A 57,671-nucleotide genomic window follows, 5' to 3' on the forward strand; every position below is an offset into this window, starting at 1 on the left:
CCGGGTGGGGCGGGGCCGCCGGGGTGGCGGGGGGGCGGGGGGGGCCCGGGGGGCGCGGGGGGGGGGGGGGGCGGCGCCGGTGGGGGGCGCCGCCCCGCCGCCTTCGCGGGGAGTCAGCCCTGGATGGTCCGGGCGTCCGGCAGGCCCGGGATCAGAGCGCCGGGGCCGGGTACGTCGGGTACTCGACGCCCGAGACGTACTGGACGACCCGGATGACCTGGCAGGAGTAGCCGAACTCGTTGTCGTACCACAGGTAGAGGATGGCGTTGTCGCCCTCGACCTTGGTGGCGCCCGCGTCGACGATCGAGGCGTGCCGCGAGCCGATGAAGTCGCTGGAGACGGCGTCCGGGGAGTCGATGAAGTCGATCTGGCGCTTCAGCGGCGAGGTCAGCGAGACGCCCCGCAGGTAGTCCAGGACCTCCTCGCGGTTGGCCTCGCGGGCCAGCTGCAGGTTCAGGATGGCGATCGAGACGTCCGGCACGGGGACGCGGATCGAGCTGCCGGTGATCTTCGCCTTGAGGTCCGGGAGGGCCTTGGCGACGGCCGAGGCGGCACCGGTCTCGGTGATCACCATGTTCAGCGGCGCCGAGCGGCCGCGGCGGTCGGCCTTGTGGTAGTTGTCCAGCAGGTTCTGGTCGTTGGTGAACGAGTGGACGGTCTCCACGTGGCCGCGCAGCACGCCGTACTCGTCCTCCATCGCCTTCAGCGGCGGGACGATCGCGTTGGTGGTGCAGGAGGCGCAGGAGAGGATCTGCTCGTCCGGCTTGATGGTGTCGTGGTTGACGCCGTGGACGATGTTCGGGACGTCGCCCTTGCCCGGGGCGGTCAGCACGACCTTGGCGATGCCGGGGCGCAGGTGCTTGGACAGCCCCTCGCGGTCACGCCAGCGACCGGTGTTGTCGATCAGGATGGCGTCCTTGATCCCGTACTCCGTGTAGTCGACCTTGGTCGGGTCGTCGGAGTAGATCACGGTGATCTCGTTGCCGTTGGCGATGATCTTGTTGTTCGCCTCGTCGACGGTGATCGTGCCCTGGAAGGGGCCGTGGATCGAGTCGCGGCGCAGCAGCGAGGCGCGCTTGACGATGTCGTCGCCGCCGCTGTTGCGGACCACGATCGCCTTCAGGCGCAGACCGTTGCCGGAGGCCTTCTCGATCAGCAGGCGGGCGACCAGGCGGCCGATCCGGCCGAAGCCGTACAGCACGACGTCGCGGGCGTCACGGCGCTCCAGCTTGTTCTCGCCGGTGGCACCGGAGACGGCACGGGCGGTGAACTCCTCGACCGACAGGCCGTGGTCGTCGGCCTTGTAGGTCGCGGCCAGCATGCCGATGTCGATCTGGGACGGGCCGAGGTCCAGGGTGGTCAGCGCGCTCAGGAAGGGCATCGTCTCGGTGACCGAGAGCTCCTCGCCGGCTATCTGGCGGGCGAAGCGGTGCGTCTTCAGGATGCTGACCACCGACTTGTTCACCAGGGAACGGCTGTGCAGCAGGACGGTGACATCCCGCTCCCGGTGCAGCCGCCCGATGATCGGGATCATCGACTCCGCGATCTCCTCGCGGTTCTTCCAGTCCGTGAACACGTCGTCGTTGACAGTCACAAGTCCATCTTTCGAGCTGAGGGTGTTGCCCACATGGTAGCTTCGCCCGCCCCCGGCCCTTCGGGCGGTCCCACCCCGGCGCCCGCCCCGCCCGCACCGCACCGCCGCCCCCGGCACGCCCCGGACCAGCACCTTCGCCCCAACCGCCGCCCCCCGCACCACCCCTGGCACCCCTCACCGCCCACTCCCCGGCGTGATCACCGCCACCCTCCGGCCCCGCGAAACGGCCCCGCCCCGCCCCCGGGCAGCGGGCCACCGCATCGGCCCGGCCTCGAAGCCGCCCCGCGGACTCGACCGCCGCGGGCCACCCCGCCGCAGCCCGCGTGACGGGCGTCCATCACGCCCTGGTGCGGGCCGGGCGCGGGGTGTGTGCGGCGGTCGTCCGTACGCGGCCCGAGTGATCGTCCAGGCCAGTACAGTGGGCACACCGCCCGACCGACCGAGTCGCGCAACGAGGGGGACGCGTGGCGACGCTGGGGATGCACCGGGACTTCCTGCTGGAGTTCACGGCACTGGAGAAGCCGGTGCAGCGGCGGGTGTTCGAGGCCTTCGAGAAGTTCACCGAGGCCACGCACGCCGGCCTGCACCTGGAGAAGCTCGCCCACCAGCGGGATCCCCGGATCCGGACCATCCGGATCACCGGCTTCTGGCGCGGGGTGGTCCTCAAGGAGGACGAGGGTGACGGCTACCTGCTGCTGAAGGTCCTCCCCCACGACAAGGCCAACGACTGGGCGTGCAAGCACCGGGGCTCGGTCAACACCGCCACCCAGGGCATCGAGATACGCAACGACGTCGCGCTGGAGCGTGCCACCGAGTCCCTGAAGGCCGCTGCCACCGACGAGCCCCGGCGGCTCTTCGCCGACCGCTCCGACAAGGTCCTGCGCAGCCTGGGCGTCGACGAGGAGATCCTGCCGATCATCCGGCTGCTCCCCGACGAGGCCCACCTGGAGGCGCTCCACCGGGTCCTGCCGGAGCAGCAGTTCGACGTCCTGATCGGCCTCGCGAGCGGGATGGAGCCGGAGGAGGTCGACCGCGAGATCGTCCAGGCCTACGCCCGGACGGCGGCCCCGGTGAGCGCGGCGCAGCCCGAGGACGGGCTGGTCTCGGCGATGGCCCACGCACGCGGCCGGGTCGCCCTGGTGTCCTGCCCCGAGGAGCTGCTGGAGATCCTGGAGCGCCCGTTCGACGCGTGGCGGATCTTCCTCCACCCGGCCCAGTACCGGATCGCCTACCGGGACTCCTACAACGGGCCCGCCCGCGTCACCGGCGGGCCCGGGACCGGCAAGACCGTGGTGGCCCTGCACCGCGCCTACCACCTGGCGCGCCGGTTGCCGGCGGACGCACCCGACGGATCGATTCTGCTGACCACCTTCACCAAGGACCTCGCCGCGGAGCTGGAACGGTGCCTCACGCTGCTCGTCACGGACGAGCGGGCCAGGGCGAAGGTCCGGGTGGTCACCGTCGACGCGCTGGCGAACGAGGTCCTCCGCCGTTCGCGCGGCGGCGCTCCGCTGAAGATCGTCTTCAACCAGCGCGCCGTCCTCGCCCGTTGGGGCCGGATCGCCGACCGGCTCGGGGTCGACTTCACCGACGTCTTCCTGGACCAGGAGTGGCGGCAGGTCGTCCTGGCCCAGGCGATCGAGAGCCCGGAACAGTACCTGAAGGCGTCCCGGTCCGGTCGGGGGACGGCCCTCGGCCCGCTGAGGAAGGCCCAGCTGTGGCGGGCGGTGGCCGCGTTCGAGGAGGAGCTGCGGCAGGCCGGGGAGTGGACCTTCCTGCAGGTCTGCGCGCAGGCCGCGCGGGTGCTCGACGAGCAGGACGAGCGCCCGTTCCGGCACGTGGTGATCGACGAGGCGCAGGACCTGCACCCGGCGCAGTGGAGGTTCCTGCGCGCGGTCGTCGCGCCCGGGCCGGACGACCTGTTCCTCGCCGGTGACCCGCACCAGCGGATCTACGGGAACAAGGTCTCGCTGCGCTCGCTCGGGATCCAGGTGGTCGGGCGGTCCTCCCGGCTGCGGATCAACTACCGGACGACGCACGAGATCCTCAGCTGGTCCGCGTCCCTGCTCACCGGTGAGCGCCCGGACGACATGGACGGCGGGGAGGAGTCCCTCGCCGGCTACCACTCGACCCTCCACGGGGCCCGCCCCGAGACGCACGGCCACGTCGACGAGGCCGAGGAGATCCGGGCCCTCGTCGCCCGCGTCGGGGAGTGGACCGCCTCGGGGGTGAGTCCCGAGGACATCGGCGTCGCCGCCCGGACCGCCCGGCTCGGCCGTGACATCACCCAGGCCCTGGAGCGGGCCGGGACGCCGGCCTGGCTGCTCGGCAACGCGCCGGCGCCCGGTGTCCGGGTCGGCACCATGCACCGGATGAAGGGGCTGGAGTTCCGCTACGTCGCCGTGGCCGGCGTGAGCGACGGCCTGGTGCCCATGCGGAGCGCGATCACTCCGGTGGACACCGACCCGCAGCAGCACCAGGACGACCTCAACGGGGAGCTGAGCCTGCTCTTCGTGGCGTGCACGCGGGCGAGGGAGGCCCTGCACGTGTCCTGGCACGGCACGCCCAGTGCCTTCCTCGAACCCGTCGTCCCGACCGCGTCGCTCGCGCGCTGACACCCCGGTCGCTCGCGCTCCGACACCCGGCGTCGCCCGCCCGGTGACCCCCGCCGGCGCTCGCCCGGTGACACCCGGCCCCCCGGTCGTCCGCAGGGAGGGGTCCCCCGTCCGGCAGCCGTTCCGGCGCCGTGCCGACCGCGCCCCGGGGCGGCCGCTGCTCCGGTGCCGGGCCGAGGCGGACGTCCTCCGGAAGGAGTTGCCGGGGGTCCGGGGCGGTGCGGTAATGGAGAGCGCCGTGCGGTGAGCGGACGACCAGCGATCCCGGGAGCAGGTATGACAGGCGGTCCCGAGCCCATCAGTCCCGAGGGCCTGCGGGCGGTGCAGGAGGACCTGGCGCAGCTGCGCGCCGAGCGGGCCAGGGCCGCCGCGACGCTGCGCGCGGAGGACCCGGTCGGCGACCGGGCCGACGCGGCGGACGAGCTGCAGCGGGCCTCCGACGTGCTGCGGCTGGACCGGCGGATCGCCGAGCTGGAGCTGCGGCTCCACGAGGCGGAGGTGGCGGGCCCGCCGGCCACCGACGTGGTCGGGGTGGGCTCGACCGTGACCCTCCGGTTCGCGGACGGCACCCGGGAGACCGTGGCGGTCGGGGAGCTCGCCGAGCACCTGGAGCAGAACCTGGTGACGGCCGACAGTCCGCTCGGCCGGGCGCTGCTCGGGCACCGCGCCGGGGACACCGTGGACTACCAGACGCCCGGGGGCGGGACCAGCGCGGTGGTGCTGTCGATCGGCCGCTGAGGCCGGGGGCTGGGCGCCCGCGGCCGGTCACCCGGGCTGCGGGGTCCAGCGGTGCAGGCCCTTGCGGTCGTAGTAGCGGGTCATCCCGAAGCCGAAGGCCAGTGCGAGCACGGTGCCGATCACGATCATGATCCAGGCCCGGGTGAGGCCCGCGTCCGCCCGGGCGTCGAAGAAGAGGATGGCCCGGATGCCGTCGCTGAGCTGGCGCATCGGCTCGAAGGTCGCCAGGAAGCGGTAGAACCCGGGCACCGCCTGGAGCGGGATGGTCGCCCCGGAGGACGGCAGCGCGAACGCGATGAAGACGAACATCGACACCAGCTGGCCGATGCCGCCGAAGGCCGCGTTGATCGCCTGGACGCCGAGGCCGACGGCCAGGCTGGCGCAGTAGGCGAACACCCAGAGCAGTCCCTGGTGCGGGGCGTCCATGCCGAGCAGGGTGATCGAGCAGAGCATCACCAGGGTGGTGGTGAGCAGGGTGATCCCGGCCGTCATGACCATCTTCAGCAGCAGCGTCTGGGTGCGGCTGATCGGGACGGTCGGCCGCCGGGTGTGCCAGGGGCCGAGCTCGCTGTCGCTGTAGCCGAGCGCCGTGTCGACGCCGTTGTGGATGATGTTGCCGCCGATGAAGCCCATCAGCACGGCCAGCAGCGTGTAGTAGAAGGCGGTCAGGCCGAGCCCGCTGTGGGTGCCGATCGGGTGGCCGACCCGGGTGGTGACGGCGAGCGGGTCGGCGAGCAGCAGCCGCGCGGTGGGGCTGGTGTCGGGCCCGCCCGTGCCCTGGTCCCCGGCGGGCGGCAGGGCGGCGGTCAGCTGCTTGCCGACCGCCAGCGAGGCCTGGTGGGCCGCGGCCTGGGTGGTCTGGGAGGCCAGCGAGGAGCCGAGGCTGCCGAGCCCGGGGTTGGTCAGCACCGTCAGGGTGGGCTGCTCCGTCGCCCGCCCGGCCGCCAGTGCCTCGACGGCGGGGGTGAAGTCCGCCGGGACGACCAGCGCGCCGTAGACCTTGCCGGTGGCCAGCTGCTCGTTCGCCTCGTCCGGGTCGACCTGGCGCCAGTCGACGGTGCCGGCCGGGGTGTTCGCGACGACGGCCCGGGTCAGCTCGGTGCCGAGGTTCGTCTCCCGGCCCGGCGGGGGCGCGTTGCGGTCGGCGTTCACCAGGGCGATCGGCAGCCGGTGCAGCTGCCCGACCGGATTGACGATGCCGCCCATGTAGAGCAGCGAGAGCACCACGGCCACCAGCCCGCACAGGACGGCCGGGACGATCCAGAGCTTGGGGCGGCGGGCGAGCACGAGGGCCCGCGCCTGCGGGGGACCTCCCTGGGAACCTGCGGAGGCCATGCCTGCCACCCCTCGGGTCCGGGCGGCAGCCTGGTGCTGCGGCCGGTGCGGTGGGAAGTCGTTCCGTGGCGGCCCCGTGGCCAAACCCGCGTCACCCGATCCGCCCCGTGGGGGTCGGCGGGGGCCCGGGCGGGCCCGCCGGCCGGCGTCGATAGCGGGCCGATGGCCGGGGCTGCCAGGCTGCAGCCGTCCCTCCCCCGCTGCCGACCGGCCGCCGTCAGGACTTGGAGTCAGTTCGAGATGACCGAGCACACCGCGTTCCGCACCGCCGGGATCCGCACCGCCGGGATCCGTACCGCCGTCTTCCGCACCATCGCCTTCCGCGCCGACCACCGGTCGGGCGAGCACAACCCCTGGGGCTAGGACGAGCCCGTCGAGGCGGCGCACCGACCGCGGCGGCCGCCGTGGTCGGTGGGGCGACCACGGCGGCGGCAGGGGGCCGATGGGGGTGCGTCAGGCCCCGAGGGCGGCCCGGACCGCGGCGCCGGCCTCCTTGGTGCCGAGGGTGCCGCCGAGGTCCGGGGTGCACGCGCCCTCGCCGACGGCGGTGCCGACGGCAAGCTGGACCGCCTTCGCCTCGGCCGCCCAGCCCAGGCGCTCCAGCATCAGCGCGGAGCTGAGGATCGCGCCGAACGGGTTGCCGATGCCCCGGCCGGCGATGTCGGGCGCGCTGCCGTGCACCGGCTCGTACAGGCCGAACCCGGTCGCCGGGTTGATGTTGGCGGAGGCGGCGTTGCCCAGACCGCCGGCCAGCATGGCGGCCAGGTCGCTGAGGATGTCGCCGTAGGAGTTGTTGGTGACGATGACGTCGAACTGCGACGGGTCGGAGATCAGCTTCATCGCCGCGGCGTCGACGTAGAGGTGGGTGGAGCGGATGCCGGGGTTGCGGTCGGCGGCCGCCCGGAAGGCCCGCTGCCAGACCTGCCCGCCGTGCCGCACGGCGTTGGACTTGTCGACCATGCAGACGCCGCGCTCGGCGATCGAGTAGGCGTACTCCATCACCCGCGAGACGCCCATGTGGGTGCTGACGTCCGCGTCGATCGCCATCTCGTGCTCGGTGCCGCCGCGCAGCACGCCGCCGATGTCGGTGTAGAGGCCCTCGGTGTTCTCGCGGACGATCACGGCGTCGATGCCGCGGGTCCGGTCGTCGCGCAGCGGGCTCAGCCGCTCGTGCAGCAGGGTGGCGGGGCGGTGGTTGACGTAGAGGTCGAGGTCGAAGCGCAGGCGCAGCAGGACGCCGCGGCCGTAGTCCGAGGTCGTCACCCGGGGGTCGCCGATGGCGCCGAAGAGCACCGAGTCGCTGGCCCTGATCCGTTCGAAGTCCTCGTCGGACAGGGAGACCCCGGTCCGCAGGTAGGTGTCGGCGTTGACGTGGTCGAGGACGTCGAACGCGAGGTCCAGGCCCAGCGCGTCGATGGTCTCCAGGGCCTCCTGGGTCACCTCGGGTCCGATGCCGTCACCGGGGATGACGGTCACTGTCTTGGTCATGGGTCTCACCGTTTCTGGGGTGGGGCCGGCCGGTTCCGGGTCGGGCCGGCCGGGCCGGCCGGGGTCGGGCGGGGTCACCGCCGCACGGCCGGCGTCGCGGGCGGGGGCGCCGCGGGCGCCGGTGGTCAGGAGGCCCGGCGCTGCCGCGCCGCCTCCGGGGAGGAGAGGGCTCCGCGGGTGATGCTGGTCATCCAGGCGGGGCGGCGCTGTTCGAAGGCGGCGATCGCGTCGGCCTTGCGGAGGGTCACGTCGATGTCGTCGAGGCCGTTGAGCAGCAGCCAGCGGGCGCGGTGGTCCGCCTCGAACTCCCAGGTCCCGCCGGCGGCGGTGACGGTGAGCGCCTCGAGGTCGACGGTGATCCCGAACTCCGGATCGGCCTGGGCGCGTTCGGCGAGGTCGGCGACGACGGGCACCGGCAGCGCGACGGCCAGCAGGCCGTTCTTCAGCGCGTTGCGCAGGAAGATGTCGCCGAAGCTGGTGGCGATGACGGCCCGGAAGCCCCAGTCGCGCAGCGCCCACACGGCGTGCTCGCGGGAGCTGCCGGTGCCGAAGTTGTGGCCCGCCACCAGGACGCTGGCGTCCTGGTGCTGCGGCTGGTTCAGGACGAACCCGGGCTCCTTGCGCCAGTGCCCGAACAGGGTGTCGGCGTAGCCGGACTTGGTGAGCCGCTTGCAGAACTCGGCCGGGATGATCTGGTCGGTGTCGACGTCGTCCCGGGAGAGCGCGACGGCCCGTCCGGTGTGCGCCGTGAGCGGCTCCCTCATGCCTGTGCCCCCTGCTGGTCGGTGCGCGCGGTCGGCGCGGTCGGGTCGGACGGACGGGTCCGGGCGGACGGACGGGTCGGGCTGGTGCGCCCGGCGGCGCTCACAGCTCGGTCGGCGCGGCCAGCCGGCCGGCGACGGCGGTGGCGGCGGCGACGACGGGCGAGACCAGGTGGGTGCGGGCGTGGGTGCCCTGCCGGCCCTCGTAGTTGCGGTTGGAGGTGGAGGCGACCCGCTGGATGCCCTGCAGGCGGTCGGCGTTGATGCCCATGCACATCGAGCAGCCGGACAGCCGCCACTGCGCGCCGGCGTCCAGGAACACCTTGTGCAGCCCCTCCTCCTCGGCCTGGGCCCGGACGGCCATCGAGCCGGGGACGACGAGCATGGTGATGCCGTCGGAGACCGTGCGGCCGCGCAGCACGTCGGCGGCGGCCCGGAGGTCCTCGATCCGGCCGTTGGTGCAGGAGCCCAGGAAGACCGTGTCGATCCGGACGTCGCGCAGGGCGACCTCCGGCTCCAGGCCCATGTACTCCAGGGCCCGGCGGGCGGCCTGCTGCTCGGCGGCGGTCGCGAAGGTCTCCGGCGCCGGCACCGCGCCGTCCAGCGGCACGGCCTGGCCGGGGTTGGTGCCCCAGGTGACGAACGGCCGCAGCCCGGTGACGTCCAGCTCGACGACGCGGTCGAAGGCGGCGCCCTCGTCGGTGCGCAGCGAGCGCCAGTGGAGCTCGGCCTCGTCCCAGTCGGCGCCGGTGTCCGCCCAGCGCTCGCGCAGGTAGTCCAGCGTGGTGTCGTCCGGGGCGATCAGACCGGCCCGGGCACCCGCCTCGATACTCATGTTGCAGACCGTCATCCGCCCCTCCATGGAGAGGTTCTCGACGGCCCGGCCGCGGTACTCGATCGCGTAGCCGTTGGCACCGTTGGCACCGATGTGCGCGATGAGGGCGAGGATCAGGTCCTTCGGGGTCACGTCGGCCGGCGGCTCGCCGAGGAACTCGACGGCCATCGTCCGGGGGCGCGGGAGCGCCAGCGTCTGGGTGGCGAGGACGTGCTCCACGTCGCTGGTGCCGACGCCGAAGGCGAGCGCCCCGAAGGCGCCGTGCGTGGAGGTGTGGCTGTCGCCGCAGACCACGGTCATCCCGGGGCGCACGAAGCCCAGTTCGGGCGCCACCACGTGGACGATGCCCTGGTGGTCGTCGCCCAGCGAGAAGAGCTCGATGCCCTGATCGGCGCAGTTCTCGCGCAGCCGCTCCAGCTGCGCGCTGCCCATCGCGTCCTTGACCAGCAGCGTGTTGGTGGGCACGTTGTGGTCTTCCAGGGCGAGGGCGAGGTCGGGCCGGCGGACCCGGCGCCCGGCCAGCTGCAGGCCGTCGAAGGCCTGCGGGGAGCTGGCCTCGTGGAGCAGGTGGAGGTCGATGTAGAGGAGGTCGGGCTCGCCCGGGGCCCGGTCGACGACGTGGCTCTCCCAGACCTTCTCGATCAGGTTGCGCGCGGTGCCGCTCATCGCCCGGCCACCGCCATCCCGGCGGCGTCGGCGGTGCGGCGCAGGCGGCCGGCGATGATCTCGCGCAGTTCGCCGAGCTCGACGCAGGTGCCGTCGGCGCGGTCGGCGATGTAGGTGTCGTAGATCTCGTCGAGCAGGTCGCGCTCGGCGCCGAGGCCCATCTGGTCGAACAGGTTGCGGACCACGGTGCGCCCGGAGTGCCGGCCGATGAGGATTCCGCGCTCCCGGCCGAAGCTGTGCGGTTCGACGTACTCGTAGGTCACCGGATTGCGCAGCATGCCGGCCTGGTGGATTCCGGCCTGGGTCGCGAAGGCGTTCTCGCCGAAAATGGCCTTGTTGCGCGGGGTGGACATTCCGATGATGCGGGCCAGCAGCTGATAGGCCGGGTAGAACTTCTCGGTGCGCAGCACGCTCGTGACGCCCAGCTGCTCGCCCTTGTAGAGCAGCACGGCGGCGAGCTCCTCCAGCGGGGTGTTGCCGGCGCGCTCGCCGATGCCGGCGATGGTGGCCTGCACCTCGTCCGCGCCCGCCGCGACGCCGGCCAGGGCGTTGGCGAGGGAGAGCCCGAGGTCCTGGTGGCAGTGGGTGGACAGGATGACGTCGTCGGGTATCCAGGAGCGGACCCGGGCGACCTGCGCGCCGAACTCGGCCGGGAGCAGGCAGCCGGTGGTGTCGGCGAGCGCCACCGTGCGGGCGCCCTCGGCGATGCCGGCCTCGATCATCGGGCGCAGCAGGTCGTCACTGCCCCGGCTGGCGTCCTCCAGGCCGAGCGTGATGTCGGTGAAGCCCAGCTCACGGGCGAACCGGATGCTGTCGACGATCTCGTGGAGGCCCTCGGCGCGGGTGAGGCCGCGCTTGTGCTCCAGGTGCACGTCGCTGCCGGTGGCCATGATCTGGATCTGGTGACCGGTGCCGGCGGCCTCGGCGGCCAGCTCGATGTCCGAGCGGACCGCCCGGTTGAGGGTGGCCACCTTGGCGGTGGTGAGCGCCCCCGAGATGAGTCTCGCCGCCTCGAAGTCGCGCGGTGACGAACTCGGGAAGCCGGCCTCGATGGTGTCGACGCCGGTGGCCTCGATGGCGAGGGCCAGCTCCAGCTTCTGCTCGGGGTTCATCGCGTTGCCGGGGGCCTGCTCGCCGTCGCGCAGCGTCGAGTCGAACACCCGGAGCCGTCGTGCGGTGGGGACGGATTTCGAGGACATGGGTATTTCCGCCTCTTTCGGGAACGCCACCGGACGGACGCCCGGACGGGGGTCGCGGTGTGCGGCGGCGGGTGAATGTGGCTGGCAGCGGTGACTTTACTGGGCGGGAATGAGCACCCGTCAAGACTTTTCGAACAAATAAGCATTCGATGGCGGGCCGATAGCGCGGCTCCCGACAATAGGATCGACGCGCCCTTTTCCCGATGCATCGTGTACTGAGGTAAGGAGTGGTTATTCATGGCCGACATTCCGGGTGGACCGCGCAGGTCGTCGCCGTCGTCACGCGTGGAACGGGTGGGCTGAGCATGGGGAAGGTCATCGTCGAAGCGCTGGACGGCGTCCACGGACGCTCCGCCGCCGGACTCGACGCGCGGCTGGAGTCGCTCGTGGACGACGAGTGGGTGCCGGTGGTCGAGCGCAGGACCGACGCGAGCGGCCGGATCGAGGAGTGGGGCGGGACGGACGGCGGGCGGGGCCTCTACCGGCTGGTCTTCGACGTCGACCGGTACTTCACCGCACTCGGCCTCTGTACCGCGCACCCCGAGGTGGCGGCCACCTTCCGGATCCCCGACGTCGGGTCAGGGCACCGGGTGAACCTCACCCTCTCGCTGAACCACTACGCGGTGGCGTTCGTCGCCGACTGAACGGGCTGAACGGGCTGAGGGGGGTGAACGGGCTGGGCGGGGCCGGCGGGCTGACCGGGCCGCCCGGGCTGGGCCGCCGGGCCGGGCGGGGCGGGGCAGGCCGACCGGACGGGGCGGGCGGACCGCGGCGGCTGGGCCCTCGGGTCCGGCCGGTCCCACCGCCCGGGCCGGGCGGTGTCCGGCCCGGCCTCCGTCGGAGGGGCCGGGCCGGCCGGCCCGGGCTGACCGGCGGCCAGCCGGGCCGCGCGCAGCAGGTCGAGCGTGCGGGCCTCCTCGGCCGGTGTGCGCATCAGCCGGAACACCAGCCGGGCCCGTCTGAGGTGCTCGGCGGCCCGTTCGGCCTCGCCGGTGCCGAGCGCCAACTCGCCCAGGGTGAACTGGATCCGGCCCATGATCAGGCGCTCGTTGGCGGCCTCCGCGAGGACCAGGGCGCGGTGCAGGGCGTGTGCGGCCTCGCCCGTCTCGCCGAGCCGGTGCCGGGCCGCGCCGATGCCGTGCAGCGCGTAGATCTCACCGGTGTGGTCGCCGATCAGCCGGACCACGTCGAGGGCCTGCGAGAAGGCCTCCAGGGCCCGGTCGTGGTCCCCGCGTTCCAGGTGGCCCTGGCCCATCCGGTGGAGCACCTGCGCCTCGACCCGGCGCCCGCGCCCCTCCCGGCTCAACCGCAGTGCCTCGTCGAGCAGTTCGGCGGCCCCGGTCTCGTCCCCCGCCCCCAGCCTGAGCTGGGCGAGGTTGTGCAGGACGTAGGCGACGGCCACCGAGTCGCCGCCGGCCCGCAGCACGGTGAGGGCCGCCTGGTAGTGGCGGGTCGCCTCGTCGGGCCGGCCGTCCACCCGGGCCAGGTAGCCGAGGCCGCGGGCGGTGAGCGCGGAGCCGAGGTCGTCGCCGAGCTCGGTGAAGATCCCGGCGGCCTGCCGGAAGCGCTCCTCGGCGGCGGCGAAGTTCTGCCGGGTCAGGGCGAGCGAGCCGAGCGAGTGCAGCGTGGCGGCCTGGCCGAGCCGGTCGCCGCCCTTGCGGGCCGCGGCGAGGGCGAGTTCGTGGGTGACCCGCCAGTCGTCCAGCCGGCCGTGGGTCTCCAGGAAGGTGACCGCGGTGACGGCGAGCTCCCAGCAGTGCGCGGTGAGGCCCATCACGGCCGCCTGTCTGACCCGCGCGACGAGCATCGGGCGCTCCCGGGAGAACCACAGCAGCGGTTCGGCCAGGATGCGGTCCACCGTGCGGTCGGGCAGCGGGTGCAGCGCGGTGCCGCGGCCGCGGATCAGCACGTCCCGCCCGTACTCGCGCCGGCGCGCCTCGACCAGCAGGTGGAGGAAGCAGCCGAGCACCCGGGTCAGCGCGGCCTCCCGGGCCTCGGCGCCCTCCTCCGCCACCAGGCGTTCGCGCGCGAAGACCCGGATCAGGTTGTGCAGCCGGTACTGGGTGTGGCGCCCGGGCGCGGCGGCGACGGCGTCCAGCAGCTGGGCGTCGGAGAGTTCGTCGATCAGGTCCTGGACCCGGTGCTCGGGCAGGTCGAGCAGCGCCATCCCGACCCAGGCCGAGAACGGCCCCTCGTCGACCAGGGCGAGCCGGCGCAGCAGCCGCCGGGCGTCCTCGCTGACGCCGTCGTAGGTCAGCGACAGGCCGGCCCGGATGCCGACGTCGGCGTACTTGAGCTCGTCGAGCCGGCGGGTCTCGTCCTCCAGGCGCTCCGCCAGCTCGGTGAGCTCCCAGTGCGGCCGGGCGGCGAGCCGGGCACCCGCGATGCGCAGCGCCAGCGGCAGGTGGCCGCAGAGCTCGGCCAGCGCCGCGGCGGCCGCCGGCTCGGCGGCGACCCGCCCGGGGCCGGCGATCCGCCCGAGCAGTTCGGCCGACTGCCCGGGGGCGAGGGTGGGCACGTCCACCCGGACGGCCCCGGCGAGGCTCCCGATGTGCCGCCGGCTGGTGACGATCACCGCCGACGTGGGCTTGCCGGGCAGCAACGGGGTGATCTGGTGCTCGGTGGCGACGTTGTCCAGGACGATCAGCACGCGGCGTTCGGCGAGCAGCGCGCGGTACATCTCGGCCCGTTCCTCCAGGCCCTCGGGGACGGCGGTGCCGTTGACGCCGAGGGCCCGCAGGAAGCGCTCCAGGACCTGGGCCGGTCCGACGGTGTCGGGGGCCGCGCCGTGCAGGTCGGCGAAGAGCTGCCCGCCGGGGAACTCGGCGGCGATCTGGTGGGCGGCGTGGACGGCCAGGGCGGTCTTGCCGACCCCGGCCTTGCCGACGACGGAGACGACCGGGACGGCCAGCCGGGACTGCTCGTGGGAGCCGAGCAGGAGCCGCTCGCGCAGCCCGGCGAGCAGGTCCTCGCGGCCGGTGAAGTCCGCCAGGTCGGCGGGGAGCATCTCGGGGACGGTGACGGGGGCCGCGGGGGCGGTGGGTGCCGTGGCGGCGGGCGCGCGGCCGGCCGGGGCGGCGGACGGACCGGTGCCGGGCAGGTCGAGCCGGGGGTCGGTGGCGAGGATGGCGTGCTCGAGCCGCTTGAGCCGCGGGTCCGGCTCGACGCCGAGCTCGTCGATCATCCACTGCCGGGCGTCGCGGTAGACCCGCAGCGCCTCCGCCTGCCGCCCCGAGCGGTACAGCGCCAGCATCAGCTGGCCGCGCAGCCGCTCCCGCAGCGGGAACTCGTCGACCAGGGAGAGGAGTTCCCCGACGACCTCGCCGTGCCGGCCGAGCGCGAGCTCCAGCTGGAGGCGTTCCTCGGTGGCGGCCGCCCACTGCTCGGTGAGCGCCGTCGCGGCGGAGCGGACCACCTCGCTGGGCAGGCCGCCGAGCGGGTCGCCGCGCCACAGCACCAGCGCCTCGCGGAAGAGCTCGGCGGCCTCGGCCCGCCGCCCCCGGTCGCGCAGCGGCCGCGCCCGGCCGACCAGGGCGCGGGCGCGCAGCAGGTCGAGCTGGTCGTCGGCCACCCCGATCAGGTAGCCCTGCGGGTGGGTGGTGATGACGTCGGAGAGGCCGTGCGCGGCGAACAGCCGGCGCAGCGCGGAGACGCTGATCTGGAGCTGCGCGCGGGCGGTGGCCGGCGGCGCCTCCTCGTACAGCGCCCGGACCAGGCGCTCCACGCTGACCACCCGGTTGGCGTCGAGCAGGAGGGCGGCGAGCACCGTCTGCTGACGGATCCCGCCGAGGTTCAGCGGCCGCCCGTCGACGAGCGCCTCCAGCGGTCCGAGGATGCGGAAGGCGACCGACGGCACGGGTGTCCCGCCGTCGTCGTGGCGTATGCCGGAATCAGGTCGGTGCCCCACCGTTTCCACTCCCCCCAGAGGAACAGGCGCAGATCGCAAGGCACTCTAAGGACGGGCTCGTCAACGGGTCAACGAATTTCAGTTCTCCTGAAAACACGCCGACGGCAGGCCTGTTCCCCGCACCCGCCCACCGGGGTGGCGGGACCGAATTGCGGGGGGAATTGCCGAATGGCCGGAGTCGGCGCGCACCGCCCCGGCCGTCGCGTGCCGCCGGGGGCACCGGGCGCCGGCGGGCACGCTCGCGCTCCGGGGCCCCGGCGCCCCCGGGGTCAGCCCTTCATCAGCTCCGCGACCCGGAAGGCGAGGTCGAGCGACTGGCGGTGGTTCAGCCGCGGGTCGCAGGCCGTCTCGTAGCGGTGGTGCAGGTCCTCGGCGCGCACCCCGTCCCCGCCGCCGAGGCACTCGGTGACGTCGTCGCCGGTGAGCTCCACGTGGATGCCGCCCGCGTGCGTGCCCAGCTCCCGGTGCACCGCGAAGAACCCGGCCACCTCGTCGAGGATGTCGTCGAAGCGGCGGGTCTTGCGGCCGTCCTCGGTCTGCACGGTGTTGCCGTGCATCGGGTCGCAGATCCAGGCGACCTGCGCGCCCTCCGCGGCGACCTTCTCGACCAGCGGCGGCAGCAGTTCGCGCACCCGGCCGGCGCCCATCCGCGCCACGAAGGCCAGCCGGCCGGGGCGGCGCTCGGGGTCGAGGCGGTCGACGTAGCCGAGCACCTCGTCCGCGGTGGTCGCCGGGCCGAGCTTGACGGCGACGGGGTTGCGGACGCCGGCGAAGTAGGCGACGTGCGCGTCGTCCAGGCCCCTGGTCCGCTCGCCGAGCCAGAGCAGGTGGCCGCTGGTCGCGTAGTCCGCCCCGGTGCGCGGGTCGGTGCGGGTGAGGGCCTGCTCGTAGTCCAGCAGCAGCCCCTCGTGGCTGGCGAAGAACTCGGCCTCCAGCAGCCCGGCCGGGTCGCAGCCGCAGGCCTGCAGGAAGCGCAGCGCGCGGTCCACGCCGTCGGCCAGCTCCTCGTAGCGCCGGCCCTCGGCGGAGTCCTCCAGGAAGCCCCGGTTCCACTGGTGCGCCTGGTAGAGGGAGGCGCTGCCGCCGGCCGCGAAGCCGCGCACCAGGTTGAGGGTGACGGCCGACGCCTCGTACATCCGCCGCAGCCGGGCCGGGTCCGGGCGGCGGGACGACTCGGTGAAGTCCGGGCCGTTGACCGCGTCACCGCGGTAGGAGGGCAGGCTGACGCCGCCCCTGGTCTCGTCCGGCTGGGAGCGCGGCTTGGCGTACTGCCCGGCCAGCCGGCCGACCTTCACCACCGGGACGCCGCCCGCGTAGGTCAGCACCACGGCCATCTGCAGCAGGGTGCGCAGCTTGGCGGTGACCGCGTCGGCGGTGAGGCCCGCGAAGGTCTCGGCGCAGTCGCCGCCCTGCAGGACGAAGGCCTCACCGCGGGCGACGGCGGCCATCCGGTCGGTCAGCCGGTCGCACTCCTCGGCGAGGACCAGGGGCGGGGCGGCCGTCAGGTCGGCGACCACCTCGCGCAGCGCCGCCCGGTCCGGCCACTGCGGTTGCTGGGCCGCCGGGAGGGAACGCCAGGCGGCACGTGCTCCGGTCTGCGGAATTCGATTCATCACGGCCCTCGGATGGGAACGGAAATCGCTGGCCCGCTCATTGCAGCCCGGCCGCGGAAAGAAGGTCAAGCGTCGACGAATTGGCCTGCCTCCGCACCGGAGAACTGGTCTGACCGCCTTCCCGGAACAACGGATTGACTGGGGACCATTCGTCCACCGGCCGTACCCAGCCGGCCTTTCACGATGAGGATTCCGATGCCAGACGCGCCATCGCACCCTCCGTTCGCCGTCCGGCTCGGCGCCGTGCCGCTGCCGTCGCACGACCCGCTGGAGCTGTACACCCGGCTGAGCCGGCGGCACGGTCAGGACGAGGTCTACCTGCTGGAGAGCCTCACCGAGTCCGGGCGGCCGGGCGGACCGGCCGTCGTCGGCTGCGGCCGGCTCGCCGAGATCCGGCTGTACGGCTCCCACCTGGAGATCGACGGCGCGGCGGAGCTCGCCGCGGGCCTGCGGGCGGCCGCCCTCGCCGCGGGCCTCGCCCCCGCCGCCGGCGCCCCCGGCCGGCTGGCGGCCGACGACCCGGCCCGGACCTGGGAGTTCCTGCGGCGCGCGCAGGCCCTGTTCGCCCCGGACCGGGAACTGCCCGGCGACCGCTTCCACTTCGGCTTCCTCGCCCGGTTCGGCTACGACGCCGCCTGGCACATGGAGGACCTGCCGCCGCGAGCGCAGCCGCCGGCCCGCCCGGACGCCGTGCTGACGCTCTTCCGCGACGCCGTCCGCTACGACCCGGCCGGACCGCCGGTGCTGCTGAGCGCGGACTGCCCGGCCTTCGACGGGCAGGGCCGCTACGACGTCCCGGGCGCCGCCCGGGAGGCCGCCTGGCAGGACCCGCCGGCCGCGTGCCCGCCCGCCGTCCGCCCGCGGTCGGTGCAGGACAGCGTGGACCGCGACACCTTCCACGGCTGGGTCGAGCGCTGCCTGGAGCACATCCGGGTCGGCGACATCTACCAGATCCAGGTCGGCCACCGGATCGACGTGCGTACCGCGCTCACCCCGGTCGAGGTCTACCGGCGGCTGCGCTCGCGCAACCCCTCCCCGCACATGTACCTGCTGCCGAACGGCGGGGGCACGCTGATCGGGGCCAGCCCCGAGCTGCTGTTCCGGATCGAGGACGGCCGGATCGTGATGCGCCCGATCGCCGGCACCACCCGCCGCGACGCGGACGAGGAGGAGAACGAGCGGCGGATCAAGGCGCTGCTCGCCAGCCCCAAGGAGCAGGCCGAGCACGTGATGCTGGTCGACCTCTCGCGCAACGACATCAGCCGGGTCTGCCGCCCGCACACCCTGGCCGCCGACGACCTGATGGTGGTGGAGACCTTCTCGCACGTCTTCCACCTGGTGTCGACGGTCAGCGCGGAGCTGGAGGAGGACGCCGACGTCTGGCGGTCGCTGTGCGCGACCTTCCCGGCCGGGACCATGACCGGCGCGCCGAAGCTGCGCGCCATGGAGATCATCCACGAGATCGAGCGGGAGCCGCGCGGGGCCTACGCGGGCGCCGTCGGCCTGATCGACGTCGGTGGCTGGAGCGAACTGGCGCTGTGCATCCGGACGATCGCGCACGACGGGGCGGTGTACTCCGTGCAGAGCTCGGCGGGGATCGTCGCCGACTCCACGCCCGAGGGCGAGTGGAACGAGACGCTGGCGAAACTGGGCGCCGCCTACTGGGCCCTGACGGGTGAGGAGTTGACGGCGTGAAGGTTCTGCTGGTGGACGCGCGGGACAGCTTCGTCCACATCATCGACCAGTACCTGCGGGCGCTCGGCGCGGACACCGAGGTGGTCCGCTCGCACACCCGCACCCCGGAGCAGCTGGCGGCCTCCGGCCCGGACGCGGTCGTGCTCGGCCCCGGCCCCGGCCACCCGGCGGCCTCCGGGCACGTCGAGCTGGTCCACCACTTCGCCGGGCGGGTGCCGCTGCTCGGCGTCTGCCTGGGCCACCAGGCGATCGGGCTGGCCTTCGGCGGCCGGGTCGAGGTCGCCGACCGGCTGATGCACGGCCGCACCAGCACCGTCACCCACGACGGGCGCGGCCTGTTCGCGGGCCTCGGCAACAGCCTGACCGCGACCAGGTACCACTCGCTGATCGTCACCTCGCCGCTGCCCGAGGAGCTGGAACTCACCGCCACCGCCGACGACGACGGCTACGTCATGGGCATGCGCCACCGCAGCCTGCCGATCGAGTCGGTGCAGTTCCACCCCGAGAGCATCACCACCACCGGCGGGATGCAACTGCTGGAGAACTTCCTCGCGGCCGGCGTCGGCCGCTGACCGCGCCACCGGGAAACGACGAGCGGAAACGGGTGCCCCGTGACTGGGAATTCTGACACGCGAGACTGGCCGCGGCTGCTCGCGGCACTGATCGCCGGAACGGACCTGAGCGCCGCCGACACCGGCTGGGCGATGGACCGGGTGATGCGCGGCGAGGCGGCCCCGGCGCAGCTGGCCGGCTTCCTGGTGGCGCTGCGGGCCAAGGGCGAGACCGCCGAGGAGGTCGACGGGCTGGTCCGGTCCGCCCGCGAGCACACCGTGCGGGTGGACGTGCCCGGGCCGACGCTGGACATCGTCGGCACCGGCGGGGACGGCGCGAAGACCGTCAACGTCTCCACCATGGCCGCGATCGTGGCGGCCGCGGCCGGCGCCCGGGTGGTCAAGCACGGCAACCGCTCGGCCTCCTCGGCCTCCGGCTCGGCCGACGTCCTGGAGCGGCTCGGCATCGCCCTGGAGCTGTCGGCGCAGGAGGTGGCCCGCTCGGTGCGCGAGGTCGGCATCGGCTTCTGCTTCGCCCCGGCCTTCCACCCCGCCTTCCGCCACGCGGCCGTCGCCCGGCGCGAGTTGGGCGTGCCGACGGTGTTCAACGCGCTGGGCCCGCTGACCAACCCGGCCTCGCCGACGGCGATGGCGGTCGGCGTCGCCGACCCGCGGCTGGGCCCGCTGATCGCCGCTGTGTTCGCCCGCCAGGGCGTCGACGCGCTGGTCTTCCGGGGTGACGACGGCCTCGACGAGCTGTCCGTCGCCACCACCTCGACGGTCTGGTCGGCGACCGACGGGGAGGTCGTCGAGGAGCGGCTCGACCCGCGCGGGCTCGGCATCCCCACCGCGGCTCCGGACGCGCTGCGCGGGGGCGACGCGGCCCACAATGCGGAGGTGGTGCGGGCCGTCCTGGACGGCGCGCGCGGGCCGGTGCGCGACGCCGTCCTGCTCTCCGCGGCGGCCGGCCTGGCCGCGCTGGAGCCGTCGCGGCGGCCGGTGTCCGCGCGACTGGCCGCGGTGCTGCCCCGAGCCGCCGAGGCGGTCGACTCGGGTGCGGCGGCGGCGCTGTTGAAGCGCTGGGTCGAGGGCTCCCGGCCGGGCGCGCCGCGGGCCGGCTGAGCGCTACCGGCCGGGCGGGACGCCGGCGGGGGCGGGGGGGGGCCCCGCCCCGGGGGCGCGCCGCCGCCCGCCGCGGCGCGCGCCGCCCCCCCCCCCCCCGCGCCCGCGGCGCCGCGGGGCGGGGGGCCCCGGGCCGGGGGCGCGGGGGCCCGCCTGCCCCCCCCCGGCGGGGGGGGCCCCCGCGGCGCGGCCGGGACCTCTCCGGTGAGGTCCGCGCGGCCCGTCGGCGTCATCGTGCCCGCCCCGGCCGGGTGCGCGGCGCGGGCCGGGCGTACGGGGTGCGCGGGTGCGGCGTGCGGGTACGGCGTGCCTCGTGGGCGCCGGGCCCGGGCGCACGTCCGCCCCGGGGCCGCCGAGGGCCCCGGGGCGGACGGCCGGTCAGTCGCGGTGACGCAGCTCCAGCGTGCAGCACTTGACGCTGCCGCCGCCCTTGAGCAGCTCCGACAGGTCGACGCCGATCGGCTCGAAGCCGCGCTCGCGCAGCTTGACGGCGAGGCCGGTGGCCGCCTCCGGCAGGAACACGTGCCGGCCGTCGCTCACCGCGTTGAGGCCGAACACGGCCGCGTCGTCGGCGTCGGCGAGCACCGCGTCCGGGAAGAGGCGGCGCAGCACCGCCCGGCTGCCCGAGGAGAAGGCGTCCGGGTGGTACATCACCTCGTCGCCGTCCAGGACGGCCAGCGCGGTGTCCAGGTGGTAGTAGCGCGGGTCGACCAGCTGCAGGCCGATCACCGGGCGGCCGAAGAACTCCTGCGCCTCCTCGTGGCCCGCCGGCGTGCTGCGGAAGCCCCGGCCGGCGAGCACGTACGAGGCGGTGACCAGGAAGTCGCCCTCGCCCTCGTTGACGTGCTGCGGGTCGTGCCGGTCGGCGTAGCCGTGGGAGCGGAACCACTCCAGGTAGGCCGGGCCCTCGGCGGCCCGCTCCGCGTTGCGGAAGCGCGCGCCGAGCACCTTGCCGTCCACCACGGTGGCGCCGTTGGCGGCGTACACCATGTCCGGCAGGCCGGGGATCGGGTCGATCAGCTCCACCCGGTGGCCGAACTCCCGGTAGAGGGCGTGCAGCCGCTCCCACTGCGCGACGGCGAGCCCGGTGTCGACGGGCTTCGCCGGGTCCATCCACGGGTTGATCGCGTAGCTGACCTCGAAGTGGGTGGGGCGGCACATCAGGTAGTGCCGGGGGCGGGCGGTGCGCTCGGCCCGCAGTGTGGCGGCGGTCATCGGTGACTCCTTGTGAGGGATCGGGAGGTCGGGCGGCGGGGCTCGCTCGGCCCGGACGGGCGGCGATCGGGTGCCTGCGGGGCTCCGGGGCCGGTCCGCGGGCGGCGCGGCCGGGTGTGGGGGAACCCGGGCGCGCCGCACCGCGTCGCTACGGGCCGGCCCCGCGCCCGTCCCTGACATGCTGTCAGTTTCCGTTCAGGGGGCGGAAGATCCTTAAGCCAGGGCGGAACAGCCCTGATGGAACCGGTCGGCCGGGCTCAGTCGACGCGGGCGTCCATCGCCTCGGCCAGGCTGCGCGGGCGCAGGTCGGTCCAGTGCTTCTCGACGTAGTCCAGGCAGGCCTGCCTGGTCTCTTCGCCGAACACGCTCCGCCAGCCGGCGGGCACCTCGACGAAGGCGGGCCAGAGCGCGTGCTGGTTCTCCTCGTTCACCAGGACCAGGAAGGCGCCCTGCTCGTCGTCGAAGGGGTTGGTGCTGCTCATCGGGACCTCGTCTCAGTGGTGGTGGGAAACTCGCGGACCGGCGGCGTCGCCCGACCGGCCGGGGCGGCGCGTTCGTCGGGGCGGCGCGGCTCGTCGGGGCGGCGCGGCTCGTCGGGGCGGCGCGGCTCGTCGGGGCAGCGGGGCTCGTCGGGGCCGTTCAACGCGTCGCAGAACGCGGCGACCCGCCGCCGGAAGGCGGCCGCCACCCGACCGGCGGACGGGCCGTCGCAGCGCTCCAGCGCGTGCACCAGGGTGCACTCCAGCCCGTCCGGCGAGCCGTCCGCGGCACGCCGCTCCACCAGCTGGAGCAGCAGGTCGACGGCGGTGCGGATGGCCGGGACGGGCCGCTCGGCGGCCGTCAGGGCGTCCGTCCAGCGCACGTCCGCACCGGTCGGGGCGGGCCGCACCAGATGGGAGAGCGCCGCCCCGAACAGCGGCTGGCGGCCGGCCTCCCGGGGCGGGTTGAGCAGCTCCACCACCCGGTCGAACGGCAGGTCCTGGTTGGCGTGCGCGGCCAGCAGCCGTTCCCGCACCCGGCCGACCAGGGTGCGGGCGTCCGGGGCGCCGGACAGGTCGACCCGCAGCACCACGGTGTTCACCAGGCAGCCGACCACGCCGTCCAGCGCCTCGTCGTCCCGGCCGGCCAGCGGCACGCCGAGCGCCAGGTCTCGACCGGCGCCCAGGTCGCCCAGCGCGGCGGCGAACGCCGCCTGCAACAGCATCCCGGTGCCGGCCGAGCAGGCCAGGGCGGCCGCGGCCAGCCGCCGGTGCGCCGCCGCGTCGAGGGCGAACCGCACGGTGCCGGCCTCACCCGGCGCGGCGCCCGGCACCCCGGTCGCCTCCGGCAGCCCCCGCCACGGCGGCAGGGCCGCCAACTCGGCCCGCCAGTGGGCCTCCTGGCGGGCGGCCGGACCGTCCGGCCGGGACTCCTCGCCGAGCCGCCCGCGCAGCCACAGGGCGCAGTCCGCGAACTGGACGGCCGGGGCCGGCCACGCCGGGGCCCGGCCGCCCGCCCGGGCCCGGTAGGCGGACCGCAGGTCGGCCAGCAGCGGTCGGAGGCCGTGCCCGTCCACCGCCGCGTGGTGCAGCACCAGCAGCAGGGTGTGCCGGTCCGGGCCGCTGCGCAGCAGTGCGGTGCGCAGCGGCGGCTCCGTCAACAGGTCGAAGCCGCGGTCGAGTCCGGCGGCGATCCACTCGTCCAGCAGCTCGGGCGGGACGTCCTCGCGCTGCGGCGCGGCCGGGGCCTGCGCCGGGTCGAGGACGCGCTGCTCCGGGCCGTCCGGGCCGTACGGCAGGACGGTGCGCAGCGCCTCGTGCCGGGCCACCACGTCGCCGAGCGCGGCCGTCAGCGCGGCGGCGTCCAGCTCCCCGGTGAGGTCGAGGGCCAGCGCGGTGAGGTGGTCCGGGCGGTGCTCGCCCAGGTAGCCGGCCGTCCACAGCCGCAGTTGGGCGGGGGCGAGCGGCAGCCGGGCGGGCCGGTCCGCCGGATCGGGCGGGCCCGGTGCGGCGGCGGCCGGGCGGGCGGCCCGGTCGAGCCGGCGGTCCAGCGCGGCCACCGTGGGCGCGTCGAACAGCTCGCGCAGCGGCAGGTCGACGCCGAGGACGGCCCGGATCCGGCCGGTCAGCCGCATCGCGGCGATCGAGTTGCCGCCGAGGGCGAAGAAGTCGTCCTCCGCGGCGACGGCCGGGGCGTCCAGCACCTCCGCGAACAGGGCCGCCAGGACCTCCCGGCGGGGCGTGCGGGCCGGCTCGGCGGCCGGGCGCGGCGGCGCCGGGAGCGCAGCCGCGTCGACCTTGCCGTTCGGGTCCAGCGGCAGCCTCTCCACCGGGACCAGCACGGCCGGCACCAGGTGGCGCGGCAGCCGGTCGGCGAGCCGGCGGCGCAGCTCGGCGACGGCCACCGGCCGGTCGGCGACCAGGTAGCCGACCAGGGAGCGCCCGGCCGGACCGCTGCCGTGCGGCACCACCCGGGCGGCGGTGATCCCGGGCTCGGCGCACAGCGCGGCCTCGATCTCGCCCGGTTCGATCCGGAAACCGTTGATCTTCAGCTGCCGGTCGGCGCGCCCGAGGAAGTGCAGCCGGCCGGCGTCGTCCCAGCGGCCGAGGTCGCCGGTGCGGTACAGGCGGCCGCCCGGCGGGCCGTACGGGTCCGCGACGAAGCGTTCGGCGGTGCGCGCCGGCGCGCCGTGGTAGCCCTCGGCCAGGCCCGCCCCGGCCAGGTAGACCTCGCCGGGGACGCCGGGCGGCACGGTGCGCAGGGCGTTGTCCAGCAGCAGTACCCGCGTCCCGGCGAGCGGGCGCCCGACGGGGACGGCCTGGTCCTCGCGGACCGGGCCGGGCGGGAGCTCGTGGCCCAGCGCGAAGGTGGTGCTCTCCACCGGGCCGTACAGGTCGAGCAGCCGCTGGCCCGGGGCGGCCCGGCGGGCCCGGGCGAGCGCCGCCGGGGGGACGACGTCGCCGCCGGTGCAGATCAGCCGCAGCCGGGCGAGGGCGGCCGGGATCTGCTCGGTGAGCAGGTCGAACAGGCCGGCGGTGAGCCAGGCCGCGGTGACGCCGCCCTGCTCGACCACCCGCGCGTAGTCCGCCGGGGCCAGCTCCCCGGCCGGGGCCACCACGACCTGGCGGCCGGTCAGCAGCGGTGCGAACAGCTCGTAGACCACGGCGTCCCAGGCGTGCGGCGAGTGGAACAGCACCCGGTCGTGGTCCGGCCCGTGCCAGAGCGGGTCGTCGGCCAGCGCCAGGACGGCGCGGTGGGTGACGGCGACGCCCTTCGGCCGACCGGTCGAGCCCGAGGTGTGCAGCAGCTGGGCGACGGCGTCCGGCGGCACCGTCGTCCCGGGGTTCGCGGTGCTCGCGCCGGAGCTGCGGGCCCGCGCCAGCCCGTCGGCGTCCAGCAGGAGCGCGGTACCCGCCCCGGCGGCGAGCTCGCGCGCCCGGGCGGCCGGGAACCCCTGGTGCAGCGGGACGCAGACCGCGCCGAGCTTGGCCAGCGCCAGCACCGCCACCGGCACCTCCGGGGAGCGCGGCACCCGCAGGGCGACCCGCGTCCCGGCCCGGACGCCGAGCCCGGCCAGGTGGTGGGCCAGGCGGTTGGCCGCGGCGTTGAGCGCGCCGTAGGTGGTGGTGCCGGGCGTACCGGCGGCGCCGCCGTACCGCAGGGCCACCCGGTCCGGGTGCTCGGCCGCCAGCCGCTCGAACCGCGCACCGATCGACGGCGGTTCGGCGGCGGCCGCCGGGCCGGTGCCCCAGGCCCGCAGGCCGGCCCGCTGCACCGGCGACAGCAGGTCGACCCGGCCGGCGGTGAGCGCCCCGGCCCCCGGGCCGGCCAGGACGGCGCAGGCGGCGGTGAACAGGCCACGGACCCGGTCCGCGTCGATGTGCCCGTCCAGTTCGGCGGGGCGCAGCTGGAGCCGGACGTCGAGGCCGCCCCGGCGCGGGAGCACCACCAGCGACAGCGGGTAGTGGGTGCCGTCGGACGGCTCGACCCGGTCGATCCGCAGCCCCGGCGCGGGCTCGCGGGCCCCCTCCTCGTCCAGCGGGTAGTTCTCGAAGACCAGCGAGCTGTCGAACAGCCGGCCGGCCCCGACCGCCTCCTCGATCTCGGCGAGCCCCAGGTGCTCGTGGTCCAGCAGCGCGGTGCGCTCGCGCTGGAGCCGGGCGGCGAGCCCGGGCAGCGGCTCGCCGGGGTGCAGCCTGGCCCGCACCGGGACGGTGTTGATCAGCAGGCCGACCAGCCGCTCCGCGCCGGGAAGTTCGGCCGGGCGCTGGGCGACGGTGGTGCCGAAGAGGACGTCGTCCCGGCCGGTGAGGTGGGACAGCACGAGGGCCCAGGCCGTCGAGACCAGGGAGCCGAGGGTGACCTCCCAGTCGGCGGCCCGCGCCCGCAGCCCGACGGCCAGCTCCGGGGCGAGGGTGAAGACCGTCGTGGACGGGGCTCCGGCCGGGTCCGCCGCCCCGGCGCGACCGACCCGGGTGGGTTCGGCGCCGGCCAGGGCGGTGCACCAGGCGGCCCGGGCCGCCACCGTGTCGCGGGCGGCCAGCCAGTCGAGGTAGCCGCGGTAGGCGGGCGGCGGGGGCAGCGCACCGCCCTGGTGCAGGGTGAACAGCTCGCCCAGCACGATCGGCACCGACCAGCCGTCCAGCAGCAGGTGGTGGTGGGTGAAGACCAGCCGCCAGCGGTCGGCCGCCAGCCGGAGCAGCGTGAAGCGGACCAGGGCGGGCTCCGGCGGCGGCGCGTCCGGCGTGAACGGCCGCAGGTCCTCCGCCGCGTGCCGCCGGGCCGCCTCGGCCCGCTCCCCCGCCGGCCGCCCGGTGAGGTCCAGGGTGCGCCAGGGCGGCGGCGCCGGGGCGGCGGGCACGACCTGCCGCGGTGGGCCGTCCCCGTCGGCGGTGAAGGCGGCGGCGAGGTGCGGGTGCCGGCGGAGCAGCCGGTGGGCGGCCTCGCGCAGCCGCTGCGGGTCGAGCGGCCCGGTGAGGTCGAGGGCGAGCTGGACGAGGTACGGGTCGGGGCGGCCGTCGCGGACGGCGTAGCGGGAGTGGAAGAGCAGGCCGCTCTGCAGCGGGGTGGCGGGCAGGGCCCCGGCGTCCGCGGCGGTGGCGGGCGGGGCGGCGTCCGACGGGCCGTCGGACGCGGGGGGCGCGGGGGCGGGGTGCGCGGGGGCGGCCGCGGCCGCGGCGGGCTCGCGAGCGGGACCGCCGGCGAGTGCGGCGGGGACGGCTTCGACGGGGGCCGCCGGGACGGTGGTGGTCAGGTCGGTCAGCGCGCGCTCCCAGCGGGCCGCGAGGCCGCCCACGGCGGCGGCGTCCAGCACGCCCGCCGGCCACGCCCACTCGACCCGCAGCCGCGACCCGTCCGGACCCGCCTCCACGAAGGCGTCCACCGCGAGGACGTGCGAGAGCGCGAGGGCCGGGTCGGCCTCGCCCCGCAGGGTGCCGGGCAGCGGCCGCCAGGGCCCGCGCCGGTCGGTGTCGAACCGGCCCAGGTAGTTGAAGGCGATCGGCGCCGTGCGCTCGGGCAGCCGGCCGGCCTGCCGGAGCAGACCGTACGTCAGGCCGCGGTGCGGGGTGGCCCGCAGCGCGTCCCGGGCGGCGGTGACGGCACGGGCCTCGGCGGCACCGGCGGCCTCGTCGGCGGCGGGTTCGGCGGACCCCTCACCGGCGGCCTCGTCGGCGGCGGGTTCGGCGGAAGCGGCACCGGCGTCCAGCAGGACGGGGTGGATCACCGTGAACCAGCCGAGCGTCCGGGAGAGGTCGAGGCCGTCCAGGGGGGCCGGTTCCGGATCGCGCCCGTGGCCCTCGACGTCGACCAGGAGCGGTCCGTCGCCGGTGCGGGCGGGCCAGCCGTCCAGGGCCAGGGCGAGCGCCCCGAGCAGGATCTCCGGGACGGCGGCACCGAGCCGCTCCGGCAGCTCCGTCAGCAGGGCCGCGGTCGGGCCGCTCGGCAGCGTGGTGCGCAGGGACTCGGCGCGGGCCGCGGTGTCCCGGGCCCGGTCCAGCGGTCGGGTGCCGAGGCCGCCGGTGCCGGTGGTCAGCAGGCGGTGCCAGTGGGCGTGGTCGCCGGCCACCGCCGGGTCGGCCGCGGCCGACCGCAGGGCGCGGGCCCACTGGGCCGCCGTCACCGGGACGGCGGCGAGCTCGGCCGGGCGGCCGGCCGCGGCGGCCTCGTGGGCGAGGGCGAGGTCGTCGAGCAGGATCCGCCAGGAGACGCCGTCGACGGCGAGGTGGTGGACGACCAGCAGCAGCACTCCGCCGGCCGGGCCGTCGAACCGGACGGCCCGGAGCAGCTCGCCCCGGCGGGGGTCGAGCCGGCGGCGGGCGTCGCGCCGCTGCTCCTCGACCAGCGCCGCCAGCGCCGGCACCGGCTCCCCGCCGGGCCCGAGCAGCGGGCCGGCGTCCGCCAGGCCCTCGCGGGCCAGGTCGACCCGGTGCAGCAGCGGGCCCGCCGGGACGCCGCCCACCGGGCGGACCTCGAAGTCCAGCGGCTCGCCGGGGCCTCCGGTGAGCCGCGTCCGCAGGGCGTCGTGGTGGTCGACGAGCTGTTGCAGGGCGGCGCGCAGGGTGTGCTCGGTGGCTCCGGGCGGCAGCTCGACCAGCACCGACTGGGCGGAGCCCTCGATCGGGCCGCCGCGGGAGGCCAGCCAGTGCGCGATCGGGGTGGCCGGCAGCACGGCGCCCGGTTCGGCGGGGGCGGCCGGCCGGGGCACCGGGGCGGGGGCCGGGGCTCCGGCCAGGGCGGCGAGGGCGCGCGGGGTCTGGTGGGTGAACACGTCCTTGGGCGTGATCGGCAGCCCGGCGGCCCGGGCCCGGGTGGCCAGTCGGATCGCCAGGATGCTGTCGCCGCCGAGCCGGAAGAAGCCCTCCGACGGCCCGGGCCGGGCCCGGCCGAGCACGGTGCCGAACAGGGTCCGCAGCTGTTCCTCGGCGGGCCCGGCGGCGGGGTCGCCGCCGGGGCCGGGGCCGGCCGCAGGCGCCGGGACGGCGGGCAGGGCCACGGCGTCCGCCAGGGCAGGCGTGTCCACCGGGGCGAGCGTGTCCACCGGGGCCGTCGGGTCGGCCAGGGCCGCGGCGAGCAGCCGGCCGAGCGCCCCCGCGAGGCGGTCGGCCGTCCGCGGGCGGAAGTGGTCGGTGCTGTACTCCAGAGTGCCGTCCAGGGTGCCGTCCGGCTGCTCGGTGAAGTCGAAGAGCAGCGGGAACTTGGCCATCACCCGGTGGAGTTCGTACGGCTCGGCGGTCAGGCCGGGCAGCGCGAGGGCCGGCGGGCGGCCGGAGTGCAGGGTGACCATCACCTGGAACAGCGGGTGGCGGCCGAGTTCGCGGTCCGGCGCGAGCGCGTCCACGACCCGGTCGAAGGGCGCCGTGTCGTGGGCGAAGGCGGTGAGGTCGGTCTGCCGGACCCGGTCGACCACCTCGGCGAAGCCCGGCCGGCCCGACAGGTCGGTGCGCAGCGCCAGCGACTGGGCGAAGTGGCCGACCACCTCGTCCAGCGCCGGATCGGCGCGGCCCGCGGTGACCGTCCCGAGCACCAGGTCGGTGCCCGCGCCGGAGCGGGTGAGCAGGCAGGCGACGGCGGCGTGCAGCACCATGAACAGGGTGGCGCCGCGCTGCGCCGCCACATCCTTGGCAGTGTTGACCAGTTCGGCGTTCCAGCGGAAGCCGGTGGCGGCCCCGCGCAGGGCCGTGCCGCCCGCCGGCCGGTGGTCGGCCGGCAGCGCGGTGCGCTCCGGCGCGCCCTGCAGCGCCGTGCGCCAGTGGGCGAGTTCGGCCGACAGCGGGCTGTCCGGGTCGTCCGGCGCCCCCAGGGCTCGGCCCTGCCACAGCGTGAAGTCGGCGTACTGGAGCGGTGGTTCGGGCCACTCGGGGGCCCGGCCGCGGCACCGCGCCGCGTAGCCGGCGGCGAGGTCCCGGGTCAGTGGGCGCAGCGACTGCTCGTCGGCGGCGATGTGGTGCAGCACGACCAGCAGCAGGTGGGTGCCGGGCCCGGTGGTGAGGACGGCCAGCCGCCAGGGCGGCTGGTGCGCGAGGTCGAAGGAGCGGTGCAGTTCCTCGTCCACCGCCGCCGCCAGCCCGGCCGGTCCGGGGTGCCGGACGGTGAACGGCACGGGCGGGTCGGGCAGCACCACCTGGCGGGGTGTGCCGTCGACGGCCGGGAAGACGGTGCGCAGGCTCTCGTGCCGCCGCTGGACGTCGGCCGCGGCGGCCCGCAGCGCCCGCGGGTCGAGCGGGCCGGTCAGCCGGGCGGCCAGCGGGACGTGGTAGGTGGAGCCCTGCCCGCCGAGCCGGTGCAGGACCCAGAGCCCGCGCTGGGCGTGCGAGAGCGGGACGGACTCCGGCCGCGGGCCGGCCCCCGGGCGCGGCGGGGCGGGCACCGGAGCCTCGTGGCGGGCGCCGGTCCGGGCCGCCAGGGCGGCCACCGTGGGCGCCGCGAAGACGTCCCGGATGCCGATGGCCCCGGCGAGTTCGGCGCGGGCGCGGACGACCAGCCGGTTGGCGGCCAGCGAGTCGCCGCCCAGCGCGAAGAAGCTCTCGTCCGCACCGAACCCGGCGACGCCGAGGACCTCGCCGAACAGCCGGTGCAGCAGGTGCTCCCGCTCCCCGTGCGGCGCCCGGCCGCCGAGCGCCGGGGCGGCGGCCAGCGCGCGCAGCCGGTGCTCGTCGAGCTTGCCGTTGGCGGTCAGCGGGAAGGCGTCGACGGCGTGGAAGGCGGCGGGCACCAGGTGCTCCGGGAGCACCCGGTGCGCGTCGTCGGCGGCGGCCCGGACGGCCTGGCGGTCGCCGAGCAGGTAGGCCGTCAGGCTCTTCCGGCCGGGCTCGCGTTCGACGGCCAGCACGGCGGCGCCGGTGATGCCGGGCAGTGCGGTCAGCGCGGCCTCGACCTCGCCGGGCTCGATCCGGTAGCCGCGCACCTTGACCTGCCGGTCGGTGCGGCCGAGGTGCTCCAGTTCGCCGTCGGGGCGGCGGCGGGCGCGGTCCCCGCTGCGGTACATCAGGGCGCCGGGCGGGCCGAAGGGGTCGGCGACGAAGCGGGCCGCGGTCAGCCCCGGGCGGCCGAGGTAGCCGCGGGCCAGGCCGGGGCCGGCCACGTACAGCTCGCCGGGCAGTCCGTCGGGCACCGGGCGCAGCGCGGCGTCCAGCAGGCGGACGGCGAGGTCGGGCAGCGGGTGGCCGATGGTGGCGGCGCCGGAGGCGGTCGCGGCGGCGTCGAGGTCGCCCGCGGTGACGTGCACCGTGGTCTCGGTGATGCCGTACATGTTGACCAGCCGGGGCGCGTCCTGGGGGTGGCGCAGGTACCAGTCGGCGAGCCGCCAGGGTTCGAGCTGCTCGCCGCCGAAGACCACGTGGCGCAGGGCCAGCGGGGTGCCGGGGCGGGCCGCGTCGGCGGCGGCCAGCTGGGTGAACGCGGAGGGGGTCTGGTTGAGCACGGTGACCCGCTCGGCGGCCAGCAGCGCCAGCAGGTCCTCCGGCGAGCGGGCGGTGTCCCGGGGGACGACGACCAGTCGGCCGCCGTGCAGCAGGGCGCCCCACAGTTCCCAGACCGAGAAGTCGAAGGCGTAGGAGTGGAACAGCGTCCAGGTGTCGGCCGGTCCGAAGCCGAACCGGTCGGCGGTGGCGGTGAACAGCCGGACGACGTTGCGGTGGGTGACCAGGACGCCCTTCGGCACCCCGGTGGAACCGGAGGTGTGGATGACGTACGCGACGGTGTCCGGGCGGGGGCGCTCGGGCGTCACCCGCGCGGCGGGGGCCGCCGCGTCGTCACACTCCCGCGGCGTGGCGTCGAGGGAGAGCAGCGGCAGGCCGTCCGGCAGCGCGGCGCGGGCCGCCTCGTCGGTGACGACCAGCCGGGGAGCGGCGTCCTCGACGGTGGCGCGCAGCCGCCCGGCCGGGTAGTCCGGGTCCAGCGGCAGGTAGCCGGCGCCGGCCTTCTGGACACCGAGCAGGGCGACCACCAGGTCGGGCGAGCGGTGCAGGGCGACGCCGACCAGGTCGCCGCGGCGCACCCCGCGGGCCGCCAGGCGGCGGGCCAACCCGGCGGCCCGCAGGTCGAGTTCGCGGTAGCTCAGGACGGTGCCGCCCATCGTCACGGCGGGCGCGTCCGGGCGGGCCGCGGCCTGCGCCTCGAACAGCGACACCAGGGTGTCCGGCTCCGCGCCCCCGCGGACCGGCACCGGCGCGGGGCCGGGCCCGTCGCCGGTGCGCAGCCGGCCGACGGGGAGCCCCTCGGGCGCCGCGGCCAGCGCCGTCACCAGGTCGAGCACCCGGTCCAGGTGGGCCCGGACGGTCTCCTCGGGGTAGTCGCCGACGGCGTCGGCGAACACCGGCAGGGTGTCCCCGCCGTGGTCGTAGACGCCGAGGGCGAAGTCCGCCGGCAGGCCCGGCGAGACCTCGTGCACGGTGGCCGGGACGCCGTCGAAGCGCAGGCCGAGGTCGAGCGGCAGCAGGTTCAGGGTGGGGCCGACCAGCGGCCGGTCACCGCGGGCGGCGGCGGTGTCGCGGAGCATGTCCTCGAAGCGGTAGCGCTGGCGGCGCAGCGCCGCGCGGACCCGGTCCGCGGTGGCCGCGACCAGCTCCCCGGCGGTGGCGGCCGGGTCCACGACGAGCCGCAGCGGGACGACGTTGGCGGTCATGCCGAGGGCCTTGCGGGCCAGCGCGGCGTCCCGGCCGCGGACGCCGAGCCCGATCACGGCCGTGCGCTCGCCGGTGTCGGCGTGCAGGGCGAGCGCCAGCGCGGCCGGGAACAGCGTGGTCCAGCCCGCGCCGGCCCGCTCCCGGACGGCTGCCCAGCGCGGCGCGGACAGCTCCGTGCGGACGGCGACCGGCGGCTGCGGCCCGGCGCCGGTGCGGCGGGTGCGCCCGCCCGCCAGCCGGGGCGGGTCGCCGAGCCCGGCCAGCTCGGCCGCCCAGAACCCGGCGTCGGTGCGGAACCGGTCCGAGGCCCGGTAGGCGGCGTCGTCGTCCAGCAGCGCCGACAGCGGGTCGTGGAGGCCGGTGGAGCCGGGCCCGCCCGCGCGCAGCGCCGTGTACTCGGCCGCCACCCTGCGCATCAGCCCGGCCGAGCCCGTCCCGTCGCACAGGATGTGGTGCATCCGGACGTACCAGAGGTACTCCGCCTCGCCGGTGCGCAGCAGGAAGTGGTCGGCGGGCGGGCCCGCGGTCAGGTCGTAGGCGTGGGCGAGCCCGGCGGTGACGAACTCCCGGGCGGCGGCGGCCGGGTCGGCGTGGTGGCGCAGGTCCAGCCGGTGCAGCGGGTGCCCGGTGTCGTCGAGGACCTGGACGGCGCCCTCGGCGGTCGGCTCGAAGCGCACCCGCAGGCTCTCGCTGCCGGCCAGCACGGTGTGCAGCGCGCGTTCGAAGACGTCCTCGTCGACGGCGCCGTGGATCCGGACGTACTGGGCGGCGGTGAACCGCCGGCCGGTGGGGTCGGCCTGGTGACCGAACCAGATGCCCGACTGCGGTGCGGTCAGCGGCCAGCGCTGCGGGGACATGCGTCAGCTCCTCTCCGGGCCGTGCGGCCCGCCCGGCGCGTGCGGCTCGTACGGCTCGTACGGCTCGTGCGGCTCCTGCGGCTCCTGCGGGTCGACGGGGTCGGCGAGGCGGGCGAGCAGCGCCGGGGCGAGGTCGGCCAGGGCGGCCGGGCCGCCGAGGTCCTGGTGGGCGTGGTCGGTGCGGTGGCGCAGCAGCCGGCCGCCGTCCAGGTGGGGCCGCCAGGTCTCCGGCTCCTGCACGGGCCCGCGCCTCTCGGGGACGGCCTCGACGAGCAGCAGGTCGCCGCGGAAGCGGCCGGGGCGGAAGGCCCGGCCGATCCGGACGTTGTTGTCGTAGACCTCGGCGAGCGCGGTCAGGCGGCGCTCGGAGAAGACCGAGAGCGGCGAGTCGGACTCCGCCGCGAGGGCGAGGAACTCCTCGGCCGTCGGCGCGGGCGCGTCGACCGGCCGGTCGACGCCCGACAGCCGCAGCAGGGCGTTGCGGACCTGCCCCTGCTCCAGGAGCACCTCGGCCTCGGTGCGCGCGGGCAGGTCGGCGAGCACGTAGCTGTCGAGGAGGGCGAGCAGGCCCACCTCCGCGCCCTGCTCCTGCAGCCGGGTGGCCACGGCGTGGGCGACCAGTCCGCCGAAGGACCAGCCGAGCAGGTGGTAGGGGCCCTGCGGCCGGACGGCGCGGATCTCCCGCAGGCAGTCCTCGGCGACCTCCTCGACACTGGTCGGCAGCGGGCCCCGGCCGTCGAGGCCCCGGGACTGCAGGACGTAGAGCGGCCGGTCGCCGAGCGGGCCGAGCAGCGCCGCGTACGTCCAGCCGATCCCGGCGGCCGGGTGCACGCAGAACAGCGGCGCGCCGGTGCCGGTCGAGCGCAGCGGCAGCAGCGGGGCCAGCATCGGCTCCAGGCCGTCGGCGGGCGGCTCCGCGGCGGACGGGCCGTCAGAGGACGGGAGCGCCGCGGGCGGGCCGTCGGCGGACGGGGGCGCGGCGGGCGCCGGGAGCGCCTCGGACGTCGGGAGCGCGGCGGGCTCGGCGGGCACGGCGGGCGCGGCGGGCGCGGCGGCCGACGGCCAGGGGTCGACCAGGCCGAGCGCGCCGACGGCGGTGTCCGGTCCGGCCGCCAGGGTGTCCAACAGGTCCAGCACCCGGGCGAGCAGGGCGTCGGCGGCCGCGGCGTCGACGACGTCCTCCCGGTGCAGGACGTCCAGCTCCAGCGCGCCGCCCCGCGGGATGGCCATCAGGGTCAGCGGGTAGTGGGTGGCCGTCTCGCTGCCGGAGGCGGTGATCCGCACCCCCGGGAGCGCGTCGCGCTGGTCGCCGGTCTGCGGGAAGTTCTCGTACACCAGGACGGTGTCGAAGAGCTCGCCGAGGCCGGTGGCCCGCTGGATCTCCGGGATGCCCAGGTGCTGGTGGGCGATCAGCCGGGCCTGCTCCCGCTGGACCCGCTCCAGCAGCCCGGAGAGCGACTCGTCGGGCCGCAGGGTGACCCGCAGCGGCAGGGTGTCGATCAGGAACCCCAGGACGGACTCCGAGCCCGGCAGCTCCGGCGAGCGGCCGGAGACGATGGTCCCGAACACCACGTCCGGGCGGCCGGTCCGCTCGGCCAGCAGCAGGGCCCAGACGGCCTGCAGCACGGTGTTGAGGGTGACGCCGAGTCCGGCCGCGAGGGCGCCGAGGCGCTCGGTGCGCCGCTCGCCCAGGTCGCGGTAGCGGCGGGACGGCCACCCGGTGGCGGGCGGCGGCCCGGGCGGGGTCAGCAGGGTGGGCTCGGGCGGCCCGGCCAGGGCCTCGCGCCACGCCCGGCGGGCGGCCTCGTGGTCGCGGCCGGCCAGCCAGGCGAGGTGGTCGCGCAGCGGCACCGGGTCCGGCAGCGGCACCGGGTCGGCCGACGGCAGCGGGTCGGGCGGCACGGCCCGTTCCCGGTAGAGCGCGGCCAGTTCGGGCAGGAGCAGCTGGTTGGACCAGCCGTCGACGAGCGTGTGGTGCGCGACGACGACCAGCCGGGACCGGTCCGCCCCCAGGCGCAGCAGGGTGAAGCGGATCAGCGGCGGGTCGGCCGGGTCGAACCGGGTGGTCCGGTCCCGGGCGGCCTCCTGCTCCGTCCGGGCGAGTCGTTCGGCCGGGCTCAGGCCGGTGAGGTCCAGCTCGGTGAACGGCGCCGGGCGGTCCGGGACGACCTGGACCGGGCGCCCGCCGGGCAGCCGGACGAACCCGGCCATCAGGTTCGGGTGGCGGCGGCAGAGCGCCTCGACGGCCCCGCGCAGCGCGGTCGCGTCCAGCCGGCCCGCGAAGTCCGTCCACAGCCGCATCACGAAGGCGTCGCCGCCGTCCTGGCCGTGGTGCGCGCTGAACAGCAGCCGTTCCTGGAGCGGGGTCAGCGGCAGCACCTCCCGGTGGCCCGGGAACCGCTCCGCGAGCCAGGCGCGGTCGGCGGCGTCCAGCGGGAGCAGCTCACCGCCGCCGGGGCGGCCGGCTGCTGGGCCGGCCGGGTCGACCGGGGTGGCGACCGCCGCGAGCCCGGCCGGGGTGGGATGGGCGAAGACGTCCTCCGGGGCGAGGGCGAGGCCGGCCCGGCGGGCCCGGCGGAGCAGCTTGATGGAGCGGATGCTGTCCCCGCCGAGGGCGAAGAAGCCGTCGTCCGGGCCGACTTCGGGCAGGCCGAGGACCCCGGCGAACAGCTCGCGCAGCAGCCGGGTGCGGTGCTGCCCGGGGTCGGGGGCCGGGATCGCCGCAGCAGGGTCCGCGGCGGCGACCGGGTCGGCTGCGGACGGCTCCGTGACGGCCGGGTCCGGGCCGGCGTCCGCCGGCGGGGCGTCGGCGGAGGACGGGGCGTCGGCGGAGGACGGAGCATCGGCGGAGGACGGAGCATCGGCGGAGGACGGAGCATCGGCGGAGGACGGGGCAGGCGACCCGGCGGCCAGCTCGGCGAGCGCCCGCCGGTCGGTCTTGCCGTTGGCGTTGGTCGGCAGCGCGTCCAGGAGGACCACCGCGGCCGGCACCACCGCTGCGGGCAGCTCCTCGCCGAGCGCCGCCCGGACGGCCCGCGGGTCGGCCGGGCCGTCCTCCCCGGCGACCAGGAAGGCCGTCGTCCGGCGGTCCCCCTCGCCGTCCTCGGTGGCGACCACCACCGCCTGCCGGACGCCGGGCATGGCCGTCAACCGGGCCTCGATCTCGCCGAGTTCGATCCGGTGGCCGCGGATCTTCACCTGCTGGTCGGTGCGGCCGAGGAACTCCAGCTGCCCGGCGGCGGTCCAGCGGGCGAGGTCCCCGGTGCGGTACATCCGGGCGCCGGGCGGGCCGAACGGATCGGGCAGGAAGCGCTCGGCGGTGGCCCCGGGCCGGTGGGCGTAGCCGCGGGCCAGGTGGTCGCCGGCCAGGTAGAGCTCACCGGTGGCGCCGACGGGCGCGGGCCGCAGGACCGGGTCGAGGACGTGGGCGCGCACGTTGCCGATCGGGGTGCCGATCGGCGGCTCGCCCTCGGCGCCCGGCGGGCACGCCGCGGCCGTCGCGTACACCACGGCCTCGGTGGGCCCGTAGAGGTTGAGCACCCGGGCCCGCGGGTTGCGGTCGTGCACCCGGCGGACCACCTCGGCGGGCAGCGCCTCCCCGCAGAAGACGTAGACGGCGGCCCGCTCGTGCACCCACTCCGCGTCGGCGACCTGCCGGTACACCGACGGCACGGTGTTGACCAGGCTCCCGGACCAGTCGGGGCGCTCCAACAGCGAGAGCAGGCTGTCGACGAGGTCGACGCCGCCGCCGGTGAACAGCGGCACCAGGAGCTCGAAGACCGACAGGTCGAAGGAGAGCGGGGTCGAGCCGAGCACCCGGGAGAAGGCCTCGGGGCCGAGCTCCGCCACCGCCCAGGCCGCGAGGTTGGCCACCGAACGATGGGTGACCACCACGCCCTTGGGCGTCCCGGTCGAGCCGGAGGTGTACAGGACGTACGCCGCGTTGCCGGGCAGCGGGCCGACGGGGTCGGCCTGCGCCGCCGCGGGCCCGGTGGGCGCACCGGCCTCGTCGAGCAGGACGACGGCGGGGCCGGCCGCCCCCGGCCGCAGGTCCGGCTCCGGCTTGGGCTCCGGCTGCGGCTCCGGGAGGAGGGGAGCCAGGTCCGCGGTGGTCAGGACCGCCCGCGGACGGGCGTCCGCGAGCAGGAAGGCCACCCGGCCGCGCGGGTGGGCCGGGTCCACCGGCAGGTAGGCGGCGCCGGCCCTCAGCACCCCCAGCACGGCCGCGACCAGCGCGGGGGTGCGCGGCAGCAGCACCGCGACGACGTCCTCGCGGCCGATGCCGAGTCCGGCCAGGTGCCGGGCGATCCGCTCGGAGCACGCGTCCAGGCCCGCGTAGTCCAGCTCGGTGCCCGCGCCGCGCACCGCGACGGCGGCCGGGGTCCGCACGGCCCGGGCGGCGAACGCCGCCGGCACGGTGGCCGCGGGCACCGCGCGGTCGGTGGCGTTGACCTTCCGCAGCAGGGCGAGCTCCTCCTCGCCGGCCAGGTCGAAGGAGTGCAGCGGCGCGTCGGGTCGCTCCGCCAGCCGCGCCAGCAGCCGGACCGTCCGGCGGTGCGCCGCCGGGTCCGCGCCGTGGCCGCCGGCGGCGACCCGCCACCCGCCGTCCGGGTCGGCCGGCCCGGGGGCGGGGTCGGCGCGCAGCACCAGGCCGGGCAGCGGCTCGCCCCAGGCCCGTGCCAGCACGGCCGCCGCCTCCGGACCGTACGCCACCCGCTCGGCGCCGTCGGCGAGCCCGGTGACCAGGCCGTACCCGGAGGACGGGCTCCAGGGCAGGTCGAGGTCGGGGCGGTGGCCGTGCCGACGGGCCGCCCGCAGCGCCAGGCCGGCCTGCCGCAGGACGTCGGTGAAGCACAGTTCGGGGGCGGCGGCGAGCCGCACCGGGACGACCAGACCGCGGCCGCCGGGGCCCGGCGCGGGCGTCCAGTGGCCGAGCAGCAGGTCCCGTGCGCCGGTCAGCCGGTGCGTGTGGACGGCCGCGGCGGCCAGCAGCACCGCCGCGGGCCCCGCGCCGCCGGCCCGGGCCGCCCGGGCCAGCGCGGCCGGGCCGGCCACCGGCAGCCAGGGCAGCTCGACGGGCGGTGCGCCCGGCCCGGCCGGGCGGGCGCCGGCCGCGGGCTCGGGGGCGGCCAGCCCGGCCAGGACCTGCCGCCAGTGCGCCCGGTCGGCGGGCCGCTCGCCCTCCGGCTCCGGGACGGCCGGGCGGGCGCCGGCCGGGGGCGGGGCGGCCTCGCCGTCCGCGGCGTACAGCTCGGCGGCCCGGCGGACCAGTGCGGCCAGACCGCCGTCGTCGTCGAGCAGCCGGTGGTGGCGCTGGAACCAGAGCAGCCCGCCGTCCGGACGGCGGATCAGCACGTGGCGCAGCAGGGGCCCGCGGGCGAGGTCGATCGGGCGGCTGAGTTCGGCGGCGGCCCAGCCGTCCAGGTCCGCCTGGTCGAGGTCGAGCAGTTCGACCGCGAGCGGGCGGGCCGGGCCGGGCGGGAGGCACAGCGCGGCCCCGCCAGGGGCGCCGGGGCGGTCGGTGCGCAGCGCGGCGCGCAGGTCCGGGCGTTCGGCCAGCGCCCGGGCCACGGCGCGGCGCAGCCGGTCCGGTGCGATCCGGCCCTCGAACCGGACCAGGCGCGCCACGCAGTCGGTGGCCAGGCCGGGGGTGTCCCGCAGGACGGCCCGGCGGGCGGCGTCGAGCGGGGCGGCGTCGAGCGGGGTGGGGGTGGAGCTGCTCATCGGGCGTCCCTCCGGGCGGCGTCGGTCTGCGGGGGTGCGGCCGCGGTCGGCCGGGTGCCGGCCGGGTCCGGGCCCGGCTCCGGGTCGGCGTGTTCGGCCGCCACGTCGTGGACGGGCCGGTCGGGCTCGGCGAGCAGGCCGCGCAGCAGCTCGCGCAGGGCGGTGGCGAAGCCGGCGGCGGTCGACGGGTCGAAGAGCTCCGGGGCGTAGTGGACGGTCAGGGCGGTCGGGCCGCCGCCCGGCCCGGGCCGCCAGGCCAGGTCGAGTTCGGCCGGCCCTGGGCCCTGGGTGGCCGGGCCGTCCTGGTCCGGGCCGTCCTGGTCCGAACCTCCGAACTCACCGCTGTCGCGTCCGTCGCCGCGGGAGCGGACGGTCGGTTCGGCTCCGGGGGCGGCCACCGCGGCGGTGGCGGTCCGCTCGACCAGGGCGGCGAAGCCGGGTTCGTCGGAGAGGTCGGCCCGCAGCAGGGTGCCGCCGGGCAGGCCGACCGCCACCTCGTCCTCTCCTGAGATCCACGAGAGCAGCACCAGCCAGCCGGCCCGCAGCACCCGCTCGGGGTCGGTGCCGAAGGCCTCGACCGCCTCCCGGAGCGGCTGGTCGACCGGGGTGGTGGCGGCGCGTGCGGCGGCGACGGGGCTGCCCGGGCGGGGGCGGTCGGTGGGGACGTCCAGCCGGACGGGTCCGGAGGGGACCGGTCCACGGGGGGCCGGTTCGCCGGGGGCCTGGGCGGCACCCGGGGCCGGGGCCCACAGCCCGGCGAGCGGCGCGGTGCCGTCGGCCGCGACGAGTTCGCCGAGCAGCGCGGTGTACTCCGCGGCGAACGCGGCCGCCGTCGCGGGGGTGAACAGCTGGGTGCTGAACTCCAGGCAGGCGGTCATCGCGTCGTCGCCGGCCCGGTCGGAGGTGATCAGCGTGAGGTCGAACTTGGCGGTGCCGCCGGGCAGGCCGCCGAAGAGGTTGGCACGGGTGTGCCCGGTGTCGAAGTACCCGGTGGAGGTGCCCTCGATCCGCTGGATCGGCGGCAGCTCCTGGTGCACGAAGAAGACGTCGAACAGCGGGCTGCGGCCCGGGTCGCGCTCCGCCGTCAGGGCCTGGACGACCTTGTCGAACGGGATCTCCTGGTGCTCCAGGGCCTCCAGCACCACGGTGCGCACCCGGCGCAGGAAGCCGGCCACCGACGGGTCGCCGGAGAGGTCGGCGCGCAGCGCCACGGTGCTGTTGAAGAAGCCGATCAGGCCCTCCAGTTCGGGCCGGTTGCGCCCGGTGGTCGGGGTGCCGACGACCAGGTCGTCCTGCTCGCTGTGGCGGGCCAGCAGCAGGTAGAGGCCGGCGAGCAGGACCACGAAGAGGGTCGCGGAGTGCTCGGCCGCGAGCCGGCGCAGCTCGCGCATCAGCTCGGCGTCCAGGGTGAAGACGGCCAGTTCCCCGGCGTAGTCCTTGCGGGCCGGGCGGGGGTGGTCGGTGGGCAGCCGCAGCACGGGGGCGTCCCGCAGCTTCTCCCGCCAGTAGGCGAGCTCGCCGTCCAGGGCGGGGCCGGCCACCAGGTCCCGCTGCCAGGCGGCGTAGTCGGCGAACTGGACCGGCAGCGGCGCGAGGCGGTGCGGGCGGCCCTCGCGGCGGGCGGCGTGGAGTTCGGGCAGCTCGCGGGCGAAGATCCGCGGGGAGGCGCCGTCGTTGACGGCGTGGTGCATGGTCACCTGGAGCACGTGCTCCTCGGGGGCGGTGCGGATCACGAGCACCCGCACCAGCGGGTCGTGGGCCAGGTCGAAGCGGTGCCCGGCGGCCCGCCGGACCAGCTCCCGGGCGGCGGCCTGCGGATCCGGCTCGCCCGAGACGTCCCGGAAGGCGAAGAAGTCCCCGGGCTCGGGCCGCAGGCGCAGCACCGGCTGGTCGTCCTCCTCGACGAAGTTGGACCGCAGCACCTCGTGGCGCAGCATCAGGTCGTGCCACATGCCGCGGACGGCGTCGACGTCGAGCGGGCCGCTGATCCGGCTGACCATCGGCAGGTTGTAGAGGGTGGTGTCCGGGTCGAGCTGGTGGTGGAACCAGATCCGGTCCTGGCCGAAGGAGGTGACCGCGGCGCCGCGCGGGACGACCGGGGGCAGGGCGGGGGCGGACGGGCGGCCCGCCCTGGCCCGGATGAGCGCGGCGAGGGCGCCGACCTCGGGGTGCTCGTAGACGTCGAGCAGCTTGGGGCGGAAGCCGAAGCGGGCCTCGACGCGGTCGGCGAGCTGCAGGGCGATGATCGAGTTGCCGCCGAGCTCGAAGTAGTGGTCGGCCGGGCCGAGCGGCTGCTCGCTGTGCAGCAGTTCGGCCAGCACGCCGGCGAGCCACGGCTGCGGGTCCTCCGGCCGCTCGACAGGGGCGGGCGCGACGGCGGTGGCGGGCGCGGCAGCGGCAGCGGACGGGACGAGCGCGGCGGGTGCGGCCGGCGGCCGGAGCCAGCACGGGGTGGCGGCCAGCGGGTGCCCGGGCAGCCGCAGCCGGCGGGCCGTACCGGGGGCCGGGCCGAGTGCAGCCCAGTCGAGCTCGACGCCGGCCTCGTACAGCCGGCCGAGCAGGGCCTCGAATCCGTCGGCGGCCGTGCCCGCACCCGCGGCCTCGGCGGGGACGGTCACCAGCCGGGCGCCGTCCTGCCCGTGCGGACCGAACCGCTCGGCGAGCAGCCGGCCGAGCACCCCGCCCGGGCCGGGGTCGACGAACACCACCGGTCCGGCGGCGGTGAGCCGCTCGGCGGCCGCGACCAGCCGGTCCCGGTCCGGCGGCGGGGCCTCGACGCCGGCGGCGAGCTCCCGGGTGTCCGCGGCGGTGAGGGTGCCGAGCAGGTGCCGGGCCGCGTAGCGGGAGACGCCGCTGCTGAGCACCGTCTCGACCGGCACGCCTGCGGCCAGCAGGGCCCGGTGGAGGGCCAGTTGACCGGCCAGGAGGTCGGCCTCCAGCCGGCCGGTGGCGGGCAGGTCCACGGGCAGCGGCGCCGGGCCGGGGGCGACGGGGGCGGCGTCCGGGGAGAGCAGCAGACAGACGGCGGGCGGCCCGCCGCGGCCGCCGGGCGCGGCGTCGGCGACCGGCTCGCCCGGCCCCGGAGCCCGGTCGGCGAGGGCGCGGGCCAGTCCGGCGGTGTCCCGGGCCGCCACGGCGATCCGGTACCGGTGGTGGGCGCGCCCGGAGTTGAGGGTGTGGGCGACGTCGTCGAGGTCGGCGCCGGCGGCCGGTCCGGCCAGGGCGGCGCCGAGGTCCGCGCAGAGCGCGGCCAGCGCGGGGCGGCTGCGCGCGGAGACCGCGACCAGCCGGGCCGGCCGCGGCCCTTCGGCCCGGCGCGGCGCGGCGGGCGCGGGCGCGGGCGGCCGCTGGACGACGCAGTGGGCGTTGATGCCGGCCAGGCTGTACGAGCTGACGCCCGCGATCCGCTCCGCGCCTTCCCAGGGCCGCAGTTCGGTGACCACCTCGACCGGGTCGAGGGCCGCCGCGTCCACCGGCCGGCGGAAGTGCAGCGAGGGGTAGAGCTCGCCGTGCCCGACCGCGAGGACGGCCTTGACCAGGCCGGCGATCCCGGCGGCGTGGTCGAGGTGGCCGATGTTGGTCTTGACCGAGCCGATCGGCAGCCGCCGGCCCCGCCCGCCGAAGCCGCGGGTGCCGAACACCTGCCCCAGGCCCTCCAGTTCGACGGCGTCGCCGAGCCGGGTGCCGGAGCCGTGCGTCTCCAGGTAGCCGGCCAGCGCCGGGTCGAGGCCGGCGGCGCGCCAGGCGGCGCCGATGACGGCCGCGTGGGCGGGCGCGCTCGGGGTGCTGATGGTGGCGGCGGCCCGGCCGTTGTGCCGGACGGCGCTGCCGCGGATGACGGCGTGCACGGGCGCGCCGTCGGCGCGGGCCCGGCCGAGGGTGGTGAGCAGCAGGACGGCGCCGCCCTCTCCGCTCACCGTGCCGTCGGCGTCGGCGTCGAAGGCCCGGCAGCGCCCGCCCGGGGAGACGAGTTCGGTCATCCCCTCGGTCTGCGGGGCGGGCAGGCCCTCGGGGCGCAGGCTGAAGCCCCCGGCGAGCGCGTACGCGGCCTCGCCGTCGCGCAGTTCGCGGCAGGCCTGGTGGACGGCGACGAGCGAGCCGTTGCAGCCGGTGTCGACGGCGTAGCAGGGGCCGGTGAAGCCGAGCACGTGGGCGATCCGGGCGGGCAGCGCGAAGGGGACGTTGCCGAGGGCGCCGAGCGGGCCGGGTTCGGCGGCGGCGGCCCGGTAACCGGAGGCGGCGGCGCTGAGCACCACGGCCACCGGGTGCCCGCGCAGGGCGTCCACGGGGTAGCCGGCGTCCTCGACGGCCCGGTGGGCGAGGACGAGGGCGATCCGGTGCTGCGGGTCCATCAGGGCGGCCTCGCGCCGGGAGAGGCCGAAGAACGCGTGGTCGAAGGTGTGGACGTCGGCGAGGTGGCCCATCGGGAGGCGGTGGGCGTCCGGGTCGAGTCCGGTGGCGGCGGCCCGGGCGGCCGGCATGGCGCCCACCGAGTCCCGGCCGGCGGCGAGGTTGGCGCGGAAGGCGGCCAGGTCGTCGGCGTCGGGGAAGCGGGCGCCGATGCCGACGACCGCGATGTCGGTGTCGCGGGGCGCCGTCGTGGGGCTGGTGGTCACTGTCTCTGCTCCCGTTCCTCGGGCTCGGTGCGCGTTCGCCGGTTCGTCCGTCAGACCTCGTACGCGGTGCCCGGTCCGGGGCCCGGGTGCTCCGGCGGGCCGGGCGGCGGGGCCGTGGCGGCGACGGCGGCGGCCTGGTCGGCGACGGTGCGCAGGTCGAAGAGCCGGCCGACCCGGACGGCGCCGGGCCAGGTGCGCTCGAGCCGCAGGTGCAGGTCGACCACGCGCCGGGAGTTGCCGCCGACGGCGAAGAAGTCGTCCCGGGGCCCGAAGTCGCGGTGGCCGAGGACGTCCGCCCAGAACCCGGTCACCACCGCCAGGGCGGCACCGGTGCCCCGGTCCTGGCCGGCCGGGGCCTCGCCGTCCACGCCCCCGCCCTCCACGTCCCCGCCGTCCGGGCCCCCGGCCTGCGGTGCCGCCGGGAGCAGCGCGCGCAGCGCCCGCAGGTCGGTCTTTCCGGACGGCGCCAGCGGGAACGCCGCCACCCGGACGAACCGCTCGGGCACCGCCGGCCCGCCGACCAGGGCCGCGCAGTGCGCGACCAGCTCCCCCGCCCCCGGCCCGGGCGCGGTCTGGTCCACCGGGGACCAGAAGGCCGCCAGCGCGGTGCCGCCCGCCGGGTCGGCGACGGCGAGCACCGCGGCCTGCCGCACGGCGGGGTGGCGGGCCAGGGCCGCCTCCACCTCCTCCCGCTCGACCCGGACCCCGCGCACCTTGAGCTGCCCGTCGGCCCGGCCGCGGAAGACCAGGGCGCCGGTGGCGTCGGCCGCGGCGAGGTCGCCGGTACGGTACATCCGGGCGCCGGGGGCGGGCGCGAACGGGTCCGGGACGAAGCGCAGCGCGGTGTCGACGGGCCGGCCGGCGTAGCCCTCGGCGACCTGCGGGCCGGCCACGTACAGTTCGCCGGTCCGCCCGGGCGGCACCGGCGCCAGTCGCCCGTCCAGCAGGTGGATCCGGGCCCCGGCGGTGGGGCGCCCGATCGGGACGGGGTCGGCCGGCGCGGGCGGGACGTCGTGGGCGACCACGGTCACGGTGGTCTCGGTGGCCCCGTACTCGTTGCGCAGTGCGGTGCCCGGCAGGACGGCGCGGTGGCGCGCGGCCTGCGCGGCCGGCAGGGCCTCGCCGCCGACGATCCACCGGCGCAGGTGGCTGTCGGTGCCCGCCAGGTACGGCAGCATCAGCCGGTGGAAGGAGGGCGGGCAGACCGCCACCTCGACCCGGTGGCGCCGCACCAGGGCGGCGCAGGCCTCCGGGTCGGGCAGGGCCCGCTCGTCCGGCAGCACCGCGGTGCCGCCGCCGCACAGCGTGTGGAGCAGCATCAGCAGCGGGCCGTCCCAGGAGAGCCGGGAGGCGGTGAAGGTGGTGGCGGCGGGGTCCTCGTCGCGGGAGGCGACCAGCGCGGCGAGGGCGCCCCGGGAGACCACGACGGCCTTGGGCTCGCCGGTGGTGCCGGAGGTGGTGACGGCGTAGGCGGGCGCGGCGGCGGGCACGGCGGCGTCCGGGAGCGGGCCGGCGGCCGGCGCGGGGCCGGTCTCGGGCACCAGGGCGACCGGCCGGCCGCAGCCGGCCACCAGCTCGCGGACGGCAGCGGGCGCCGTGGCCCGGTCCGCCTCGTCGTGCACCAGGACGCCGCAGCCGCCGTCGCGCAGCAGCGCGCGGACCGCGGCGGCGGGCCGGTCGGGTTCCAGGACGCACCAGGCGGCGCCGAGCCGCAGGGCGGCCAGCATGCCGACGACGGTCCGCACCCCCTGACGGCGGTGGACCAGCACCAGCCCGCCGGGGGCGGCGCCGGCCGCGGCCAGCCGGGCGGCCAGCTCCCGGGTCGCGGCGTCGAGCCGCCGGTACGTCAGGGACTCCCCGCCGACCACCACGGCCGTCCGGTCGGGCACCGTGCGGAACCGTTCCCGGATCAGGTCGAGCACGTCGGCGGCCGGCCGCCCGGCGGTCACGGCCGCGTCCCGTAGGCGTGGAAGCCCAGCCCGGTCTTGCGGCCGAGGTGACCGCGGCGCACCAGGTCGAGCAGCAGCCCGCAGGGCCGGTAGCGCTCGTCCCCGGTGGTCTCCAGCAGGACGTCGAGGGTGTCCACGATGGTGTCGAGCCCGATCAGGTCCGCGGTGCGCAGCGGCCCCATGGCGTGGCCGAAGCAGTCCTGGAAGATCAGGTCGACGGTCTCCGCGTCGGCCACGCCCTCCTGCACCCGGGCGGCCGCGTCGTTGACCATCGGCATCAGCACCCGGTTGGAGACGAAGCCCGGCGAGTCGCGCACCACGTGGGCGCGGCGGCCGACCCCGGCGAGCAGGGCGAGGGTGGTCTCCAGCGTCCGGGCGGTGGTGGCCGGGCCGCGCACCACCTCGACGGTCTCCTTGAGGTAGGCGGGGTTCATGAAGTGGGTGGCGAGCACCCGGTCGGCCCGGTCGGTGTAGGAGGCGAGCCGGCGGACCGGGACGGCCGAGGTGCAGGAGGCGAAGACCGCCTCGGGGGCGCAGACCTCGTCGAGCTCCCGGAGCACCCGTTCCTTGACGGAGAGCCGCTCGGAGGCGCACTCCACGACGAAGCCGGCCTCCGCCAGGTGGCCGAACTCGTCCGTCCAGCGGACCAGCCCGACGGTCTCCGCGGCCGTGGGCCGGGCCTCGTCGGCGGCCGGTCGGCGGCCCAGCAGGCGCGCGGCCCGCAGGCCGTCCCGCAGCCGGCCCGGGGCGGCGTCGAGGGCGGGGCGGTGGCGGTCGACCACCACCACCGGGTGCCCGGCCGAGGCGAAGACCTGGGCGACGGCGGTGCCCATGGTGCCGGCGCCGACGATCCCGACCGGGATCCGTCCTGCGGTGCCCGCACCGCTCCCGGCGGTGTCCCGGGGCGTGGTGTCCTGCGTGTGCACGGTGTCCTTCCTGGTCACGGCGTGGCCGGGGGTTCGGGGCGGGCGGTCGGCCCGGGGCCGGCAGGGGTGGGCCGCAGGGATTCGGCGGGCCCCCGGGTTTCGGCGGGCGCCGGGGTCTCGGCGGGCGCCGGGGTCTCGGCGGGCGCCGGGGCGATGAGGCGCAGGTGGCCCGGGGGCGGGGGCGGCGGGGCGGCCGGCGGGTAGCCGAGCAGCAGCCGCCCCTCCTCCGCCGGGCCCAGCACGGTGAACCCGGCGAAGCGGAGGTTGACCAGCATCACCCGGTTGACCTCGGTCGGGACGAACTCGGCCAGGGGGCGCCGCCCTTCGGCGAGCGCGCTGCGCACCACGTGGCCGATCAGCGCCGGGCCGACGCCCCGGGACATCACCCGGCAGGAGAGCAGCAGCAGCCGCAGGAGCTCCGCCGGTTCGGCCGGGCCCTCCCCCGCGGCGTACCGGATGCGCTCGCTGAGCGCGAGGCCGATCGTGCCGTAGTCGCCGAAGCGGTCGGTCAGTTCGGCGACCAGCACCCGGTGGTCCGGCGAGCCGCACAGCGCCCGCAGCCGCGCCAGGTCGTAGGTGCGGCCGGTGGTGTTCAACTGGTGGGTACGGACGGTGAGTTCGTGCGCCCGGGCGAGGTCGCCCGGCTCGGCGCGCCGGACGGTCAGCGTCAGGTCGAGCGAGGCCAGGAACTCTTGCGGCGTGCCCTGGTACTCGCCCCCGGCCTGCGCGCGCCGGGCCTCGGCCCGGTAGCGCAGCCGCCGCTCGCGGGCGTCGGCGGTGACGAACGGCGGCCGGAAGTCCGGCAGTCCGGCCAGCGCCCCGACCTGCTCGGCCGGGTAGCAGCGCACCACCGGGTGGGCGGCGGCCACCTCGGCGCGCTCGACCGGGTCGTTGTCGACGAAGGCGACGGTGTCCAGGCCGATGCCGATCGCCTCGGCGATCCGCCGCACGGCACCGGACTTCGGGCCCCAGCCGACCTCCAGCACGGTGAACAGTTCGTGCAGGCCGAGCCGTTCCAGGTGGGCGGTGGCGGCGGCCCGGTCGCTCCGGCTGGCGACGGCGTGCAGCACACCGCGCCCGTCCAGCTCCCGCAGCGCGGCGGCGGCGGCCGGGAACGGCGCCGGGTCGTCGCCCTCCAGCACGGTGCCGTCCCACAGGGTGTCGTCGAGGTCCCAGACCAGGACCTTGACGGTCGGCCGCTCCGGCCCGGCCCCGCCGCCCGGCGCGGTGGCCCCGCGCGGGGCGCTCATCGGCGCACCGCCCGGCGCAACAGCCGGTCGGCAAGGTGCAGTTCGGCCAGCTGCGGACTGCCCTCGATGATCTCCATCACCTTGGCGTCCCGGTAGAACCGGCCCGGCCGGCCCCCCGGTTCGCAGCCCGCCGAGCCGAGCACCTGCACGGCCCGGTCGGCGACCGCCTTCGCCGCCCCGGCCGCCGCGTACTTGGCGGCCACCGTCTCGGTGACGGCGCCCAGCGGCGAGCCGGCCCGGGCCTGGGCGGCCCGTTCGGCCAGGGCCCGGGCGGCCGCCGCGTCGACGGCCGAGCGGGCGAGCAGGGAGCGCACCAGCTGGTGCTCGGCCAGCGGGACCCCGCCCTGGACCCGCCGCACGGCGTGCTCGACGGCGTCCGCCAGGCAGGCCTCCGCCATGCCGACGCAGCCCCAGGCCACCGTGAAGCGGCCGTGGTCCAGGGCCACCGCCGCGGTGTGGGTCAGGCCCGCACCGGCCGGCGCCACCAGGTTCTCCCGCGGCACCCGCACCCGGTCGAAGGTGAGGTGGGCGATCCGCGCGGCGCGCAGGCCGAGCTGGCCGGCGACGGGCTCGCGGCCGATCCCGGGGCGGTCGCCCTCCACCAGGACGGCGGTCGGGCCGGCGGCGGTGCGCCCGAGCACCAGCAGGAGGTCGGCGCTCTGCCCGAAGGTCACCCACCGCTTGGCGCCGGTGACCACCAGCTGCTCGCCGTCGTCCTCGATCCGGGTGCCGACCTCGGCGAGCGCGCTGCCCGCCTCCCGCTCGGTGGCGGCGAAACCGGCGAGCCGCTCGCCGGAGGCCAGGGCGGGCAGCCAGCGCTCGCGCTGGGCGGCGCTGCCCCAGCGCAGCAGGGCGGCGGCCGTCATGCCCTGGACGGTGAGCAGCGCGCGCAGGGCGCCGCAGGCGCCGCCCAGGTGCGCGACCGCCTCGCCGAGCTGGACGGGCGTGGCGCCGGCTCCGCCGTGGCGGGCCGGCAGGTCGGGTGCGAGCAGCCCGGCGGCGGCGACCGCGCGGACCGCCTCGTCGGGCAGGGCGCCCCGCTCGTCCCAGCGGCCGGCGTCCTCGCGCACCGCGGCGGCCAGGTCGGCGGCGGCGTCCACCACGGAGACGTCCGGCACGGCTACGGAGACATCCGGCACGGCCACGGGGAGCCCCGGGGCGCCCGCGGGCCGCGGTGCTTCCGGGCCGGCCGGCCGGGCGCCGCTAGCCGCGGGCGGCACGGCCGGCGCCCGTCTCGTCGCCTGCGGCGGGCCCGCCGTGCTTGCCCGCGACCAGCGCGGCGATCCGTTCGGCGGTGCGGAAGTTGTCCAGTTCGAGGTCCTCCACCTCGATCCGGATCCCGAACCGCTCCTCCACGAAGACCACCAGCTCCAGGGCGAACAGCGAGTCCGCGAGGCCCAGGGCGAAGTAGTCCTCGTCCGGTTCCACCGGCCGGCGCAGGGCGACGGTCAGGAACTCCCGTATCTCGATCGCGGTGTCGGTCACGCGGTGCTCTCCCAGGGTCCGATTTCCACCAGCAGCAGGTTCCAGGCCGCCACCGGGCTGACGTTGACCAGCACGACCCGGTCGCCCTCGGCCAGCCGCCGGTTCGCCAGCGCCGTCCAGAGGTTGAGGAGGACGTCGTTCGGGCCGAGGTGGCCGTAGCGGGCCAGGTTCTCCCGGCACTCCGGCAGCAGTTCGACGTCCAGCGACTCCTCCAGGAAGCGCAGGCCGCCGGCGGAGAGGTTGTGGCTGGCGTAGCCGGCGACGTCGGCGCGGTCGAGGCCGTGCCGCTTCAGCAGGCCCGCCAGGAGCGCGGCGAGCCGGTTCCGGGTCTCGACGGCGAGCCGGAAGGAGTAGCCGGGCAGGTCGCGGCACTCCTCCCGCCACTGCTCCCAGGGGCGGTCCCGGTAGTCGACCCGGAAGAGGTCCCAGTGGGCCCCGTTGGTCTCCTGGACGAGGTCGAGGATCCGGACCGGACCGGTGCGGGCGAGCAGCAGGGCCTGGCCGGCGTCGCCGTTGACGGTGACGGGGTGCCGGTAGCGGCCGGGGGTGGCCGGGGTGGAGGCGTGGGCGACCAGCACGTGGTGCAGGTCCGGGTCGGCGGCGAGCAGGCCCCGGGCGGCCAGCAGGGCCGGCCCGAGCGAGACGCAGCCGAGGCCGCCGACGCCGAAGGCGAGGGCCCGGTCGGCGCCCAGCCGGGCCTGCAGCCTGGTGACCTCGGAGCTGATCAGCGTCTCGGGCGCGCGGGACTCGACGACGACCAGGGCGCCCAGGTCCTGCGCGGCGACACCGGCGCGGGCGAGCGCGCCGCGGCAGGCCCGTTCGGCCATCGCGGTGGCGCCGAGCCCCGTGTCGACGGCCACCGTGTCGATCCCGAGGCCGGCGAGGACGGTTCTGCGCTCGCGGTCCAGGCCCTCGCGTTCGGCCAGCTCGCCGACCGGCACCCGGTGCTCCGGCAGGTGCCAGGCCGCGGCGCGGACCGCGAGCGGGGCGGGCGCGCCGCCCGGGCTCGTCGTCACCATCGGGTCCTCCTCACTCTCCGTCGTCCGTCGTGCCCGGTCCCCGTGGAGCCGGGCGGGCCCTACGCGCTGCGCAGGCAGCCGTCGGCCGCCGCCTGCGCGTAGGCCTCGCCCAGCTCCCGCACCGCCTCGGCGACCCCGCTGCGAGGCACCCCGGCGTAGCCCACGACCAGGGCGGGGCCGGCCTGCCAGGAGCGGTGGTGGTAGCTGCGGGCGCCGCGCACCAGGACCGAGCGGCGCAGCGCCCGGGCGACCAGCGCGGCCTCGTCCACCCGCGGCGGGAGCTGGACGTAGGCGTGCAGGCCGGCGAAGGCGCCGGTGATCCGGGCGCCGGGCAGCCGGCGCCGGACGGCCTCGTGGAAGACCTCCCGGCGGGCCCGCAGCCGCTCCCGCTGGCGCCGCAGGTGCCGGTCGAGCTCTCCGCTGTCGAGCACCTCGGCGAACGCGTGCTGGGTGAACACGTCGCAGCCCAGGTCGCGTTGGGCCCGGACCTCCTCCAGCCGGCGGCGCAGCCGGGGCGGGGCGACCAGCCAGCCCAGCCGCATCCCGGGGGCCAGCGACTTGCTCGCGGTGCCCGCGTAGAGCACCCGGGTCGGGGCGAGCCGCTGCAGCGCGGTGGGCCGGCGGCCGTGGTCCAGCCAGAGGTCGCCGTCGTAGTCGTCCTCGATGATCCAGCCGTCCACGTCCTCGGCCCAGCGCACCAGCGCGGCCCGCCGCTCGGCGCTGAGCACGGCACCGGTGGGGAACTGGTGGGCGGGGGTGACCAGGACGGCCCGGGCGCCGGTGCGGGCCAGGGCGGCCACGTCGATGCCGTGCTCGTCGACCGGGACGGAGGGGCAGTCCAGGCCGGACTCGACGATGAACTGGCGCTGTTGCGGGTGGCACGGGTCCTCGACCGCGAGGGCGGCCAGGCCGGTGCGCGGCAGCGTGGCGCAGACCAGGCCGAGCGTCTGGGCGAACCCGGAGACCACCATCACGTGCTCGGGGGTGGTGTGCACGCCGCGGGCCCGCCCGAGGTAGCGGGCGAGTTCGGCGCGCAGCGCCGGGACGCCGGACACCGGCGGGTAGCCGAGGTCGCGCGGGCCGAGCCGGCGCGCCGCCCGCTGGTAGGCGGCGAGCCACTCGCGCTGCGGGAAGGCGGAGGCGTCGGCGCCGCCGGCCCGCAGGTCCCAGCGGACCACCGGGGCGGGGCGGGCGTCGCTCAGCAGGGTCGGCGGCCGGGTGCCGCGGTCCAGGTGGGCGGCGACCCGGGTGCCCGAGCCCCGGGTGGCCTCCAGGTAGCCGCCGGCCACCAGCTGCCCGTAGGCCTCGACGACGACGCTGCGGGACACCCGCAGGTCCTCGGCGAGCTGACGGCTCGACGGCAGCCGGGTGCCGGGGTGCAGCGCCCCCTCGGCGATCTCCCGCTTGATGCCGTCCCGGATCTGGGCGGTGAGCGGGAGCACGTCCTCCCGCGCCACGTCGATCAAGGTGTTCCAGGGCATCTGTGCCCCCTCCCTCCCCCGCCCTCGGCGGCCTCGCTAGCGGGCTCCGGACACGCCGGCCGGCTCGGTGTCCAGCAGCGCCCGCAGGGCGGCGGCGCGGACGGCCCGGCCGACGGCCTCGCCCTCCTCGTCGGCGATGCCGACCCCCCAGTGGGAGCGGGAGTCCACGACGATCTCGAAGGCGGCGGTGACGGCGTTCAACGGTGCGCCGGCCCGGTCCACGGTGAGCCCCTGGACGACGGCGTCCAGCCCGTACCCGGCGACGGCCGCGGCGGCCGCCTCCGTCCAGCGGGCGCCGCCGGGCTCCGCCGCCAGCGGCTCGGGCCGGGGCAGGCCGGGCACCGCCTCCGTGCCGAGCGCCACGTACCGCTCGACGAAGTGGCTCCACAGCTGGTCGCCGGTGATCTCGCCGCCGATCTCCTCGCAGACCGCCTGCATCTCGGAGGCGAAGTCGATCTGGAGGCGGCGCGGCAGTTCGATGCCGTACTCGGTGCGCAGCAGGTGGGCGATGCCGCCCTTGCCGGACTGGGTGTTGATCCGGATCAGCGCCTGGTAGTCGCGGCCGATGTCGCGCGGATCGATCGGCAGGTACGGAACGTCCCAGGTGTCCCGGCCGGACTCCTCGCGGGCGCGCAGGCCCTTGGCGATGGCGTCCTGGTGGGAGCCGGCGAAGGAGGTGTAGACGAAGTCGCCGGCCCACGGGTGGCGGGCGTGGACGGGCATCTGGTTGCAGCTCTCGACGATCCGGCGGACGCCGTCGATGTCGCGCAGGTCGAGCATCGGGTCGACGCCCTGCGAGAACAGGTTCATGGCCAGGGTGACCAGGCAGACGTTGCCGGAGCGCTCGCCGTTGCCGAACAGGGTGCCCTCGACCCGGTCGGCCCCGGCCAGCACGGCGAGTTCGGCGGCGGACACGCCGCTGCCGCGGTCGTTGTGGGGGTGCACGGAGAGGATGGTGCGCTCGCGGTGGAGCAGGTTGCGGTGGGTGTACTCGATCCGGTCGGCGAACTCCTGCGGCGGGAAGACCTCGACGGTGGAGGGCAGGTTGATCCGCAGCGTGTGCGCGGCCCGCGGGGCCCAGAAGTCGAGGACGGCGTTGCAGAGTTCGAGCGCGTAGTCGGGCTCGGTCTGGGTGTAGGACTCGGGCGCGTACTGCAGGTAGATCTCGGTGCCGGGGATGGAGTCCTGGAGTTTGAGGGCCTGTTCGGCGCCGTCCAGGGCCATCGCGGTGATCTGCGCGCGGTCCTTGCGGAAGACCAGCCGGCGCTGGGCCTCCGAGGTGGGGTTGAAGATCTGCAGGACGGCGCGGGGGACGCCCTCCAGGGCCTTGACGGTGCGTTCGATGAAGTCGCCGCGGATCGGCGTCATCACCTGGACGACGACGTCCTCCGGGATGGCGTCGGTGTCCACGAGGTGGCGCAGGAAGGCGTGGTCGTCCTGGGAGGAGGTGGGGAAGCCGACCTCGATCTCCTTGAACCCCATCCCGACCAGCAGGTCGAACATCCGCCGCTTGCGGGTGGTGTCCATGGGGTCGGTCAGGGCCTGGTTGCCGTCCCGCAGGTCGACGCTGCACCACAACGGGGCGCGCTCCGCGCGGCGTCCCGGCCAGGTCCGGTCGGGCAGGCCGACCGCCTCGTAGGGCCGGTACTTCCGGACCGGCATCGCGCTGTGGCGCTGGATGCCCTGGTCGCGGGCGGGTGCGCGCCGGGGGGTGTCCGCGTCAGTGGGTTGAGCTGTCATCTCTCCTCCACAACGGTGTTCTCGGGGGTCGGGTGGGAACCCTCTGGTCAGGCGGTCCAGGTGCTGAACTGTCGCCTCCCGTACAGCAGCGGCGGCGGCGCGTCGCTGAGTTCGGTGATCCGGACGACCTCGCCGAAGACCATCCGCTGGCCGCCCACGGGCACCAGCTGGCTGACCCGGCAGTCGGCCACCGCATGGGCGTCGCGCACCAGGTGGGGTCCGCCCGCGCCGGGCGGCAGCCGCCAGGGGGTGGCGTCGAAGCGGTCCGGGTCGCCGGAGGCGAACAGTTCGGCGGTGCCGCGGCCGTCGGCGTGCAGCAGGTTCACCGCGAAGGCGCCGCTGCGCAGCACGGCCCGCAGGGTCGGGCTCTCGGCCCGCATGCCGACCAGCAGCGTGGGCGGGTCGACGGTGACGCTGCACAGCGCGGAGCAGGTCATGCCCCACGGGCGCGAGGCGTCGTCCAGCGAGGTGACGACGGAGACGCCGCTCGGGAAGCCGGACATGAAGGTCCGGAAGTCGGAGGGGGTTGAGGTGACGAGTTCCACGTGGCTCACCGCTCGACGGGGTAGGGGACGGCCGGCTCCGCGGTCCGGGGGGCGGCCTCGGGCGCCGTGAACCGGTCGATGGCCCACAGCAGCGGGCCGCTGAGCGCCGTGGTGAACAGGGCCATCACCACGAGCGCGAGGAACAGCGCGGGGGTGAGGATCCCGGCCTGGTAGCCGGCCTGCAGGACGGCGAGTTCGGTCAGGCCGCGGGCGTTGAGGAACACCGCGATCTTCATGCACTCGACCGGGGGCCGGCCGGCCGCCCGCGCACCGGCGTAGCTGCCGACCAGCTTGCCGAGGATCGCGAGCACCACCGAGAGCAGGACGGCCTGCCAGGAGAAGACGCTGAGCGGCGCCGAGGCGAGGCCCATGCCGGTCACCGTGAACAGCAGCGGCAGCGCGAGCCGCCCCCAGCCGCCGACGGTGTGCGCGGCCCTGGTCCACGGGCCGGCGCCGTCGTCGCCCGGCAGGGCGAGGGCGACCAGCACGGCGCCGAGCACGTCGGTCAGGCCCAGCCGCGAGGTGGTCAGCGCGGCGGCGACGGCCGCGGCGGCGGTCAGCCCGATCGGCACCGCGACCGGGACCCGCTCGGCCCAGGCCCGGGGCACCGGTGCGGCGCCCGCCCGCCGGATCGCCCAGGCGACCAGCAGGCCGACGGCGAACACCGCGTACGGGGTGATCCTCCCGCCGCCGTGCGCCAGGCCGACCGCGATCGCCAGCATCGACCAGGTGACGGCGTCGATGGAGACCGCGACCGCCATGCAGAGCCGGCCGATCGCGGTGTTCAGCATGCCGCGGTCGTCCAGGATGCCGGCGAGCACCGGCACGGCGGTGACGGCGAGGGCGATCGCCAGCATCAGGACCAGGACCCCGGCCGGGGCGTCGCCGCGCAGGGCCGGCGAGCCGTCGGCCAGCACCCAGGCGGCGAACGCCACGCCGCAGCCCAGCGGCAGCAGCAGGGAGCCGGCGGCGGTCAGCGCGATGGTCCGGCCGCCGAGCCGGCTGCCGCCGGCCCTGATCTCGTGGACGGCGCCGACCAGGAAGAGCGCGAGGCCGAGGTGGCCCGCCTTCTCCAGGACGGCGCCGCCGTCCATGCCGGCCGGCTTCCAGTCCCACTGACTCGCCAGCAGCGCGCCGAGCAGGAGGCAGGCCATGATCTCGCCGACGATCTCAGGCTGCCGCAACAGCTTGGCCAGCCGGCGTCCGAGCAGTGCCGCGGGGACGAGCAGAGCGAGCGTCACCGCGGCCGGTACGTACGGAAGACTGTCCATGGTGCCTCCTTCCTCGGGGCTCCGGCGGGTCAGTGCATCTGGGCGAGGTACTCGTACTGGCTGGGCAGGCGCTTCACGAGCTCGGCGGACTGGTCGCGCAGGAGCTGGAACTCCTTCTCCGCCCGGGTGGAGTCCTGCAGGGCGACGGACGGCGGGGCCTTGAGCTCCACGCCGCCGAGGCCGAGCAGCATCGCCAGGTAGGAGTAGGACTCGAACCCGTGGTAGTGCGGGTAGATGGTGTTCTCCGTCGGCGGCTTGGCCTGCCACAGTTCGAGCCGCTCGGCCAGGCCGTCGGGCATCACGCGGGTCTTGGCGTCCCGCCAGTAGGCGTTGTCGGCGCGGGCCGCGGCCTTGTAGTGCAGGACGAGGAACTCCCGCACGCCGTCGATGGTGTTGCCCACCGTGCGGTTGTAGGAGCGGCGCAGCGCCGGGTTCCAGTCGGCGTCCGGGAAGTGCTTGACCAGCTCCTCGATGCCCTGCTGGATGAAGAAGATGCCGGTCGACTCGAGGGGCTCGACGAAGCCGCTGGACAGGCCGATGGCGACGCAGTTGTTGACCCAGGCGTTGCGGGTGCGGCCGATCCGCATCCGGATGTGGTTGGCCTCCAGGGCCTCCGCGTCCGGGCCGACGTGGGCGCGCAGGGTGGCCTCGGCCTCCTCGGGCGTCGTGTACTCGTCGGAGTAGACGTAGCCGGTGCCGATGCGGCCGAACAGCGGGATGGTCCAGATCCAGCCGGCGTCCGAGGCGGTCGCGGTGGTGCAGGGGCGCAGGCCCCGCTTCTCCATGTCGACCGGGACGCGCAGCGCCACCGCGCGGTTGTTGGGCAGGGTGTCCTGGAAGGAGTCGAAGGGCTCCTCGAGGGTCTGGTTGATCAGCAGGCCGCGGAAGCCGGTGCAGTCGATGAACAGGTCGCCCTCGATCAGGCCGTGCTCCTTGGTGCGCACGCCGCTGATCCAGCCGCGCTCGTCCTGGACGACCTCGACGACGTCGTCCTCGATGTGCCGGGCGCCGCGCTCGGTGGCGTACTCGGAGAGGTAGTCGGCGAGCAGCGAGGCGTCGAACTGGTAGGCGTACGGGAACTGGGTGTCCTGCTCGGTGAGCGTGTTGCGGTCGGCCGTGTCGGCGCCCTCCTTGAACTCCTGCTCGAAGAGGGTGCCGTCCAGGTGGCGCGGGGACCGCTCGGCGTCGCAGATCGCGGCCATCAGGAACACGTCCTGGTCGAAGCGGTCGCCGGAGCGGCTGTTCAGCCACCAGTCGGTGAGCGGCAGGCCGTCGACGACCCGGAGGCGCTCGAAGGGGTGGTAGAAGTAGTGGCCCTTGCGCCGCCAGTTCTCGAATCGGATGCCGAGCTTGTAGGTGGCATTGCACTTGGGCATCCACACGTGCTCGGGCAGGCCCAGGTAGTTGAAGAAATGCCGGACGGTACTGAAGGTCGCCTCACCGACCCCGATGGTCTTGATTCGCTTGGATTCCACCAGCGTGACGGAAATCCGATCGCCGAATGCGGCGCGCAGGTACGAGGCGGTCATCCAACCGGATGTCCCACCGCCGACGATGACGACGTTGCCAAGCATTCCTGACCCTCTCAGCCGGTCGTTCAACCCGGAGCCCCGGGCTGTCCCATGGCTCGAAATCCTCCGGCAGCGGAGCCGCCGGAAACAGGCTTTTAAGCCTCAGCGGAAACACGCACTCCAGCGCGCCCCGGCCTTCGCGGGGGTATTCCGGGCATGCCGAACGGATGGCGACCCGATAGTGCCGGGTGCCATCCGTCGGCGAACTCGCCGGATCCCGCGGAACGCGCGGAATTCGGCGGGGGCGGGTCGCGGCCGGCTCAGCCGCGGTCCAGCAGGTGGTCGTGCAGCAGGGAGATGACCCGGGCCCGTTGCGCGGTCAGGTAGAAGTGCCCGCCGGGCAGCACGTGGCAGGCGAACTCCTTGCCGGCCAGCGCCTCCCAGCCGCGGGCCCGTTCCGGGGTCACGGTGACGTCGGAGTCCCCGGTGAGGACCACGATCCCGCACTCGACCGGGCGGGGCCCGGCCGAGCGGTAGGAGTCGATCAGGAGGTAGTCGTTGCGCAGGATCGGCAGCACCATCTCCCGGATGTCCGGGTCGTCGAAGATCGACATCTGGGTGCCGCCGTGGCCGGCCACCGTCCGCAGCAGGTCCTCGTCGCTCCTCGGGCCGACCGGGGCCGCCGGCCCGCCCGCCGTCTGCGGCGGCGGCGGGTAACCGGAGAGCACCAGCCGGGCCACCGGCAGCCCGTGGGCCTGCAGCGAGAGCACCGTCTCATAGGCGAGCAGCGCGCCCATGCTGTGCCCGAAGACCACCGTCTCGACGCCCGGGCGGTCGGTCTCCAGCAGGGCCCGCGTCACCTGCTCCACCAGGGTGGCCGCGTCGTCGACGAACGGGTCCTCGACCCGCTCCTCGCGCCCCGGGTACTGGACGAGCTGGAGCTCGACGGTGGCCGACAGGTGGTTGGCCCACGGCCGGTAGAACCCGGCGCTGCCGCCGGCGTGCGGCAGGCAGACCAGCCGCCGGGTGGCCTCCGGGCGCGGCCGGGGGACCACCAGCCAGGGTTGGTCGTTCACCGGTTCCCCTCCCCGGGCCGACGGGTGCGGCGGTGGGCGGCGGCGCGGCCGGTGCCGCGGCGGCCGGTCATCCGCAGGCCCGGACGATCTCGGCGAGCGCCTCGTGCATCGCCCCGAGCAGGGCGGTCACCGAGGCGTCGTCGAACCGGCCGCCCGCGTGCACGCAGGACAGCTCCATCCGGCCGCCCTCCACGGCGGCCGCGACGTCCAGCTCGTAGGTGCGGGTCTCGTCCGGCTCGTGGTCGCCGCCGCCGTGGTCCAGGTGGCGCAGCACCAGGCGGTC

33 protein-coding genes (1 of these 33 cut by a window edge) are annotated in these 57,671 nt (G+C 76.5%); 7 read left to right on the forward strand and 26 right to left on the reverse strand.

Features of this window, described 5'->3' with window-relative positions:
- Nucleotides 1-151: 151 nt before the first annotated feature.
- On the reverse strand, nucleotides 152-1,594 hold the full coding sequence (locus ACIRS1_RS02475; protein ID WP_360222055.1) for a glyceraldehyde-3-phosphate dehydrogenase: 1,443 nt from the start codon (nucleotides 1,592-1,594) through the stop codon (nucleotides 152-154).
- A 464-nt stretch (nucleotides 1,595-2,058) separates the two neighbouring features.
- Between ACIRS1_RS02475 and ACIRS1_RS02480 the strand changes: the two genes are divergently transcribed.
- Nucleotides 2,059-4,209, forward strand: coding sequence for a UvrD-helicase domain-containing protein (locus ACIRS1_RS02480; RefSeq protein WP_402836211.1), 2,151 nt, complete (start codon nucleotides 2,059-2,061; stop codon nucleotides 4,207-4,209).
- 276 nt (nucleotides 4,210-4,485) lie between these two features.
- A complete protein-coding gene (locus tag ACIRS1_RS02485) occupies nucleotides 4,486-4,947 on the forward strand; it encodes a GreA/GreB family elongation factor (RefSeq protein WP_387896706.1) in 462 nt (153 codons plus the stop codon).
- A gap of 27 nt (nucleotides 4,948-4,974) precedes the next feature.
- Here ACIRS1_RS02485 and ACIRS1_RS02490 read toward each other — a convergent pair whose 3' ends face one another.
- Nucleotides 4,975-6,282 (reverse strand): YhgE/Pip domain-containing protein, encoded by a 1,308-nt coding sequence (locus ACIRS1_RS02490; RefSeq protein ID WP_402836213.1) that lies wholly within the window; start codon nucleotides 6,280-6,282, stop codon nucleotides 4,975-4,977.
- Nucleotides 6,283-6,522: 240 nt separating this feature from the next.
- Between ACIRS1_RS02490 and ACIRS1_RS02495 the strand changes: the two genes are divergently transcribed.
- Nucleotides 6,523-6,645, forward strand: a complete 123-nt coding sequence (locus ACIRS1_RS02495) for a hypothetical protein (RefSeq protein ID WP_402836215.1) — start codon at nucleotides 6,523-6,525, stop codon at nucleotides 6,643-6,645.
- 90 nt (nucleotides 6,646-6,735) lie between these two features.
- Here ACIRS1_RS02495 and ACIRS1_RS02500 read toward each other — a convergent pair whose 3' ends face one another.
- The 4 genes from ACIRS1_RS02500 to ACIRS1_RS02515 form a co-directional block, all read right to left on the reverse strand.
- Nucleotides 6,736-7,770 carry an isocitrate/isopropylmalate dehydrogenase family protein gene (locus ACIRS1_RS02500; RefSeq protein WP_402836217.1) on the reverse strand — a complete coding sequence of 345 codons (1,035 nt, stop codon included), beginning with the start codon at nucleotides 7,768-7,770 and terminating at the stop codon, nucleotides 6,736-6,738.
- A 125-nt stretch (nucleotides 7,771-7,895) separates the two neighbouring features.
- Nucleotides 7,896-8,534 (reverse strand): 3-isopropylmalate dehydratase small subunit, encoded by a 639-nt coding sequence (gene leuD, locus ACIRS1_RS02505; protein ID WP_402836219.1) that lies wholly within the window; start codon nucleotides 8,532-8,534, stop codon nucleotides 7,896-7,898.
- 100 nt (nucleotides 8,535-8,634) lie between these two features.
- Nucleotides 8,635-10,032: a 3-isopropylmalate dehydratase large subunit gene (gene leuC / locus ACIRS1_RS02510; protein ID WP_402836221.1), complete on the reverse strand. Its 1,398-nt coding sequence runs from the start codon at nucleotides 10,030-10,032 to the stop codon at nucleotides 8,635-8,637.
- Nucleotides 10,029-11,231: a pyruvate carboxyltransferase gene (locus tag ACIRS1_RS02515; protein ID WP_360223447.1), complete on the reverse strand. Its 1,203-nt coding sequence runs from the start codon at nucleotides 11,229-11,231 to the stop codon at nucleotides 10,029-10,031. Before ACIRS1_RS02515 ends, leuC begins: the two co-directional genes overlap by 4 nt.
- Before the next feature lie 305 nt (nucleotides 11,232-11,536).
- On the opposite strand from ACIRS1_RS02515, the gene ACIRS1_RS02520 reads away from it, so the two are divergent.
- Nucleotides 11,537-11,875 carry a hydroxyisourate hydrolase gene (locus tag ACIRS1_RS02520; protein WP_402836223.1) on the forward strand — a complete coding sequence of 113 codons (339 nt, stop codon included), beginning with the start codon at nucleotides 11,537-11,539 and terminating at the stop codon, nucleotides 11,873-11,875.
- On the opposite strand, the gene ACIRS1_RS02525 is transcribed toward ACIRS1_RS02520, so the two are convergent.
- A complete protein-coding gene (locus ACIRS1_RS02525; RefSeq protein ID WP_402836225.1) occupies nucleotides 11,848-15,087 on the reverse strand; it encodes a BTAD domain-containing putative transcriptional regulator in 3,240 nt (1,079 codons plus the stop codon). The genes ACIRS1_RS02520 and ACIRS1_RS02525 overlap by 28 nt on opposite strands.
- Before the next feature lie 320 nt (nucleotides 15,088-15,407).
- Nucleotides 15,408-16,751, reverse strand: coding sequence for a class II 3-deoxy-7-phosphoheptulonate synthase (locus tag ACIRS1_RS02530; protein ID WP_360223153.1), 1,344 nt, complete (start codon nucleotides 16,749-16,751; stop codon nucleotides 15,408-15,410).
- Nucleotides 16,752-16,946: 195 nt separating this feature from the next.
- Between ACIRS1_RS02530 and ACIRS1_RS02535 the strand changes: the two genes are divergently transcribed.
- The 3 genes from ACIRS1_RS02535 to trpD are packed head-to-tail and all read left to right on the forward strand — an operon-like array spanning nucleotide 16,947 to nucleotide 20,119.
- Nucleotides 16,947-18,446 (forward strand): anthranilate synthase component I family protein, encoded by a 1,500-nt coding sequence (locus ACIRS1_RS02535; protein WP_360223150.1) that lies wholly within the window; start codon nucleotides 16,947-16,949, stop codon nucleotides 18,444-18,446.
- Nucleotides 18,443-19,018 (forward strand): aminodeoxychorismate/anthranilate synthase component II, encoded by a 576-nt coding sequence (locus ACIRS1_RS02540; protein ID WP_360223147.1) that lies wholly within the window; start codon nucleotides 18,443-18,445, stop codon nucleotides 19,016-19,018. The genes ACIRS1_RS02535 and ACIRS1_RS02540 overlap by 4 nt, the downstream gene beginning before the upstream one ends.
- 39 nt (nucleotides 19,019-19,057) lie before the next feature.
- Nucleotides 19,058-20,119 (forward strand): anthranilate phosphoribosyltransferase, encoded by a 1,062-nt coding sequence (gene trpD, locus ACIRS1_RS02545; RefSeq protein WP_402836228.1) that lies wholly within the window; start codon nucleotides 19,058-19,060, stop codon nucleotides 20,117-20,119.
- A 378-nt stretch (nucleotides 20,120-20,497) separates the two neighbouring features.
- Here the strand turns inward: trpD and ddaH are convergent, their stop codons facing one another.
- From ddaH to ACIRS1_RS02635, 18 genes are all read right to left on the reverse strand, one after another.
- A complete protein-coding gene (ddaH, locus tag ACIRS1_RS02550) occupies nucleotides 20,498-21,334 on the reverse strand; it encodes a dimethylargininase (RefSeq protein WP_402836230.1) in 837 nt (278 codons plus the stop codon).
- Between the two features lie 257 nt (nucleotides 21,335-21,591).
- Nucleotides 21,592-21,816, reverse strand: a complete 225-nt coding sequence (locus tag ACIRS1_RS02555; protein ID WP_387896697.1) for an MbtH family protein — start codon at nucleotides 21,814-21,816, stop codon at nucleotides 21,592-21,594.
- On the reverse strand, nucleotides 21,813-32,795 hold the full coding sequence (locus ACIRS1_RS02560) for an amino acid adenylation domain-containing protein (RefSeq protein WP_402836232.1): 10,983 nt from the start codon (nucleotides 32,793-32,795) through the stop codon (nucleotides 21,813-21,815). The genes ACIRS1_RS02555 and ACIRS1_RS02560 overlap by 4 nt, the downstream gene beginning before the upstream one ends.
- A 3-nt stretch (nucleotides 32,796-32,798) precedes the next feature.
- Nucleotides 32,799-38,519, reverse strand: coding sequence for an amino acid adenylation domain-containing protein (locus ACIRS1_RS02565; RefSeq protein ID WP_402836234.1), 5,721 nt, complete (start codon nucleotides 38,517-38,519; stop codon nucleotides 32,799-32,801).
- Entirely contained in the window at nucleotides 38,516-43,135 is a 4,620-nt protein-coding gene (locus ACIRS1_RS02570) for a condensation domain-containing protein (RefSeq protein WP_402836236.1), read from the reverse strand. Before ACIRS1_RS02570 ends, ACIRS1_RS02565 begins: the two co-directional genes overlap by 4 nt.
- A 50-nt stretch (nucleotides 43,136-43,185) precedes the next feature.
- Nucleotides 43,186-45,084: a non-ribosomal peptide synthetase gene (locus ACIRS1_RS02575; protein ID WP_402836237.1), complete on the reverse strand. Its 1,899-nt coding sequence runs from the start codon at nucleotides 45,082-45,084 to the stop codon at nucleotides 43,186-43,188.
- A complete protein-coding gene (locus tag ACIRS1_RS02580; RefSeq protein WP_402836239.1) occupies nucleotides 45,081-46,010 on the reverse strand; it encodes a 3-hydroxyacyl-CoA dehydrogenase family protein in 930 nt (309 codons plus the stop codon). The genes ACIRS1_RS02575 and ACIRS1_RS02580 overlap by 4 nt, the downstream gene beginning before the upstream one ends.
- A 14-nt stretch (nucleotides 46,011-46,024) precedes the next feature.
- Complete coding sequence (locus tag ACIRS1_RS02585) at nucleotides 46,025-47,260, reverse strand: HAD-IIIC family phosphatase (RefSeq protein ID WP_402836240.1); 1,236 nt, start codon at nucleotides 47,258-47,260, stop codon at nucleotides 46,025-46,027.
- The gene (locus ACIRS1_RS02590; RefSeq protein ID WP_402836242.1) at nucleotides 47,257-48,405 is read right to left on the reverse strand and encodes an acyl-CoA dehydrogenase family protein; all 1,149 of its coding nucleotides are present in this window, start codon (nucleotides 48,403-48,405) and stop codon (nucleotides 47,257-47,259) included. Before ACIRS1_RS02590 ends, ACIRS1_RS02585 begins: the two co-directional genes overlap by 4 nt.
- A 58-nt stretch (nucleotides 48,406-48,463) precedes the next feature.
- Nucleotides 48,464-48,745: an acyl carrier protein gene (locus tag ACIRS1_RS02595; protein WP_360214092.1), complete on the reverse strand. Its 282-nt coding sequence runs from the start codon at nucleotides 48,743-48,745 to the stop codon at nucleotides 48,464-48,466.
- Nucleotides 48,742-49,764, reverse strand: coding sequence for a 3-oxoacyl-ACP synthase (locus ACIRS1_RS02600; RefSeq protein WP_402836243.1), 1,023 nt, complete (start codon nucleotides 49,762-49,764; stop codon nucleotides 48,742-48,744). Before ACIRS1_RS02600 ends, ACIRS1_RS02595 begins: the two co-directional genes overlap by 4 nt.
- 59 nt (nucleotides 49,765-49,823) lie before the next feature.
- Entirely contained in the window at nucleotides 49,824-51,245 is a 1,422-nt protein-coding gene (locus ACIRS1_RS02605) for a PLP-dependent aminotransferase family protein (RefSeq protein ID WP_360214088.1), read from the reverse strand.
- A 36-nt stretch (nucleotides 51,246-51,281) separates the two neighbouring features.
- Nucleotides 51,282-52,985: a 2-isopropylmalate synthase gene (locus ACIRS1_RS02610; protein WP_402836245.1), complete on the reverse strand. Its 1,704-nt coding sequence runs from the start codon at nucleotides 52,983-52,985 to the stop codon at nucleotides 51,282-51,284.
- Nucleotides 52,986-53,032: 47 nt separating this feature from the next.
- Nucleotides 53,033-53,539 carry a flavin reductase family protein gene (locus ACIRS1_RS02615; protein ID WP_360214084.1) on the reverse strand — a complete coding sequence of 169 codons (507 nt, stop codon included), beginning with the start codon at nucleotides 53,537-53,539 and terminating at the stop codon, nucleotides 53,033-53,035.
- On the reverse strand, nucleotides 53,536-54,801 hold the full coding sequence (locus ACIRS1_RS02620; RefSeq protein WP_360214082.1) for a cation:proton antiporter: 1,266 nt from the start codon (nucleotides 54,799-54,801) through the stop codon (nucleotides 53,536-53,538). Before ACIRS1_RS02620 ends, ACIRS1_RS02615 begins: the two co-directional genes overlap by 4 nt.
- A gap of 29 nt (nucleotides 54,802-54,830) precedes the next feature.
- A complete protein-coding gene (locus tag ACIRS1_RS02625; RefSeq protein ID WP_402836247.1) occupies nucleotides 54,831-56,375 on the reverse strand; it encodes a tryptophan halogenase family protein in 1,545 nt (514 codons plus the stop codon).
- 257 nt (nucleotides 56,376-56,632) lie between these two features.
- Nucleotides 56,633-57,388 (reverse strand): thioesterase II family protein, encoded by a 756-nt coding sequence (locus ACIRS1_RS02630; protein ID WP_402836249.1) that lies wholly within the window; start codon nucleotides 57,386-57,388, stop codon nucleotides 56,633-56,635.
- A 67-nt stretch (nucleotides 57,389-57,455) separates the two neighbouring features.
- On the reverse strand, nucleotides 57,456-57,671 hold the end of the coding sequence (locus tag ACIRS1_RS02635; protein WP_402836251.1) for an amino acid adenylation domain-containing protein. It continues 4,407 nt past the right edge of the window; the window shows 216 of its 4,623 coding nt (coding positions 4,408-4,623); the start codon falls outside the window, past its right edge; the stop codon is at nucleotides 57,456-57,458.

Source organism: Kitasatospora sp. NPDC101176 (assembly GCF_044768035.1).
Taxonomy (GTDB): Bacteria; Actinomycetota; Actinomycetes; order Streptomycetales; family Streptomycetaceae; genus Kitasatospora.

What these genes read in the sequence shown, in the direction of transcription:
- ACIRS1_RS02485 (WP_387896706.1), top strand. Translation starts at nt 4,486, where the DNA reads ATGACAGGCGGTCCCGAGCCCATCAGTCCCGAGGGCCTGCGGGCGGTG.
- ACIRS1_RS02490 (WP_402836213.1), bottom strand. Translation starts at nt 6,282, where the DNA reads ATGGCCTCCGCAGGTTCCCAGGGAGGTCCCCCGCAGGCGCGGGCCCTC.
- ACIRS1_RS02495 (WP_402836215.1), top strand. Translation starts at nt 6,523, where the DNA reads ATGACCGAGCACACCGCGTTCCGCACCGCCGGGATCCGCACCGCCGGG.
- ACIRS1_RS02500 (WP_402836217.1), bottom strand. Translation starts at nt 7,770, where the DNA reads ATGACCAAGACAGTGACCGTCATCCCCGGTGACGGCATCGGACCCGAG.
- leuD (WP_402836219.1), bottom strand. Translation starts at nt 8,534, where the DNA reads ATGAGGGAGCCGCTCACGGCGCACACCGGACGGGCCGTCGCGCTCTCC.
- leuC (WP_402836221.1), bottom strand. Translation starts at nt 10,032, where the DNA reads ATGAGCGGCACCGCGCGCAACCTGATCGAGAAGGTCTGGGAGAGCCAC.
- ACIRS1_RS02515 (WP_360223447.1), bottom strand. Translation starts at nt 11,231, where the DNA reads ATGTCCTCGAAATCCGTCCCCACCGCACGACGGCTCCGGGTGTTCGAC.
- ACIRS1_RS02520 (WP_402836223.1), top strand. Translation starts at nt 11,537, where the DNA reads ATGGGGAAGGTCATCGTCGAAGCGCTGGACGGCGTCCACGGACGCTCC.
- ACIRS1_RS02530 (WP_360223153.1), bottom strand. Translation starts at nt 16,751, where the DNA reads ATGAATCGAATTCCGCAGACCGGAGCACGTGCCGCCTGGCGTTCCCTC.
- ACIRS1_RS02535 (WP_360223150.1), top strand. Translation starts at nt 16,947, where the DNA reads ATGCCAGACGCGCCATCGCACCCTCCGTTCGCCGTCCGGCTCGGCGCC.
- ddaH (WP_402836230.1), bottom strand. Translation starts at nt 21,334, where the DNA reads ATGACCGCCGCCACACTGCGGGCCGAGCGCACCGCCCGCCCCCGGCAC.
- ACIRS1_RS02555 (WP_387896697.1), bottom strand. Translation starts at nt 21,816, where the DNA reads ATGAGCAGCACCAACCCCTTCGACGACGAGCAGGGCGCCTTCCTGGTC.
- ACIRS1_RS02560 (WP_402836232.1), bottom strand. Translation starts at nt 32,795, where the DNA reads ATGTCCCCGCAGCGCTGGCCGCTGACCGCACCGCAGTCGGGCATCTGG.
- ACIRS1_RS02565 (WP_402836234.1), bottom strand. Translation starts at nt 38,519, where the DNA reads ATGAGCAGCTCCACCCCCACCCCGCTCGACGCCGCCCCGCTCGACGCC.
- ACIRS1_RS02585 (WP_402836240.1), bottom strand. Translation starts at nt 47,260, where the DNA reads ATGAGCGCCCCGCGCGGGGCCACCGCGCCGGGCGGCGGGGCCGGGCCG.
- ACIRS1_RS02600 (WP_402836243.1), bottom strand. Translation starts at nt 49,764, where the DNA reads ATGGTGACGACGAGCCCGGGCGGCGCGCCCGCCCCGCTCGCGGTCCGC.
- ACIRS1_RS02605 (WP_360214088.1), bottom strand. Translation starts at nt 51,245, where the DNA reads ATGCCCTGGAACACCTTGATCGACGTGGCGCGGGAGGACGTGCTCCCG.
- ACIRS1_RS02610 (WP_402836245.1), bottom strand. Translation starts at nt 52,985, where the DNA reads ATGACAGCTCAACCCACTGACGCGGACACCCCCCGGCGCGCACCCGCC.
- ACIRS1_RS02620 (WP_360214082.1), bottom strand. Translation starts at nt 54,801, where the DNA reads ATGGACAGTCTTCCGTACGTACCGGCCGCGGTGACGCTCGCTCTGCTC.
- ACIRS1_RS02625 (WP_402836247.1), bottom strand. Translation starts at nt 56,375, where the DNA reads ATGCTTGGCAACGTCGTCATCGTCGGCGGTGGGACATCCGGTTGGATG.